The organism is Actinomadura sp. NPDC049382 (assembly GCF_040677125.1).
GTDB classification, from domain to species: domain Bacteria; phylum Actinomycetota; class Actinomycetes; order Streptosporangiales; family Streptosporangiaceae; genus Spirillospora; species Spirillospora geliboluensis.
The window spans coordinates 1-56262 of sequence record NZ_JBFARO010000045.1 but is presented as its reverse complement, the minus strand read 5'-3'; the positions used below and the strand labels follow the sequence as shown (position 1 = coordinate 56262).

General features: G+C 73.1%; 49 protein-coding genes (1 of these 49 only partly in view). 20 read left to right on the top strand and 29 right to left on the bottom strand.

Annotated elements, in window-relative coordinates:
* Window positions 1-268, top strand: the 3' portion of a protein-coding gene (locus tag AB0K34_RS25000) for a S26 family signal peptidase (protein ID WP_364551161.1). The gene continues 191 nt to the left of window position 1, outside the view; 268 of the gene's 459 nt are visible here — the last part of the coding sequence; its start codon lies off the left edge, out of view; it ends in the stop codon at window positions 266-268.
* Here AB0K34_RS25000 and AB0K34_RS24995 read toward each other — a convergent pair.
* From AB0K34_RS24995 to AB0K34_RS24985, 3 genes are all read right to left on the bottom strand, one after another.
* Window positions 261-1547, bottom strand: a complete 1287-nt coding sequence (locus AB0K34_RS24995; RefSeq protein ID WP_364551159.1) for a hypothetical protein — start codon at window positions 1545-1547, stop codon at window positions 261-263. The two genes, AB0K34_RS25000 and AB0K34_RS24995, sit on opposite strands and share 8 nt — an antisense overlap.
* Window positions 1544-2632: a TOMM precursor leader peptide-binding protein gene (locus AB0K34_RS24990; RefSeq protein WP_138635489.1), complete on the bottom strand. Its 1089-nt coding sequence runs from the start codon at window positions 2630-2632 to the stop codon at window positions 1544-1546. Before AB0K34_RS24990 ends, AB0K34_RS24995 begins: the two co-directional genes overlap by 4 nt.
* Before the next feature lie 298 nt (window positions 2633-2930).
* Window positions 2931-3791, bottom strand: a complete 861-nt coding sequence (locus AB0K34_RS24985) for an SGNH/GDSL hydrolase family protein (RefSeq protein ID WP_364551157.1) — start codon at window positions 3789-3791, stop codon at window positions 2931-2933.
* 124 nt (window positions 3792-3915) lie between these two features.
* Between AB0K34_RS24985 and AB0K34_RS24980 the strand changes: the two genes are divergently transcribed.
* Window positions 3916-5082 carry a helix-turn-helix domain-containing protein gene (locus AB0K34_RS24980; RefSeq protein WP_205719148.1) on the top strand — a complete coding sequence of 389 codons (1167 nt, stop codon included), beginning with the start codon at window positions 3916-3918 and terminating at the stop codon, window positions 5080-5082.
* A gap of 51 nt (window positions 5083-5133) precedes the next feature.
* Here AB0K34_RS24980 and AB0K34_RS24975 read toward each other — a convergent pair whose 3' ends face one another.
* The 4 genes from AB0K34_RS24975 to AB0K34_RS24960 all read right to left on the bottom strand — a co-directional run bounded on the left by AB0K34_RS24975 (window position 5134) and on the right by AB0K34_RS24960 (window position 8786).
* The gene (locus AB0K34_RS24975; protein ID WP_364551155.1) at window positions 5134-6897 is read right to left on the bottom strand and encodes an FAD-dependent oxidoreductase; all 1764 of its coding nucleotides are present in this window, start codon (window positions 6895-6897) and stop codon (window positions 5134-5136) included.
* A 144-nt stretch (window positions 6898-7041) separates the two neighbouring features.
* Entirely contained in the window at window positions 7042-7239 is a 198-nt protein-coding gene (locus AB0K34_RS24970; protein WP_364551153.1) for a hypothetical protein, read from the bottom strand.
* 88 nt (window positions 7240-7327) lie between these two features.
* The gene (locus AB0K34_RS24965) at window positions 7328-8173 is read right to left on the bottom strand and encodes a GPR1/FUN34/YaaH family transporter (protein WP_364551151.1); all 846 of its coding nucleotides are present in this window, start codon (window positions 8171-8173) and stop codon (window positions 7328-7330) included.
* A 181-nt stretch (window positions 8174-8354) separates the two neighbouring features.
* Complete coding sequence (locus AB0K34_RS24960) at window positions 8355-8786, bottom strand: STAS domain-containing protein (protein ID WP_364551149.1); 432 nt, start codon at window positions 8784-8786, stop codon at window positions 8355-8357.
* 106 nt (window positions 8787-8892) lie between these two features.
* Here AB0K34_RS24960 and AB0K34_RS24955 point away from each other — a divergent pair, with 106 nt between their 5' ends.
* Window positions 8893-9138, top strand: a complete 246-nt coding sequence (locus AB0K34_RS24955) for a DUF2630 family protein (RefSeq protein ID WP_138635494.1) — start codon at window positions 8893-8895, stop codon at window positions 9136-9138.
* 31 nt (window positions 9139-9169) lie between these two features.
* On the opposite strand, the gene AB0K34_RS24950 is transcribed toward AB0K34_RS24955, so the two are convergent.
* The 6 genes from AB0K34_RS24950 to AB0K34_RS24925 all read right to left on the bottom strand — a co-directional run bounded on the left by AB0K34_RS24950 (window position 9170) and on the right by AB0K34_RS24925 (window position 15879).
* The gene (locus tag AB0K34_RS24950) at window positions 9170-10813 is read right to left on the bottom strand and encodes an L-lactate permease (RefSeq protein ID WP_364551147.1); all 1644 of its coding nucleotides are present in this window, start codon (window positions 10811-10813) and stop codon (window positions 9170-9172) included.
* A gap of 179 nt (window positions 10814-10992) precedes the next feature.
* Complete coding sequence (locus AB0K34_RS24945) at window positions 10993-13050, bottom strand: xanthine dehydrogenase family protein molybdopterin-binding subunit (RefSeq protein ID WP_364551145.1); 2058 nt, start codon at window positions 13048-13050, stop codon at window positions 10993-10995.
* On the bottom strand, window positions 13047-14027 hold the full coding sequence (locus tag AB0K34_RS24940; RefSeq protein ID WP_301178203.1) for a xanthine dehydrogenase family protein subunit M: 981 nt from the start codon (window positions 14025-14027) through the stop codon (window positions 13047-13049). Before AB0K34_RS24940 ends, AB0K34_RS24945 begins: the two co-directional genes overlap by 4 nt.
* Window positions 14024-14554: a 2Fe-2S iron-sulfur cluster-binding protein gene (locus AB0K34_RS24935; protein WP_138635515.1), complete on the bottom strand. Its 531-nt coding sequence runs from the start codon at window positions 14552-14554 to the stop codon at window positions 14024-14026. Before AB0K34_RS24935 ends, AB0K34_RS24940 begins: the two co-directional genes overlap by 4 nt.
* A 49-nt stretch (window positions 14555-14603) precedes the next feature.
* Complete coding sequence (locus AB0K34_RS24930) at window positions 14604-15470, bottom strand: aldolase (RefSeq protein WP_364551143.1); 867 nt, start codon at window positions 15468-15470, stop codon at window positions 14604-14606.
* A gap of 37 nt (window positions 15471-15507) precedes the next feature.
* Complete coding sequence (locus AB0K34_RS24925; RefSeq protein WP_364551141.1) at window positions 15508-15879, bottom strand: phage holin family protein; 372 nt, start codon at window positions 15877-15879, stop codon at window positions 15508-15510.
* Between the two features lie 124 nt (window positions 15880-16003).
* Here AB0K34_RS24925 and AB0K34_RS24920 point away from each other — a divergent pair, with 124 nt between their 5' ends.
* Window positions 16004-18163, top strand: coding sequence for a germacradienol/geosmin synthase (locus AB0K34_RS24920; protein ID WP_364551139.1), 2160 nt, complete (start codon window positions 16004-16006; stop codon window positions 18161-18163).
* 18 nt (window positions 18164-18181) lie between these two features.
* Here the strand turns inward: AB0K34_RS24920 and AB0K34_RS24915 are convergent, their stop codons facing one another.
* Complete coding sequence (locus AB0K34_RS24915) at window positions 18182-21679, bottom strand: WD40 repeat domain-containing protein (protein WP_364551137.1); 3498 nt, start codon at window positions 21677-21679, stop codon at window positions 18182-18184.
* A 200-nt stretch (window positions 21680-21879) separates the two neighbouring features.
* Between AB0K34_RS24915 and AB0K34_RS24910 the strand changes: the two genes are divergently transcribed.
* Window positions 21880-22446, top strand: coding sequence for a sigma-70 family RNA polymerase sigma factor (locus AB0K34_RS24910; RefSeq protein WP_138635502.1), 567 nt, complete (start codon window positions 21880-21882; stop codon window positions 22444-22446).
* Window positions 22443-23381, top strand: coding sequence for a hypothetical protein (locus AB0K34_RS24905; protein WP_364551136.1), 939 nt, complete (start codon window positions 22443-22445; stop codon window positions 23379-23381). The genes AB0K34_RS24910 and AB0K34_RS24905 overlap by 4 nt, the downstream gene beginning before the upstream one ends.
* A gap of 4 nt (window positions 23382-23385) precedes the next feature.
* On the opposite strand, the gene AB0K34_RS24900 is transcribed toward AB0K34_RS24905, so the two are convergent.
* Both AB0K34_RS24900 and AB0K34_RS24895 read right to left on the bottom strand, forming a co-directional pair.
* Window positions 23386-23748 (bottom strand): hypothetical protein, encoded by a 363-nt coding sequence (locus AB0K34_RS24900; protein WP_138635504.1) that lies wholly within the window; start codon window positions 23746-23748, stop codon window positions 23386-23388.
* Window positions 23749-23784: 36 nt separating this feature from the next.
* Window positions 23785-24318, bottom strand: a complete 534-nt coding sequence (locus AB0K34_RS24895; RefSeq protein WP_301174781.1) for an NADAR family protein — start codon at window positions 24316-24318, stop codon at window positions 23785-23787.
* Between the two features lie 201 nt (window positions 24319-24519).
* Here AB0K34_RS24895 and AB0K34_RS24890 point away from each other — a divergent pair, with 201 nt between their 5' ends.
* Window positions 24520-24645: a hypothetical protein gene (locus tag AB0K34_RS24890; RefSeq protein WP_274704593.1), complete on the top strand. Its 126-nt coding sequence runs from the start codon at window positions 24520-24522 to the stop codon at window positions 24643-24645.
* A 65-nt stretch (window positions 24646-24710) separates the two neighbouring features.
* Here AB0K34_RS24890 and AB0K34_RS24885 read toward each other — a convergent pair whose 3' ends face one another.
* Window positions 24711-25766, bottom strand: a complete 1056-nt coding sequence (locus AB0K34_RS24885; protein ID WP_138635506.1) for a LacI family DNA-binding transcriptional regulator — start codon at window positions 25764-25766, stop codon at window positions 24711-24713.
* A 140-nt stretch (window positions 25767-25906) separates the two neighbouring features.
* Here AB0K34_RS24885 and AB0K34_RS24880 point away from each other — a divergent pair, with 140 nt between their 5' ends.
* The 9 genes from AB0K34_RS24880 (at window position 25907) to AB0K34_RS24840 (ending at window position 36229) form a co-directional block, all read left to right on the top strand.
* Entirely contained in the window at window positions 25907-26776 is an 870-nt protein-coding gene (locus AB0K34_RS24880) for an ABC transporter permease (protein WP_171068902.1), read from the top strand.
* A 41-nt stretch (window positions 26777-26817) separates the two neighbouring features.
* A complete protein-coding gene (locus AB0K34_RS24875) occupies window positions 26818-27840 on the top strand; it encodes an ABC transporter substrate-binding protein (protein WP_301174782.1) in 1023 nt (340 codons plus the stop codon).
* Between the two features lie 20 nt (window positions 27841-27860).
* Window positions 27861-28667 (top strand): ABC transporter ATP-binding protein, encoded by an 807-nt coding sequence (locus AB0K34_RS24870; protein WP_364551132.1) that lies wholly within the window; start codon window positions 27861-27863, stop codon window positions 28665-28667.
* 30 nt (window positions 28668-28697) lie between these two features.
* Window positions 28698-29843 (top strand): Gfo/Idh/MocA family oxidoreductase, encoded by a 1146-nt coding sequence (locus AB0K34_RS24865; RefSeq protein ID WP_138635509.1) that lies wholly within the window; start codon window positions 28698-28700, stop codon window positions 29841-29843.
* Window positions 29840-30964 (top strand): dihydrodipicolinate synthase family protein, encoded by a 1125-nt coding sequence (locus AB0K34_RS24860; protein WP_364551130.1) that lies wholly within the window; start codon window positions 29840-29842, stop codon window positions 30962-30964. The genes AB0K34_RS24865 and AB0K34_RS24860 overlap by 4 nt, the downstream gene beginning before the upstream one ends.
* On the top strand, window positions 30961-31764 hold the full coding sequence (locus AB0K34_RS24855) for a sugar phosphate isomerase/epimerase family protein (RefSeq protein WP_364551128.1): 804 nt from the start codon (window positions 30961-30963) through the stop codon (window positions 31762-31764). The genes AB0K34_RS24860 and AB0K34_RS24855 overlap by 4 nt, the downstream gene beginning before the upstream one ends.
* A complete protein-coding gene (locus AB0K34_RS24850; protein ID WP_364551126.1) occupies window positions 31761-33014 on the top strand; it encodes a hypothetical protein in 1254 nt (417 codons plus the stop codon). The genes AB0K34_RS24855 and AB0K34_RS24850 overlap by 4 nt, the downstream gene beginning before the upstream one ends.
* A gap of 126 nt (window positions 33015-33140) precedes the next feature.
* The gene (locus tag AB0K34_RS24845) at window positions 33141-35234 is read left to right on the top strand and encodes a PQQ-dependent sugar dehydrogenase (RefSeq protein ID WP_364551124.1); all 2094 of its coding nucleotides are present in this window, start codon (window positions 33141-33143) and stop codon (window positions 35232-35234) included.
* A gap of 62 nt (window positions 35235-35296) precedes the next feature.
* Entirely contained in the window at window positions 35297-36229 is a 933-nt protein-coding gene (locus tag AB0K34_RS24840) for a LamG-like jellyroll fold domain-containing protein (RefSeq protein WP_364551122.1), read from the top strand.
* Window positions 36230-36277: 48 nt separating this feature from the next.
* Here the strand turns inward: AB0K34_RS24840 and AB0K34_RS24835 are convergent, their stop codons facing one another.
* A complete protein-coding gene (locus tag AB0K34_RS24835) occupies window positions 36278-37162 on the bottom strand; it encodes a helix-turn-helix transcriptional regulator (RefSeq protein WP_364551120.1) in 885 nt (294 codons plus the stop codon).
* Window positions 37163-37263: 101 nt separating this feature from the next.
* Here AB0K34_RS24835 and AB0K34_RS24830 point away from each other — a divergent pair, with 101 nt between their 5' ends.
* Entirely contained in the window at window positions 37264-38160 is an 897-nt protein-coding gene (locus AB0K34_RS24830) for an aldo/keto reductase (RefSeq protein WP_364551118.1), read from the top strand.
* A gap of 15 nt (window positions 38161-38175) precedes the next feature.
* Here the strand turns inward: AB0K34_RS24830 and AB0K34_RS24825 are convergent, their stop codons facing one another.
* From AB0K34_RS24825 to AB0K34_RS24805, 5 genes are all read right to left on the bottom strand, one after another.
* Entirely contained in the window at window positions 38176-39084 is a 909-nt protein-coding gene (locus AB0K34_RS24825) for a hypothetical protein (RefSeq protein ID WP_364551116.1), read from the bottom strand.
* A 139-nt stretch (window positions 39085-39223) separates the two neighbouring features.
* The gene (gene galT / locus AB0K34_RS24820) at window positions 39224-40264 is read right to left on the bottom strand and encodes a galactose-1-phosphate uridylyltransferase (RefSeq protein ID WP_364551114.1); all 1041 of its coding nucleotides are present in this window, start codon (window positions 40262-40264) and stop codon (window positions 39224-39226) included.
* A gap of 28 nt (window positions 40265-40292) precedes the next feature.
* Window positions 40293-40994: an ATP/GTP-binding protein gene (locus AB0K34_RS24815; protein ID WP_138642251.1), complete on the bottom strand. Its 702-nt coding sequence runs from the start codon at window positions 40992-40994 to the stop codon at window positions 40293-40295.
* On the bottom strand, window positions 40975-41352 hold the full coding sequence (locus AB0K34_RS24810) for a DUF742 domain-containing protein (RefSeq protein ID WP_138642250.1): 378 nt from the start codon (window positions 41350-41352) through the stop codon (window positions 40975-40977). The genes AB0K34_RS24815 and AB0K34_RS24810 overlap by 20 nt, the downstream gene beginning before the upstream one ends.
* A 6-nt stretch (window positions 41353-41358) precedes the next feature.
* Entirely contained in the window at window positions 41359-43872 is a 2514-nt protein-coding gene (locus AB0K34_RS24805) for a nitrate- and nitrite sensing domain-containing protein (protein ID WP_364551112.1), read from the bottom strand.
* Window positions 43873-44273: 401 nt separating this feature from the next.
* On the opposite strand from AB0K34_RS24805, the gene AB0K34_RS24800 reads away from it, so the two are divergent.
* Complete coding sequence (locus AB0K34_RS24800) at window positions 44274-45431, top strand: ABC transporter substrate-binding protein (protein WP_301174789.1); 1158 nt, start codon at window positions 44274-44276, stop codon at window positions 45429-45431.
* 7 nt (window positions 45432-45438) lie between these two features.
* On the opposite strand, the gene AB0K34_RS24795 is transcribed toward AB0K34_RS24800, so the two are convergent.
* From AB0K34_RS24795 to AB0K34_RS24780, 4 genes are read right to left on the bottom strand one after another with little or no spacing between them, the layout of a single operon-like run.
* On the bottom strand, window positions 45439-47013 hold the full coding sequence (locus tag AB0K34_RS24795; RefSeq protein WP_364551110.1) for a serine/threonine-protein kinase: 1575 nt from the start codon (window positions 47011-47013) through the stop codon (window positions 45439-45441).
* Window positions 47014-47032: 19 nt separating this feature from the next.
* Window positions 47033-48109 carry a family 2 encapsulin nanocompartment cargo protein polyprenyl transferase gene (locus AB0K34_RS24790; RefSeq protein ID WP_364551108.1) on the bottom strand — a complete coding sequence of 359 codons (1077 nt, stop codon included), beginning with the start codon at window positions 48107-48109 and terminating at the stop codon, window positions 47033-47035.
* A 49-nt stretch (window positions 48110-48158) separates the two neighbouring features.
* The gene (locus tag AB0K34_RS24785; protein ID WP_364551106.1) at window positions 48159-49580 is read right to left on the bottom strand and encodes a family 2B encapsulin nanocompartment shell protein; all 1422 of its coding nucleotides are present in this window, start codon (window positions 49578-49580) and stop codon (window positions 48159-48161) included.
* A complete protein-coding gene (locus AB0K34_RS24780; RefSeq protein ID WP_364551104.1) occupies window positions 49577-51022 on the bottom strand; it encodes a family 2B encapsulin nanocompartment shell protein in 1446 nt (481 codons plus the stop codon). The genes AB0K34_RS24785 and AB0K34_RS24780 overlap by 4 nt, the downstream gene beginning before the upstream one ends.
* A gap of 182 nt (window positions 51023-51204) precedes the next feature.
* Between AB0K34_RS24780 and AB0K34_RS24775 the strand changes: the two genes are divergently transcribed.
* A complete protein-coding gene (locus AB0K34_RS24775; RefSeq protein ID WP_364551102.1) occupies window positions 51205-52089 on the top strand; it encodes a hypothetical protein in 885 nt (294 codons plus the stop codon).
* A 333-nt stretch (window positions 52090-52422) separates the two neighbouring features.
* Here the strand turns inward: AB0K34_RS24775 and AB0K34_RS24770 are convergent, their stop codons facing one another.
* Complete coding sequence (locus tag AB0K34_RS24770) at window positions 52423-53823, bottom strand: MFS transporter (protein WP_240808334.1); 1401 nt, start codon at window positions 53821-53823, stop codon at window positions 52423-52425.
* Window positions 53824-53895: 72 nt separating this feature from the next.
* On the bottom strand, window positions 53896-54459 hold the full coding sequence (locus tag AB0K34_RS24765) for a hypothetical protein (protein WP_364551100.1): 564 nt from the start codon (window positions 54457-54459) through the stop codon (window positions 53896-53898).
* Between the two features lie 280 nt (window positions 54460-54739).
* Between AB0K34_RS24765 and lpdA the strand changes: the two genes are divergently transcribed.
* The gene (gene lpdA, locus AB0K34_RS24760) at window positions 54740-56143 is read left to right on the top strand and encodes a dihydrolipoyl dehydrogenase (RefSeq protein WP_138639934.1); all 1404 of its coding nucleotides are present in this window, start codon (window positions 54740-54742) and stop codon (window positions 56141-56143) included.
* Window positions 56144-56262: the final 119 nt, after the last annotated feature.

Here is a 56262-nt window from a genome sequence, read left to right as displayed (position 1 = left end):
GCGGCCCGACCGGCGCACCGGGTGGCGCGGGCCCGCCGATCCCTCCGGCGGCGGCGGCTGGTACGTCAAGCGGGTCCTCGCGGTGGCCGGGGACCCGGTGCCGTCCTGGGTGGCGGGCGACCTGACCGGCGACGTCCCGCGGGGCATGCTCGCGCTGCGCGGAGACCACCCCCGGTCGGAGGACTCCAAGCAGTGGGGCCTGTGCCCGTCCGACCGGATGTACGGGGTGGTGCTGGTGCGGCTGCGCACCGGCGAGAAGGTCAGCTAGCGGGCGCCGCCTCGGCCTGCGCGTCCGCCTCGGCCGAGGCGTCGGCCGAGGCGCCCCGCCGGCCGCGGCGGCGGAACCAGTGCCGGTGCGTCCGGACGAAGGTGACCACGAACAGCGCCTGGATGGCGCCCTCGATGAGGATCAGCAGCGCCGAGTCCAGGGCTTGGAGCACCGGCCCGCCGGTGAAGCCGTCGGCGACGCCCTCGACCGCGCGCAGGAACGCCGTGACCGCGATCGGCGCGCCGAACAGGGCGAACGAGGTGAGCGTGATCCCGGCGCCGAACACCAGGAAGAACGAGTAGACGCGCGTCGCGAGCCGCTCCCGCCGCGACAGCTCGGCCGTCGGATCCTCGACGGCGCCCGGACGTCGGCGCACCGCGGCGGCCGACCGGGCGAGCAGGTACCTGGCGTAGGCGAGCCCGTCGTCGAAGAGGTTGCGGGTCCGCAGCAGTTCGCGCAGCACGAAGTAGAGGTCGGTGCGCATGTAGACCTGGAGCTGGAAGGGGATCGCCATCAGGACGGTGATGACCAGCGCCTGCAGCAGCGCGTCCACGGTCCCGGGCAGCCCGGCGTGGGCGACGAGCAGCACCAGCGCCGACATCAGCAGCAGGTCCCAGGCGAGCCCGGCGAGGTAGACCCGGTACCGGGAGCGGCGCGGCACCCCCCACACCCCCGTGACGTCGGTCTGCGCCACGAGGTTGTGCAGCCGGGTGCCGAAGCCGATGCGTCCGGGCGCGCCGAGCGAGCGCGCCGCCATCAGGTGCATCAACTCGTGCACGCTGATCGACACCGACATCATCACCGTGTTGACCAGGACGGTGAACCCGACGTAGTCGTTCCAGAAGAAGTCCGAGTAGCTCGGCAGCAGCGAGGGGCGCAGGACGAGCGTGACCAGCGCCGCGCCGACCGCCGCCGACCAGAGGAGTTTCGCCGGGAGGCCGAACAGCCAGGCCGTGTTCCGCTCGGTGAGCCGGGCGAAGTGGCTGCGCGGGGCGTCCTCGGCCGGGTCCGGGAGCGGCTCTCCGTCGACGGACCGCACGAACCCCAGGTCGCTGAGGGCCTCCACGAGCTCGCCGAGGTCGACCTCGATGTCGTGCTCGGCGGCGATGCGCTCCTCGGCCGCGGCGACCGTCAGGCCGTCGCGCAGGAGGACGATCCCGTCCCCGTACACGGCGGGAAGCTCCACGAACTCGCCGATCCGCAGCCGGCCGACGACGACCGCGTCCGGGTCGTCGTCGTCCGGGCGGACCACCAGCGGGTGGAACTCGACCGTGGTCACGGCTTCCCGCAGGCGGGGCAGTCACTGTCCTGCGGGATCTCGATGAAGTACGAGTGGTCCCACATCGCGTAGTTCCAGTGGAAGACCTTGCCGCGCGCCTGGGTGGGCAGTCCCCCGAGGTGGTAGAGCACCTCCAGCGCGCAGAGGTGCCCGCTGACGTTGGCGCTGGCCGCGATCACGGCGTTGGGGCGCTCCTCGGTGAGGGAGCGGCCGTGGGCCTTGAACTCGCGCTGGTCCTCATGGCGGCGCAGGCACGCCCAGCATCCCGTCTCGCCCGGCACCAGGCCGCCCACGACGGCCATCGGCCCCGTGTAGAAGCTGACGAACCAGGGGGTGCCGGTCCGCAGCGCCGCCTCGTTCGTCCAGAACATGATGTCGGGGTGCGGCTCGTCGGCGCAGAGGACGAACAGGTCGCAGTCCTCCATCATCGCGGCGATCCCGTCGGGGCCGTCCGCCTTGACGGTGTCTCCGGTCACCTTCACGAGGCCGTTCATGGCGCGGAGCCGCTCCACGGCGCGGTCGACCTTGGGCTTGCCGATGTCGCCCTCGGTGTAGAGGAGCTGCCGGGTGAGGTTGGACTCCTCCACCACGTCGAAGTCGGCGACGTGCAGGGCGCCGATCCCGCTGGCCACCAGCCCGGCGGCCACCGCCGAACCCGTGCCGCCGAGACCGAGCAGGCCGACCCGCGCGTCCTTGACCTTGGACTGGATCTCGTACGGCGAGCTGCGCGGCGTCGTGTCGATCCACGCGAAGAAGTTGCGGGCGGGCTCGTAGCGTTCGGCCTCGGCCTCGTCCAGGTTGCCGGGCAGCGGCGCGCCGGCGTCCTCGACGAAGCCGCCGTCGGTCAGGTCCTGGATCACCTCGCGGGCGCTGTCCTCGTCCACGCCGGGATGGGTCTCGGCGAACGCGGCGCACACCTCGTCGACCGTGCGGGTGCCGTCCAGGAGGGTGATGAGCCGCGCGACGGCGCCGTCCTCGCTGTCCTGGATCTCCGCGGCGACGCCCTGCTGCATCAGGCCGATGAGGATGCGGTCGCCGGGCAGGGCGAGGGGCTGGTGGACGCGTTTGATTCGAGGGAGCCGCATGCGAGCCTTCCGGTCGTGGACAGGGAAAGGCCGGCCAGGCCGAGGCCTGGCCGGCCGGTACGCACTCGGGGAGGATCAGCCGCCTTCGCGGAGACCGGTCGTCTCGACCTTCTCCAGCCGCTTGATCTCCAGCTTGATCTTCTTGGCCTTCGGGGCCGGTTTCGCCTGTTCGACCTTCTGCATGGGACCTCCCGGAGGACCGCGGTGCCGGCGCGCGGTCTCGCGCGCTGTGATGTTGATCATAAGTTCAAGATCAACACTTGGGAAGATCAATGAGGGCAGATCTTTGCGTCGCGGGTCAGGCACTCAGCGTGTTCCCGATGATGGCCGCGTAGGCGGCCTCGCCCCTGGCGTTCGGGTGCAGCGGAGCGGCCGGGTTGAGGGGCACGTAGCCCTCCACCCACCGCTTGGTCGCCGACTGGCACGCGTCATGGCCGGCGCTGGGCGTGACCAGGTCGATGTACGTCGCGCCGTGCGCGTTCGCCTGGTCGCGGATGACGCCGTTCATGGCGTTGACGGCACCCTGGAGGAAGTTGGCGTCGGTCGGCAGGACGGGCTGGACGGGCCAGCAGCCGTTCGGCTTGATGTAGAGGCCGTAGCCCGTCACGACGATCCGGGCCTTCGGGGAGCGGGCGCGGATGCCGTCCAGGACGGCGCTGAGGCGCGGGCCGAGTTCCTGGGTGCGCTGCGCGACCTCGGTCTCGAACTCGCCCTTGCAGGGAGTGGCGGTGGGGTCGAGGTTGACGCAGTCCTCGGCGATGCCGACCAGGCCGACGTCGTTGCCGCCGATGGTGAGCGTGACGAGGGTGGTCGAGGCGGTGAGCGCGTCGAACTGCGGCGGGACGGTGCCGGTGTCGACGCCAGCGACGCTCGTGCTCTGCGGCTCGGTCATGTGCTTGCTCTTGGCACCGCTGCACGTGACGTCGCGGAGGTTCGCGCCCAGCGCGGCGGCCAGCTCGTGCGCGTAGTTGTGGGTGGACCGCCCGCACCCGATCGGACCGGTGATGTTCGGGATGAGCGGCCCGGAGGCCATCGAGTCGCCCAGGGCGACGTACTCCACCGGACCCTCCGCGAGCGGAGCCGCGTGGGCGGGGGACGCGACGAGGGCCGTGCCCGCGAGGACGAGCGCGCCGACCATGCCGTGCAACAGACGCTTCATGCCAAACTCCCGGCGTCATGGACGATGTCGCCGTGATCGTCCAGAATCTGGACAGACCGTTCAATTGGCGTGAAAACAGACTCTTGCGGGAGCCGTTGTGACGCGGGACAACACGGTGCTGTGCATGGCAGGACGGCCCATGGCGGCGCATCTGCGGGCCCGCGCCCCGCGGCTGACCCGGCGGGTCGTCGCGCGGCTGCTCACCGAGCTGCCCGTCTACGCGGAACTGCCGCAGGAGGAGGTCGCCGGGGACATCGCCGGGATCGTCCAGCACAGCCTGCGGCAGTTCGCGGACGTGCTGGAGCGGCGCCGCCCGGCCGCGCCGGAGGAGTTCGGCGACCAGCGCGACTCGGCGGCGCTGCGCGCCGAGGAGGAGGTGCCGCTGGACGCGATCCTCACCGCGTACCAGATCGGCGCCGCGATGGCGTGGGAGGAGCTGACCACCGGGGCGCGGCCGTCCGACCTGCCCGCCTTCCAGGAGGCGCTCGGCTACTTCCTGGACTTCCAGCGGCTGCTGCTCTCGGCGGTCAGCTCCGCCTACCTGGAGGTCCGGCAGATCATCGACAGCCAGGAGCACGGCGGGCGGCACGCGCTGATGACCGCGCTGCTCGGCGGGGACACCGCCGGGCACCGCCCGGCGCCCCGCTACGCGGTGCTGACGCTGGCGTTCGCCCCGCACCCGGACGAGGCGGGCACGGGCCAGCGCGCCCGGATCGCGGCCCGGCGCAAGATCCGGCGGATCCGGACGGCGCTGGACGAGGTCGCCGACGAGCCCGCGCTCACCGCCCTGGACAGCGCCGGCGGGACGGCCCTGCTGCCGTTCTCGGCCGGCTGGGACGTCCTGTGCGAGCTGGTGGCGCGGGCCGCCAAGTGCGCCGACACCGATGTCACGGCGGCGGCGGAGATCACCGGCCCCGCCGGGATCCCCGCCGCCGCCGTCCGGACGGCCGAGGTGATGGACCTGGTCCGCCGGGCCGGCCGCCCGCCCGGCCTGTACCGGCTCGCGGACGTCCTGCTCGACTACCAGCTGAGCCGGCCGAGCGGCGCGCTCGCCGGGCTCGCCGCCCTGCTGGCGCCGCTCGACCGCAAGCCGGAGCTGCTCCGCACGCTGGAGCGGTACCTGGCCTGCGACCTGGACCGGCGGGCGACGGGCGCGGCGCTGCACGTCCACCCGAACACGGTGGCCTACCGCGTCCGCCGGATCAGCGCGCTGACCGGGCTCGACCCGGCCCGGCCGAGCGACCTGCAGCTGCTGAACGCGGCGCTGGTCGCCCGCCGGTCCCTGCACTAGCCGGGCTCGGTGCTAGCCGGGCTCGGCCCTAGCGGTACTTGCGGCCGGGGGTCACCTCCCCGGCCAGCGCGTGTCGAGGACGTCGAACTGGTGCGGCAGCCGAAGCGCGTACCGGATCTTGTCGTTGGCCTTGAACGGCGCCCACAGCGGCTGCTCGAACAGCTCGTGGACGTCGCACCGGGCCGCGTTAGAGCCGGCCGCGTCCAGCAGTGCGTTGACGGCCTGCCGGCCGCCCTGGTTGGCGCCCTCCATCGTGGTGACGTTGATCGGCGTCTTCACCCAGTCCCCGGCGAGGAACAGGTTCGGGATCTTCGTCCCCGAGTTCGGGCGCAGCTTCCACGACCCCGGCTGCTGGATGAACAGCGGAGTGTCGTTGGTGACGCCGCCACTGCCGTTCGGGACGATCGCCGGGTCGAGGAACCAGGAGTGCAGGTCGGCGTCGGTGAGCTGCACCCCGGTGTCGTTGAGGTGCGCCTTGATCTGCTTCCACGTCTCCGCGGCGATCTCGTCGGGCAGGCAGTCGGTCGCCCGCTTCTTGTTGAACGTGCCCGGCGTGAACCAGTCGGAGATGATCGAGGACAGGCAGTCCTGGACGGTGCCGTCCCCGTAGGTGGAGAAGTCCCGCTTCCAGAACTGCTCCTGGCTGATGGACGTGACCGCCCACGTCGAGTCGCCGTAGTTCACGTGGCCGGCGGCCAGCGGCAGCTTCTTCTTGAGGAAGAACTGCAGCCCGGTCATCCAGTCGGTGCGCAGGCCCTTGATCCCCGCGAGCGACGGGTCGGCGCTCAGCACCGCGTCGCTCAGCAGGCCCGAGACCCGCTCGCACGGCATCGCGACCACGAACCAGTCGGCGGAGATCGGCGCCTTGCCCTTGACGCCGGCGGAGGCGATCCGCCCGCCGGAGACGCTGAGCGAGGTGACCTCGTACCCCACGTTGAACTTGACGCCGAGATCGCGCAGGTGGGCGATCCACGGGTCGAGCCACATCTCGGACGAGGACCCGTTGAGCACCCGGTCCACCGACCCGCCGGGCTCGTTGCCGAGCCCGATGATGCTCCACACGGTGGCCTCGCCGACCATCGCGATCGAGTGGGTGCTCGCGTCCTTGGACTTGGTGGCGGCGAGGTTGCGGATCGTCCCGTCGGCGATGAACTTGTTGTACTCGTCCGAGAACCGGTCGGCGCGGATGTAGTCGGCCCACGTGATGTTCTCCCACTGGCCGAGCTTGCGCTCGTCGCAGCTGGTGACGTACACGAGCAGCTTCTGCGCGGCGAACGCGGCCTCGGTCAGCGACAGCTTCGCGATCGTCTGGAGCCCCGAGGTGATCGTGGCGAGGAAGCTGTTGGTGTCGTAGATCCGCGACTCCGGCGGCAGCGGGAAGGGGAACGGGATCGTGAGGTCGGGGCGCCCCTGCCGCGACATCATGTAGGCGTCGGCGCGGACGAGGTTGTCCCAGGCGCCCTTGGCGTTGCCGGGGAACGGCGTGCGCCGCATGGTGTCGGTGAGGTTGAAGTAGAAGCCGGGGAAGAAGCGGAACCCGTGCTCGCCGGGGAGGTCGAGCCGGCCGCCCGTCCCGGTGCCCGGCGGGAAGATGCTGCGCGCCTTGCCGCCGAGGGCGGTGCGCTCGTAGACCTCGACCTCGAAGCCGCGCTCGATCAGCTCGTGCGCCGCGGTGAGGCCGGCGACGCCCGCCCCGAGGACGGCGACCCTTCCCCCGCTCGCGGCCCGCGCGGGGACGGGCCCCATGGCCATCGCGCCCGCGGTGGCGGCGCCCACCACGCCCGCGTCTCGTAGGAACCTTCTGCGTGTCGTCACGGCGACCTCCCGTGCCAGGCCCCCGACCCAATAAGTGTTGGGTTACTTGTAACACGCTATTAGCACACTGCCAATAAGGCGGCCGCAGCGGGTCTGCCCCGCACGGGAAATCACTCAGAAGAGGACAGACCGAAACGGCGGGACTCAGCCCGCGATCACACCGTGCTCGGTGCGGAGGTGGTGGTTGAGCGTGGAGAGCTCAAGGTGCGGCTGGTTGCAGCGCACGCACGACCAGACGCCGGTCGGAATGCTGTAGCCGTGCTTCGCGGCGTCGTCGCGCGCGCAGAGCGTGATGTAGGACTGGACGAGGCGCCGCCACGTCCGCCGGACCGCCGATGACATTCCCGCTCCCCCTCCGGGCCGAACCTTCCAGATCGGCCCAGGATAAGGCAACGGGAATGTCAAGGCGAAACGCCGGTGACCGGCGAACTCACTGGCCGATCTTCACCCCCGGCTCGCCGTACCGGTACTCCAGCGGCCGCACGCCGCGACCGCCCGGGATGTTGCCGCCGGCACGGTACTTGCCGGTGGGCAGGATCGTCCGGCCGAAGGTGTTCTCCATCATCAGCGCGCCCGCGGCGTAGAGCGAGATGACCGCGGTGGCGACGAACAGCCAGCCGCCGACGTCCAGGCTCCAGCCGGACGGCGCCCAGAAACCGGCCGCCGTGAAGCCCGAGCCCACGGCCAGGCACGCCAGCAGCAGCGCCATCACGATGTTCTCGCCGAGCGCCGCCAGCGCGGTCAGCCCGGTGATCACCGCCAGGGCGATGAACCAGAACGCGAAGCCCTGACTCGCCACGCCGAGCACTGGTGCCAGCGCGATCGGTACCGCGCCCGCGCTGACCAGCAGGAACAACAGGCCCCAGGCGAACCAGAACGAGCCCCACAGGCCGTGCACGGCGGTCGCGAGCCCGTCCCGCGCACGGTAGGCCCACATGCCCGCGAGGAACTGGGCGAGGCCGCCGAACAGCAGCACGAACGGCCACAGGATGAGCGGAGTGGCCGCGGTCCCGTACCAGCCCGCCTGCCAGGCGCCCACCATCATGGTCGCGCCCGCCAAGCCGAAAAGCCCGAGGATGGACGGAGCCGCGATGGGCTGCAGCATGACGCGCGTCCGGTCCTCCCAGAGCGCGTGCTCGCCCGGCTCATTGGCGCCCCTGCCCGGTACCGCCGTGGCGGCGCCGGGAGCGGGGGTGGCGGCGCCCTGCGCGGGCGTCGACGGTGCGGCGCGCTCGCCGGACATCGGCGATTGCGCGTGCTCTCTTCGCCTTGCCATGAGATCCCTCCTCTGGAATCGGAGAGCTGTAGAACCCCTCCTAACCGTGGTTTGAGCAGTCAAACTGCCACGAACCGGGATAGAACGGGAAAGACGCCCGCACGGCGCCTCGTTTACCGGACCTCGACGCGGGGATGGTCCCCCGATGACCTCACGGGGGACCGGCGCACGGCGGCCGGGGTCAGCCGCGCGGGCGGCAGTGGATCGCCAGGCCCGGGGTGAGGTGCCACCCGATCAGCCGGAACAGCCGGTCGAGGTACGGCGGCACCGCGTGCAGGACGAGCAGGCGTCCGTGCTCGTGCAGCTCGCGGGCCGCGAGGGTGAGGGCGCGCAGCCCGGCCACGTCCATGAAGGCGATCGCGGCCAGGTCGACGTGCAGGTCCCCGGGCACGCGGGCCTGCGCGGCGTGCAGCGCGGCGCCCACGTCCGGGGCGTTGGAGACGTCGATCTCGCCGGACATCCGGAGCCACGGCGAGGACGAGGCGGCGGCGATGTGCAGGAGCGCCGTGTCGAGTTCGACGACGTCGCAGCGGGGCGCCTCGCCGGACGGGGGAACCGGGCGCTCCCCCGAGCCGGGGCCGCCCTCGCCGCCGCCGATCCGCCAGATGGTCATGTCGTTGCGCACCTCGCCCATGGACGGGGCGCCGCTACCGTGCGCGGCCCCGTGTATGCCAGGCTCTCACCTGTCGGCACGTTATGAACCCAACCGGGCGGATTTCATGGACGAGAAGGCCATTCTGGACCGTATCAACGCGTTCATCGAGGAGGAGCACGGCCTGCGGGAGGCGCACGAGCGCGCCGAGACGACCAGCGCCGAGGCTCAGGAGCGGCTGCGCCGGCTGGAGGTCGCGCTCGACCAGTGCTGGGACCTGCTGCGCCAGCGCCGCGCCCGGATGGCGGCGGGGCAGAACCCGGACGACGCCGAGGTCCGCCCCGCCGGTGAGGTGGAGGGCTACCTGCAGTAGCCCGCGGGGATCCGGGTCGCGGGGATCCGGGTCACGGGACCATCCAGCCGAGCACGCCGGTCGCCTGGAGGCCCGACAGCAGGCACATCCCGGCGAGGAACAGCAGGCTCCACAGCACGACGCGGCGGAAGATGTCGCCCTCGCGCCCGTCCAGCCCCACGGCGGCGGCCGCGATCGCGAGGTTCTGCGGTGACACCATCTTCCCGAGGACGCCGCCGGAGCTGTTGGTCGCGGCCATCAGCACCGGCGACAGGTCCGCCTTGTTCGCGGCGGTGACCTGGAGCGCGCCGAACAGCGAGTTGGACGAGGTGTCCGACCCGGTCACGGCCGTCCCCAGCCAGCCGAGCACCGGGGACAGCAGCGCGAACGCGCCGCCCGCCCCGGCCATCCACGTGCCGAGCGTGACCGTCTGCCCGGACGCGTTCATCACGAACGCCAGCGCGAGCACCGCCATCACCGTGATGATCGCCCACTTGAGCTGGACGAGGGTCGTCCAGTAGGCGCGCAGGGCCTTGCCGAGGCCGACCCCGAGCGCGGCCATGGTGATCAGCCCGGCGACGAGCATCTGCGTGCCGGGCGTGGTCAGGTAGTTGAAGGTGAAGGTCGGCAGGGTGAGCGGCTTCCCGGTCGGGCCGGTGAGGTCGAGGCCGGGCCAGGAGAACGTCCGGGTGGCCCGGTCGAGCTGCTCCTTGACCTGGTCGATCTGGCAGACGACGAAGACCGCGATGATGATCGCGTAGGGGGCGTAGGCGCGGGCGACCTCGGCGCGCGGGTCGGGCTCGCCGCCCTTCTCCACGCGCGCGGCGAACTCGGGGGTGGGCTCGTCGGCGGCGCCGCCGGCGACCGGCGCGGGCCGGGCCGCCGGCCGCGGGCGCAGCCGGACGGCGAGCACGACCGCGGCGGCCGAGACCAGCGACGCGACGACGTCGGCGAGCGGCACCGAGATGAAGTTGGCGGTGACGTACTGCGCGGCGCCGAACGCGGCGCCGCACAGCAGGGCGGTGGGCCAGGTCTCGCGCAGGCCGCGCCGCCCGTCCACGATGGCGACGAGGACGAGCGGGACGAACACCGCGAGGATCGGGGTCTGCCGCCCGACCATCGCGCCGAGCGTGTCGCTGGACTCCCCGGTTACCTTGCCGAGGGTGAGGATCGGCGTCGCCATCGCGCCGAACGCGACCGGGGCGGTGTTGGCGGTGAGGGCGAGGACGGCGGCCTTGATCGGCTGGAAGCCGAGCGCGATGAGCATGACGGACGTGACCGCGACGGGCGTGCCGAAGCCCGCGAGGGCCTCCAGCAGCGCGCCGAAGGAGAACGCGATCAGCACGGCCTGGAGCCGGTGGTCGTCGCTGACCTGCGCGAACGAGCGGCGGAGCACGTCGAAGTGGCCGGTCGTGACGGTGATGTTGTAGACCCAGAGCGCGTTGATGACGATCCACAGGATCGGGTAGAAGCCGAACGCGGCGCCCTCGGTGCCGGCGAGGAGCGCCTGGCCGGCGGGCATGCCGTAGGCCCAGATCGCGACGGCCAGGGAGACGGCCAGCGCGATGAGGGACGCGAGCCACGCGCGCATGCGGACGCCGCCGAGCAGCACGAACAGCACGGCGAGCGGCAGTGCGGCGACCAGTGAGCTCCAGCCGAGCGAATCGGCGATGGGATCGAGGACCTGCTGGTACACGGCGATCACCTCGCGGGTAGGGAGCGCCCCCGAGCACGTGATCGATACCCACCCGCGTGACGCAGATCACCTTGATAGTGAACTTTTCAATCAGTCAAGCCCGGTCAGGACCTCCGTCCCCGGTCAGGGCCGTGGCGCGGTTCAGAAGTGGGGGCGCGGTTCAGAGGTGGCGGCGCGGTTCAGAGGTGGGGGAGCAGTTTCGCCGGGGTGATGGGCAGGTCGCGGACGCGGATCCCGGTCGCGTGGTGGACGGCGTTGCCGACGGCCGCCGCGGCGCCCACGATGCCGATCTCGCCGATGCCCTTCGAGCCCATCGGGTTCAGGTGCGGGTCGGACTCCTCCAGCCACGCCGCCTCGATGTCGCGGACGTCCGCGCAGGCCGGGACGTGGTACTGCGCGAGGTCGCGGTTGAGGAAGTCGCCGAACTCCCGGTCCATGACGCTCTCCTCCATCAGCGCCATGCCGATGCCCATCGTCATGCCGCCGATGAACTGGGAGCGGGCGGTCGTCGGGTTGATGATCCGGCCGGCGGCGAAGACGCCGAGCATGCGGCGGACGCGGGTCTCGCCGGTGTCGGCGTCCACCTCGACCTCGGCGAACTGCGCGCCGAACGCGTGCCGCGCGTACTCGTCCCGCCCGCCGACCTCCTCGGTGGTGTCGGCGGACGCCTCCAGCCCTTCGGGCGGCACCGCGCCGTTCAGCTTGCCCTTCAACGCCTCGCAGGCGCGGACGACGGCCATGCCCCAGCTCGCCGTCCCCGACGAGCCGCCCGCGACGGACGCCCGCGGGAACGAGCTGTCGCCGATCTCGAGCCGGACGTGGTCGAGGTCGGACTTGAGCGTCTCGGCGGCGATCAGGGTGAGGGCGGTGCGGGCGCCGGTGCCGATGTCGGCGGCGGCGATCCGGACGGTGAACGTCCCGTCGGGCTCGGCGCGCGCCATCGCCCTGTTGGGCTGCAGGTAGGCGGGGTAGGTGGACGCGGCGACGCCCATCCCGACCAGCTTGCGGCCCTCCCGGCGGGAGCCGGGGGCGGGGTCGCGGTGGTCCCAGCCGAACCGGTCGGCGCCCTCCCGCAGGCACGCGACCAGGTTGCGGGAGCTGAACGGCAGCCCGCTGCCCGGCTCGCGGTCGGTGTCGTTGCGGACGCGCAGTTCGACGGGGTCGATGCCGGCGGCGCCGGCCAGCTCGTCCATCGCCGATTCGAGCGCGTACATGCCGGGCGTCTCGCCCGGGGCGCGCATCCAGGACGGTGTGGGCACGTCCAGGCGCACCAGGCGGTGGGACGTGCGGCGATGAGGCGCCTGGTACATGACGCGGGTCGGCGTCGCGGTCTGCTCGGCGAACTCCTTGACGGTGGAGGACTGCTCGAACACCTCGTGCAGGACGGCGTTCAGCCGGCCGTTCTCGTCGGAGCCGAGCCGCATGCGCTGGATGGTCGGCGTGCGGTAGCCGGTCGTGGCGAACATCTGCTGCCTAGGAACGGCGAACTTGACCGGACGTCCCGCGGCGCGCGCGCACATCGCCGCCAGCACGACGCTCGGCCTGGGCGTCCCTTTGGAGCCGAACCCACCGCCGACATGGGGAGCCACCACGCGAACCTGGGACGGGTCCAGGCCGAAGACCTTCGCGAGCGTGGCCTGCACGGGCGACGCGCCCTGCGTGGAGTCGTAGAGGGTGAGGGAGCCGTCGCCGTTCCATTGGGCGAGCGTGGTGTGCGGCTCCATCGGGTTGTTGTGCTCGGCCGGGGTCGTGTAGGTGACGTCCACGCAGACGGCCGACTTGCTGAACGCGTCCTCCGGGTCGCCCTGCTCGGTGTCGGTGGGGAAGACGGGGTTCACCTTGTCCGGCTTGTAGAAGCCGGGGTGGTCGGTGCGAAGCGTGACGTCGGGTCGTTCCTCCGCGTACTCGACCTTGACGAGGCGGGCCGCTTCCCGCGCGGTTTCGAGCGTCTCGCCGACCACAGCGGCGATGAACTGGCCCCTATAGGAGACTGTCCGCGACTGGAACAGGGCCAGCTCGCCGTCGGAGGTGTCGCTGAGCGCCGGGGCGTTCTCGCAGGACAGGACGGCGATGACACCGGGCATCCGCAGCGCGGCCTCGGTGTCGACCGACCTGACCTCGCCCTTGCCCACGCTCGCCTGGACGGCCGAGGCGTAGGCGACGTTCTCGACCTGGTACTCGAACGCGTACCGCGCCCGCCCGGTCACCTTCTCGCGGCTCTCCAAGCGCTCGGTCATGATGCCCCCGTTCCCGCGAGTTCCGACAGCGTCCGGACGATGAGGTTGCGCGCGAGCGGCACCTTGTAGCCGTTGTCGCGCAGCGGCTCGGCGGCCTCCAGTTCGGCCTCGGCGGCGCGCTGGAACGCCTCCTCGGTCGCCTCGGCGCCGCGCAGCGCCTCTTCGGCGCGCCAGGCCCGCCACGGTTTGTGGGCCACGCCGCCCAAGGCCAGCCGGACGTCGTGCACGAGGCCGTCCTGCACGTCCAGGGCCGCCGCAATGGAGACGAGCGCGAACGCGAACGACGCGCGCTCCCGCACCTTGCGGTACCGCGACGCCATGCCCAGCGCAGGCACCTCCACGGCCGTGATGAGGTCGCCGTCCTCAAGCGTGGTGTCGCGCTGCGGCTCGTCACCGGGCAGCCGGTGCAGGTCTTCGATGGGGATGGTCCGCTCCCCCGCACGCCCCATGACGCGTACGGACGCGCCCAGGGCCGCCAGTGCCACCGCCATGTCGGACGGGTGCGTCGCCACGCATGCCTGAGAATGCCCCAGGATCGCCAGGTTGTGGTGCTCGCCCTCCCTGGCCGGGCATCCGCTTCCGGGGTTCCGCTTGTTGCACGGCTTGGCCGTGTCCTGGAAGTACGAGCATCGCGTGCGCTGGAGGAGGTTGCCGCCGACCGTGGCCACATTCCGGATCTGCCCGGACGCCCCCATGAGGACGGCCTGCGCCAGCATCTGGTGGCCTTCCCGGACGGTCGGGTCGGCGGCGAGGTCGCTGTTGCTCACGGCCGCGCCGATGACGAGGCTCCCGTCCGGGCGCAGCTCGATCTCGCCGTAGGGGAGGTGCGCGACGTCCACGAGCCTGCCCGGCTCCTCGACGCCGAGCCGCATCAGGTCGACGAGGTTGGTCCCGCCGCCCAGGTAAACGGCGCCGCCGTTGTGCCGTTCGAGGGCGTCCTCGGCGCTGGTGGCGCGCTCGTACGCGAAGGGCCTCATGCCTGCGCCGCCTCCCTCGCCCGAGCGGCGGCGGCCTGCCGCACCGCCGCGACGATGCCCGCGTAGGCGCCGCACCTGCACAGGTTGCCGCTCATGCGCTCGCGTATCTCGTCGTCGTCCAGCACCGGATCGGACCCCAGGTCCTCGGTCACGGCGCTGGGCCAGCCGCGTTCGGCCTCCGCGAGGACGGCCGTGGCGGAGCAGAGCTGCCCCGGCGTGCAGTACCCGCACTGGAAGGCGTCCTGCTCGATGAAGGCCTCCTGGACGGGGCTGAGCCGCCCGTCCTCTTCGAGCCCCTCGACCGTGACGATGTCGGCCCCGTCGTGCGCGACGGCCAGCGCCAGGCAGCCGTTCGCCCGGCGCCCGTCCAGCAGGACGGTGCAGGCGCCGCACTGGCCGTGGTCGCAGCCCTTCTTCGAACCCGTCAACCCGAGGTCCTCCCGCAGGACGTCCAGCAGGGACGCGCGGGTGTCGACGCTGAGCCGGTGCTCGGTGCCGTTCACGACCAGGGTGATGTCGGCGTGCATAGGCGTGTCCATGCTGCGCCCCTACCCGGAACCGCCGGGGTGAGTCCGGCTAGAGGAGTTCGACGGCGGCGTCCACGGCGGCGCCGACGTCGCCGTCCGGCGGGTACAGCAGGGAGCGCCCCGCGACAAGGCCCTTCACGCCGGGGATGCGCAGCGCGCGGCGCCACCCGTCCAGCACCGGGCCGAGCTCGCCCGCGACCTCGCCGCCGAGCAGCAGCGCGGGCAGCGTCGTCGCCGCCATCACCCGCTCCATCTCCGGCACGACCGGCAGCTTCAGCCACGTGTACGCCGACGTGGTGCCGAGCCCGGACGCCACCGACACCGCGCGGATCATCGCCTCCGGCGTCAGCAGGTTCCGCACGCGGCCCTCGATCCGGTGCGCGACGAACGGCTCCACCATCGCCATCAGCCGGTGCCGGGCGAGGCCCGACACCGCGTGCGCGCAGCCCTCCAGCGTGCGGGCGGTCGCCGGGTCGGCGTCGTCGACGCGCAGCAGCATCTTGCCGCCGTCCAGCCGCGCCGCCGCGACCGCGTCGGCGTCGTAGGCGGTGAACCGGTCGTCGATCTCGAAGGACGTCCCGGCGAGGCCGCCGCGGTTCATCGACCCGATCGCGAGCCGGTCGTCCAGCACGCCGAGCAGGAGCAGGTCCTCCAGGACGTCGGGGGTGCCGAGGACGCCGTCCACGCCGGGGTGCTCCAGCGCGGTGCGGAGCCGGTCGAGCAGGTCGGCGCGGTCCGCCATCGCGACCGGGTCGCCGCCGGCGGCGAGCGCGCCGCGGGCCGGATGGTCGGCCGCGACGATCAGCAGCCGGCCGGACGGCCCGAGCGGGGCGTCGCGGCGCCGCCGGGCGGCCGCCGCCTCGGCGATCGCGCCCGGCCGCGCGGCCCGCACGTCGGTCAGCTCGCTGATGCGCACGCCGCCGAGTCTGCTGACGCCCGCTACCGTGTGTCAATCAGTCCGTGTCGGAGAGTATCTCCACGACCTGCCGGGCCGTGTCGGCCGGCAGCGGCGGCGGCAGGCCCCGCCACTTGCGGGACGCGGCGAGCGCCGCCGCGCCCGCCCCGCCGCCGTACACGGCCGCCGCGACGAACGACGCCAGCTCGGGCGGCAGCTTCTTCTCCAGCAGCAGCACGTTCATCCGGTAGGTCGCGGCGGTCGCGAGGGCCCCGCAGACCCCGGCGACCGCGCCCAGCCGCAGCGCCGGGACGCGCTGCCGGGCCTTCTCCGCCATCTCCCGCTGCGCGGCGTCGACCACCCGCCGGGCGAGCACCAGGTTCTGCTCCAGCGAGCCGCCGACCTCCGCGGGTTCGCTCGACTCCGTCATGACCTCCGGCTTACCCGCAGGAGGGCGAAGGAACCGGGAGAGCAAAGTGTCACCCTCGGTCACCTGATGACTGCGCTAGGTTTCCGACCGGACCACGCCCCGGAGCCGACAGAGAGGCCGGTCGATGCAACCTTTCGAGCTGCCCGACTTCTACGTCCCGTATCCCGCCCGGCTGAACCCGCACCTGGAGGGCGCGCGGAAGCACACGATGGAGTGGGCCCGCGAGATGAGGATGCTGGACGACGACCGGGATCCCGGCACCCCCCACATCTGGGACGAGCCGGCGCTCGAAGCGATGGACTACGCGCTCCTGTGCGCCTACACCCATCCCGACTGCGACGGCCCCGAACTCGACCTCATCACCGACTGGTACGTCTGGGTGTTCTACTTCGACGACCACTTCCTGGAGGTGTTCAAGAAGACCCAGGACCAGGAGGGCGCCCGCACCTATCTCGACCGGCTGCCGCTGTTCATGTCGCTCGAACCGCCCGAGGCGACGAACGCCGTCGAGCGCGGCCTGGCCGACCTGTGGGCGCGGACCGTCCCCGCCAAGTCGGACGCCTGGCGCGAGCGCTTCTCGGTGAGCACCGTGAACCTGCTGCGCGAGTCGCTGTGGGAGCTGTCCAACATCAGCACCGGGCGCATCCCGAACCCCGTCGAGTACATCGAGATGCGGCGCAAGGTCGGCGGGGCGCCCTGGTCGGCCGATCTCGCCGAGCACGCCGCCGGGGTCGAGATCCCCGAGCGCGTCGTCGGGACGCGGCCGCTGCGCGTCCTGAAGGACACCTTCTCCGACGGCGTCCACCTGCGCAACGACATCTTCTCCTACCAGCGCGAGACCGAGTCCGAGGGCGAGGTCAACAACTGCGTCCTGGTGATGGAGCGGTTCCTGGACGTGGCGCCGCAGACGGCCGCCGACACGGTGAACGACCTGCTGACGTCACGGCTCCGGCAGTTCGAGAACACCGCCGTCACCGAGCTGCCGCACATCGTCGCCGACCACGCGCTCGACCCGGCCGAGCAGGCGAGCGTGGCCGCCTACGTCAAGGCCCTCCAGGACTGGCAGTCCGGCGGCCACGAGTGGCACATGCGCTCCAGCCGCTACATGAACAAGAAGTCGCTCGGGATGTCGGCCGCCCGCATCCCGGCGCTGCTGAAATCGGCCCGGATCAGCCTGCCGCACGTCCCGTTCCAGAAGGTCGGCCCGACGCCGCTGCCGGAGTTCGACATCCCGTACGCGCCGCGCGTCAACCCGCACCGCGAGGCCGCCGGCCGCAACGTGGTCGTGTGGGCGCGGGAGATGGGCATGTTCTCGCCGCATCCGCGGCTGCCCGTGTCGGTGTGGTCGGCCGAGCGGCTCACCGGGATGGCGCTGGAGATCTGCGCGGCGTCGCTGAACCCGGACGCGAGCGCCGAGGGCCTCGACCTCGCCACCCAGTGGCTGGCCTTCGGCACCTACGGCGACGACTTCTTCCCCGCGATCTACAACCGCGACCGCGACATCGCCGGGGCGAAGCTGTTCAACGCCCGCGTCGGCGGCTTCATGCCGCTGGACTGCGGCTCCACTCCCCCGCCCGAGAACGCCTTCGAGGCCGCGCTCGCCGACCTGTGGCCGCGCACCGCCCTGCCCATGGACGACCGGGGCCGCCGCGAGTTCCGCGCCGCCGTCGAGCACATGGTGGAGAGCTGGGTCTGGGAGCTGAACAACCACCTCCAGTCGCGCATCCCCGACCCCGTCGACTACGTCGAGATGCGGCGGCACACGTTCGGCTCCGAGATGACGATGGCCCTGTGCCGGATCGACCACTCCCACGAGATCCCGCCGGAGGTGTTCCGGACGCGCACGCTCCGCGAGATCGACGTGTCGGTGATGGACGTCGCCTGCCTGCTGAACGACTGCTTCTCCTACCAGAAGGAGATCGAGTACGAGGGCGAGCTGAACAACGGCGTCCTCGCCATCGAGAACTTCTTCGGCTGCGGGCGCGACGAGGCGCTGCCGATCGTCAACGACCTCATCACGTCCCGCCGCCGCCAGTTCGAGCACCTGGCCGCCCACGAGCTCCCGGCGCTCGCCGACGAGCTCGGCCTGGACGACACCGCCCGCGCGTCCCTGGACGCCTACGTCGGTGAACTCCGCGACTGGATGGCCGGCATCCTCAAGTGGCACCGCGAGTCCGACCGCTACGACGAGCGCCGGCCGGCCCTGCCCACGCCGAGGGGCATCGGCACGTCGGCGTTCTACCTGTTCAGCCGCGGCGGGCGCGGGAACCCCGTGCCCCGGTGACCGGGGCGGCCGCCCGGATCAGGCGTCGGCGGGCTCGGGGGCGGGACGCGGCGCCGGGATCATGAGGGTGTGGCGCTCGTCGGGCGTCAGGCGCCGGAACACGCGCGTCCGGGCCCGCTCGACGAGCGCCGCGCCGTCGGTGACGACCTCCCAGACCCGGACCGTCCGGTCGCCGGAGGCCGTCGCGACGCGGGCGCCGTCGGGCGACCACGCCACGTCCCAGATGTCGTCGTCGTGGACGGCCGCGACCGACAGCTCCCGGCCGGCCAGGGCGTCCCACAGCCGGACGGTCCGGTCGGCGGACGCCGTCGCCAGCACCCGGCCGTCCGGCGACCACGCCACCGACCACAGCCAGCCGTCGTGCCCGGACAGCACCGACACCTCCGCGCCCTCCGCGGCGTTCCACACCCGGACCGCGCGGTCGCCGGAGAGGGCGGCGATGTGCGCGCCGTCCGGCGACCAGGCCACGGCGCGGACGGCGCCCTGCGGCACGGTCAGCGCGGTGACCCGCAGACCCGTCCGGGCCTCCCAGATCAGGACCGCGCCGTCCTGCGAGCCGGTGGCGATCCGCTCGCCGTCGGGCGACCAGGAGACGGCGCGCACGGTGTCCTCGTGGCCGTCCAGCACGAGCGGCGCGGAGCCGTCGGGCGCCTGCACCCGCACGGTGCGGTCGTCGGAGACGCTGGCCAGCCGGGCGCCGTCCGGAGACCACGCCACGGCCCGCACCCAGTCGCCGTGCTCGGCGAGGACGCTCTCCTCGGCGCCGTCCGCCGACCAGACCCGGACGGTCCGGTCGCGGGAGGCGGTCGCGAGGCGGGCGCCGTCGGGCGACCACGCCACGTCCCAGATCTCGTCGGTGTGCCCGGTCAGCACGCGCGGGCCACCCCCCATGGCGGCGGCGTCCCAGATCCGGACGGTGCCGTCGTGCGAGGCGGAGGCGATCCCGCCCGCCGACCAGTCGACCGCCGACACCGCGCGCTCGTGCCCGCGCATCACCGCGACCTCGGCGGCGCGCTCGGCGTCCCAGAACCGGACGGTGCGGTCGTTGGAGCCGGTCGCGAGGCGGGCGCCGTCCGGCGACCACGCCACCGCGCGCAGCGCCTCGGCGTGCCCGCGGAACACCGCCAGCTCGGTGCCCTCCGCGGCCGACCACAGCCGGATCGTCCGGTCGTGGGACGCGGTGGCGATCCGCGCGCCGTCCGGCGACCACGCGACGGCCCAGACGATGTCGGCGTGCCCGGTCAGCACCAGGCCGACCGCGCCGGTCGCCGCGTCCCACACGCGCGCCGTGCGGTCGTAGGAACCGCTGGCGACGCGGGTGCCGTCGGGCGACCAGACGGCCGTGCGGACGGTGTCCTCGTGGCCCGTCAGCACGGCGGCCTCCCGGCCGTCGGCGGCGTCCCAGATCCGGATCGTGCGGTCGTCGGACGCGCTGGCGAGCCGCGTCCCGTCCGGCGACCACGCCACGTCGCGGACCCAGCCGTCGTGGCCGCTCAGCGTGGCCGTGGCGGTGCCGTCCGCCGGGTCCCAGATCCGGACGTCGCCGTCGCGGGACGCGGAGGCGAGGCGGGTGCCGTCCGGCGACCAGGCCACGCCCCACACCATGTCGCCGTGCCCGCGCAGCAGCGCCACCCGGGTGCGGGCGGCGGTGTCCCAGACCCGGACGGTCCCGTCGTCGGACGCGGACGCGAGCCGCAGCCCGTCCGGCGACCAGGCGAGGGCGACGACCGGGGCCTCGTGCCCGCGCAGCACCGCGACCTCGCCGCCCCCGGCGTCCCACACGCGGACCGTCCGGTCCGAGGACGCGGTCGCGACCAGGGCGCCGTCCGGCGACCACGCCACCGCCCAGACGCGGTCGTCGTGGCCGCGCAGCACGCCCCGCACCCGCGACACCGCGAGCGCCGCCGACAGCGCCCGGCGGGCCAGCGGCGTCGGCGCGCACTCCTCGTGCGCGGCCAGGGCGAGCAGCAGGCTGTGCTCGGGGTCGGTGCGGAAGCCGGTGAGCGCCTGCCGGGCGATCGAGTCGGCGAGCCGCCGCATCGCGACCCCGTCGGACCGGTGCGAGATCTCCACGAACTCGGTGACCAGCGGCTCGGCGGCGGCGAGCCCGTCGGCCTCGGCGAGCCACCTGCGCGCCGCCGCGAGCCGCTCGCCGCGCAGCAGGTACGCCTCCTGGCGGCCGTAGCGGTCCCACTCGGCGGCCCACTGCGCCAGGTCGGCGAGGCGGCGCAGCGCCTCGGCGTGCAGCGCGATCGTCTGCCGCAGCGGCGCCCACGCGGAGAACAGCGCCTCGTGCGAGACGTCGAAGACGGCCTCGTCGCCCTCCTCGCCGCTGGTGCACAGCCGCTCCCGGACGAACGCGTCCACGACCAGCCGGCCGGCGGCGTCGAGCTCGCTCGCCGGCACCCGGCGGCGCGTCGGCCGCCCCTCGGTGAACCGCACGAACTTCAGCAGCGTCTCCAGGACGGGCGGCGCCGGGTCGAGGGCCTCCATCTCGCGCATCACCCGGTCGGCGCGGCGGGTGAGCGCGCCGTCGACGCCGCCGGTCCGGCGGTAGTGCTCGGCGGTGATGGTGCCGTCCCGCCCGACGCGCAGGTACAGCTCGTGCAGCAGGTAGGCAAGCAGCGGCAGCGCCGTCCCGTCGCCGGTGTCGTCGGCCATCTGCGCGACGAGCTCCGGCGGCTCGAACACGATGCCGGCCCGCTCCGCCGGCTCGCGGATCACCGTCCGCAGCGCCGCCCGGTCGAGCGCGGTCACCGTGAACGGGTGCCGGAACAGGGCGGCGTGCTCGCCGCTGAGGAACGCGGTGAGGAACTCGGCGCGGAACACCAGGACGACCCACAGCTTCGGGTCGGCGTCGAGCCCGTCCCGCAGCATCCCGAGGAAGGCGCGGCTGCGCTCCGGGTCGGTGAGCGTCAGCAGTTCCTCGGCCTGGTCGACGACGAGCAGCAGCGACCGGTTACGCCGGCCGCGCCGCAGCGCGTCGAGGTGGCGGCGCAGGTCGCCGGGGCGGTCGCGCAGGTCGGCGGCGATGCGCTCGGCGTCGCCGGTCCCGCCGGCCGCGTCCGCGAGGACGTAGCCGAGGCAGCGGAACGGGTCGTCCTCCGGGGTCAGCGACGGCAGCACGATCCAGGCCCGCTGCTGCCGGAGCCGGGGCAGCACCCCGGCGTGCAGCAGCGACGACTTCCCGACCCCGGACGGCCCGGTCACCGCGATCGACCGCGTGCCGCCGCCCGGCCGCAGCCGCTCGATCAGCTCGTGGACCTCGCCGTCGCGGCCGAAGAAGACGCCGTCGTCCTCCTCGGTGAAGGCGTCCAGGCCCGGGTAGGGCGACCGGTCGGTCTTCCACACCGGCCGGGCGAGGGACCGCCGCTCCTGCGCCTTCTCCCACGCCAGGACGAGCGGGATCAGCAGCATGCACAGGACGATGACGGGCAGCGCCCACTCCTGCACCGCGTGGGTCGTCTGCGGGGAGACCTGCAAGGCCAGGCCCAGCAGCGCCACCAGCAGGATCATCAGGTACCCCGGGAACACTGGACCCCGCCGACGCCCCATTTACCGTCCTCCGGACCCGGAATTCGATCATCACCCGACCCTTCATGCTACTTCCGGGCCGGTTCGCCGCCGGTGCCGCGAAATGCCCGGCGCCGCGCGGACATGTGGGGGGTGTCAGCCGAATCCGCCGCGCCCCGGCGCGCGCGACGAGAGGAGCGGGATTGCCATCCCCTTACGACGATCCGCCCGACGACCGGCGGCGCCGCTTCGAGGAGATCTACGCGGCCCACCGGGCGCAGATCCTCGGGTACGCGATGCGCCGCACCGCCGACCCGCAGGACGCGGCCGACGTCCTCGCCGAGACGTTCCTGACGGCGTGGCGGCGGCTCGACGACGTCCCGCCCGGCGGGCAGGCGCGGCTGTGGCTGTACGGGACGGCGCGCCGGGTGCTCGCCAACCACCACCGCGGCGAGCGCCGCCGGTCCGCGCTGGCCGCCGACCTCGGCGCCCGGCTGCGCACCGCCGCCCCCGCCGCCCCGGACGCGGCGGGCCTCGCCGACGTCGCCGCCGCGTTCCGCACGCTGCCCGAGCGCGACCGGGAGCTGCTGTCCCTGGTCGGCTGGGAGGGGCTGGACCACGGCGAGATAGCGACCGTCCTCGGCTGCTCCCGCAACGCCGTGCGGATCCGCCTGCACCGCGCCCGCCGCCGGTTCGCCCGCGCGCTGGACGGCGCGGACGCGCCCGCCCTGCCCGCCGCCGCGCGCATCCCGAACGGAGAACACGCATGAACCGTGACATCGACTCTCAGATCGCCCGGCTCGCCACCGTCACCGACGCCCAGGCCGCGCGGCTGCTGCCGGACGACGCCGCCGCCGACCTGGCCGACCGCATCACCGCCGCCGCCCCCGGCCCCGCGCCGGCGGCGCCCCGCAGGCGGCGCTCACCGCTGCTGACCTTCGGCCTCCCGCTGGCCACCGCGGGCGTGGCCTGCGCCGCCGCCGTCGCGGTGGCCGTCCTCCCCTCGGACGGCGGACCGGAGCGCACCCCGGCCGTCACCACCGCGAAGCCGAACCCGAACGTCTCCCTCGTGGCGGCCCTGTCCTTCACGCGCAAGGGCGGCTACATCGACGTGAAGGTCCGCGACCCGCTCGCCGACCCGCAGCGGTACCGGGAGGAGTTCGCCCAGCACGGCCTCAAGGTCAAGCTGTCCTTCGTCCCCGGGTCGCCGTCCATCGTCGGCACCGTGGTCATGATGGACACGAGCGACGGCACGAAGCCGGACGACGTCACCACCATCACCGCGAAGGGCGAGTGCGAGACCGGCGGCGGGGGCGACATCTGCCCGGTCGGCGTCCGCGTCCGCACCGACTACAAGGGCAGCGCCGAGATCGTGTTCGCCCGCGCCGCCCGTCCGGGCGAGCAGTACAACAGCAGCGCGCCGGTCACCGCGCCGGGCGAGGCCATGCACGGCATGACGTTCCGGGGCCACCGCGTGGGCGACGTCCTCGCCGCCCTGAAGAAGCGCCACGTCTCGGTGCCCGAGTACCGCTACATGGACGGCAACGAGAGCAAGGCCCTGTACCCGGGCCAGGTTCCGGACTCGTGGTACGTCCACGACGCGGTCCCCTGGGCCAAGGGCCAGGTCCTCCTGTTCGTGGGCGAAACCCCCAAGGAGCGGCCCGCACCGGCCCCGGCCCTCCCCGGCCAGGGCCCGACCGGCTGACGGCTCAGTCGCCCTGGCTGAGGGCGAGGGTGTCGAGGGCCGCGTAGGTGCCGGTGATCGCGACCAGGGCGGCCATCGAGCCGCGCGGGACGTCGCCGCGGGCCAGGTGGACCAGGCCCGCGGCGGTGTCGCACGCGTCCACCAGCAGGCAGAGCCGCCTCCACCGGCGCCGCGCCGCCGGGTCGCTCATCAGGTAGCCGGCGCCGAGCGCGACGGCGCGGCTGCCGAAGACGCGGATGAGGTAGCGGAGCTCGGGGGTGTCCCGGGAGCCCATGCCCGCCAGCTTCAGGTTGAGGCCGGGCGCCGCGAGCGCCAGCGTCCCCCAGGCGACCCGGCCGCCCGCCAACATCTCCAGTGCGCGTTCCATGGCGCCGACCCTGCCAAAGCCCGCGGCGCGGATCGATTACCCCGGAGGTAACAGCGACTCGCGGACGGTCATGAGGGCGAAGCCGAGGAGGTTCTCGCCGCGCCAGGACGCGACCTGCTCGGCGCGGGGGTCGTCGGCGGCGAGGCCGATGCCCCAGACGCGGTCGAGGGGGCTCGCCTCGACGAGGACGCGGTCGCCGGTGCCGGCGAGGTAGTCGCGCAGTTCTTCGTGCTGGGCGAACTTCGCCTCGTTGGCCCGTGTGACTATCGCCACACGATGGTTCCGCCACGTTTCCTCGTCGAAGTTCCGGACGCGGCGGCCGAGGTCTTTCGCGCGGCGGGGATGGGCCGCGGCGATGACGGCGGCGGCCGTTTCCTCGTCGCCGAAGAGGCGGGCTTTCCCAGCCATCATGTAGTGCTCGGCCGTCCGATAGGTGACGCCGTCCACGGTGAAGGGGGACGGCCACCACTGGCTGAGGTAGCCGCGACCAGGGGTCTGATGGCCCCAGAAGAACAGGAACTTCAGGCGGGCGCCCTTGTTCTGCAGGCGGGCCAGTTCGGCTGCGTCCATGGGAGAAGGGTGCCAGGGCGCGGGCGCGGCGGCCATCGGGTTTTCCGGTCGGGAATGGATGATCAATTCCCGGCGTTAGGGGTCCTGCTGCGTCCCTGCTCGGGGGAGGGACGCGGTCTAGACCATTTTGCGAAAGCGGGCCGGTGGCCGGGAACATTTGCTGATCAGACCCCGGCTCGAACTGGGAGGACTGCGGTACCAATGGAGAATGCCCTGGCGAACCCTCGTCGCACGAAGATCGACTCGTGGCCGGAGCGGCGGCCGATGGACGCGGACGCGGAGCGTCCCGCGGAGGCCGAGGCCGGCGAGGATCTCGCGGCGCGCTGATCTGCGCATAGATCAGGACCCGTCCGGTCGATCCGGGCGGGTTCTTCGCGTCTCGGCTCTTCGTCTCAGCGGGGTGCGGCGGTGCTGGCGCGCAGCACGACCTCGCCGGCGACGCGCTCGATGCGGCTGCGGCGGGCGGAGGGCTCGCGCAGGGCGAGGCCCATGACGCGCTCCCCCATCGCGTCGAGCGGCAGCGCGACGGTGGTCAGCGGCGGGGTCAGGTCGCGGACGATCGGGATGTCGTCGAAGCCCGCGAGGGAGATGTCGCCGGGCACTGACAGGCCGCTGTCGCGGAAGGCGGCGAGGGCGCCGATCGCCATCACGTCGGTGACGGCGAACACGCAGGTCGGCGGGGTGTCGCGGCGCAGCAGCTCGGTCGCCGCCGCGTAGCCTCCGTCGCGGGTGAAGGCGGCCTCGACGATGTGCTCCGGGGGGATCCGCACGCCCGCGTCGGCGAGCGCGTCGGCGAAGCCGCCGAGCCGGTCGGACACGGTGGTCAGGGCGCGCGGGCCGGACAGCACGCCGAAGTCGCGGTGGCCGAGGTCGAGCAGCGCGCGGGCGAGGGCGGCGGCGCCCTCCCGGTTCTGCGGCAGCACGGCGTCGACCTTGAGGCTGCGGTGCCGGCTGAGGACGGCGACGCGGCCGCCGGTGCGCTGGTAGGGGTCCAGCTCGGCGGCCATCGAGCGCTCCCAGTCGCGGTCCTCGAAGCCGGAGCCGATGAGCAGGATCGCGCGGGCCCGCTGGGCGCGCAGCATCGCCACGTACTCGATCTCGCGGGCCGGGTCGCGGAACGTGCTGGCGAGCATCACCAGCATCCCGTGGTCGGCGGCGGTGCGCATCACGCCGCGGGCGACGGCGGCGAAGTAGGGGTCGCTGACGTCGTGGCAGATCACCCCGACGGAGGTGCTGGACGCGCTGGCCAGCGCCTGGGCGTGCGCGTTCGGCGTGTAGCTGAGCCGTCCGGCGGAGGCGAGCACGCGCTCCCGGAGGTCGGCGCGGACCTGCGAGGTCCCGTTCAGGACGCGGGACGCGGTGGCGAGGGAGACGCCGGCGTCGCGGGCCACGTCCTGCAGGGTCACGTAGGCCCGCTCCGCGCGCTCCTCCTCGGCCGCTTCGGTCATCACCGCCCCCTCGGTCGACGCCGCCCGGCGCGGCGGGTCTTGGCGAAGACCCTCTTGACCGCGGTGCGCGTCGCTTCCTACGGTACATCAGAAAGCGCTTTCTGAACGCGCTTTCACAGGCACCCGTCCCGGAGGACCCCATGGTGAGTCAGGGCACGACGACCGCGCCGTCCCCAGCGGACGCGCCCGGCGTCGTCGAACGCGGCCGGCCCGGCGCGGGCGAGCGGCTACGCGACGGCCTGGAGCGGTCGTGGCGGCCGGTCGCGCTGCTGCTGGCCTGCTTCGCGGCCTGGTGGGCCGTCAGCGCGTTCAAGCTGGTCGAGGAGTACCTCGTCCCCTCGCCCGGCGCGACGCTGCGGCTGATGGCCGACAAGTGGGGCTACATCTGGCACCACACGTGGGTCACCACGTACGAGACCCTGATCGGCTTCGCGCTCGCGGTGCTCATCGGGGTCGCGGCCGCGGTGATCATGGTGTACTCGTCCACGGTCGAGCGCACCCTCTACCCGATCCTGCTGTTCGCGCAGGTCATCCCGAAGATCGCGATCGCCCCGCTGTTCGTGGTGTGGCTCGGCTTCGGGATCGGCCCCAAGATCGTCGTCGCGGTCCTGATCGCGTTCTTCCCGGTGGTGATCTCGATGGTCGCCGGGCTGAAGGCGGTGGACCCGGAGATGCTGCAGCTGTCGGCCACGATGGGCGCGAGCCCGCTGGCCACCTTCGCCAAGATCCGGCTGCCCGCCTCGCTCCCGCACCTGTTCTCCGGCCTGAAGGTCGCGGTCACCCTCGCCGTCACCGGCGCCGTCGTCGGCGAGTTCGTCGGCGCGAACGAGGGGCTCGGCTACGTGATCCTGCAGGCCAACGGCAACCTCGACACCCCGATGCTGTTCGCCGGGCTGCTGGTCATGTCGGCCATCGGCGTCGTGATGTTCGTCGTCGTCGAGGTCGCGGAGAAGCTGCTGCTGCCCTGGCACGCGAGCAACCGCGGCGAAGCCGTCACCACCACCTACTGACCCCCCGCCGCAACCCCACCCCATACGGAGGGCCGTCCGATATGAAACTCCGCACCTTCGCCATCGCCGTCCTCGCACCGGTCGTGGCGTTCGCCGGGACCGCCTGCGGCGGGGACTCCGACGAGACCACGAGCGCCTCGGGCAAGAAGCTGACCAAGGTCACGCTGACCCTGAACTGGTACCCGTACGGCGAGCACGCGCCGTTCTACTACGGCAAGAAGAAGGGCATCTACGAGAAGCACGGCATCGACCTGGAGATCAAGGCCGGGCAGGGGTCGCAGAAGACCGTCCAGGCCGCCGCCGCCGGGCAGACCGACTTCGGCTGGGCCGACACGCCCGCGCTGCTGGCCGCCGTCGACAAGGGCATGCCGGTCAAGAGCGTCGGCGTGTTCCTGCAGACCACGCCCGCGTCGGTGCAGTCGTTCACCTCGTCCGGGATCAAGAAGCCCGCCGACCTGAAGGGCAAGAAGATCGCCGGGACGGCCGGGGACGCGCTGGCCCGCACCTTCCCGGTGTTCCTGCAGAAGAACGGGATCAACCCGAGCGAGGTGCCCGTCCAGAACACCGACCCGGCCGGGAAGATGGCCGCGGTGCTGTCCGGCAAGACGGCCGGGCTGATGGGCTTCGCCAACGACCAGGGCCCGACGATGGCCGACAAGTCCGGCAAGGGCGTCTCGTACCTGCGGTACGCCGACTTCGGGCTGAACTTCTTCTCCAACGGCCTGATCGTCGGCGAGCGGAAGCTGAAGAGCGACGCCGACCTCGTCAAGAAGATGGTCGCCGCCACGAGCGAGTCGTGGACGGCGGCGGAGGGCGACCAGGCGGGCGCCGTCGCGAGCATGGCCGGCGCGTCCGAGCAGCTCCCGCCGGAGAAGGTCATCACCGAGCAGTTCAAGACCACGCTGACCCTGCTGCACACGCCCGCGACGCAGGGCAAGGCCCCCGGCGTGAACGCCGAGGACGACTGGAAGACCACCATCACCACCTTCCAGCAGGCCGGAGTCATCGAGAAGGCGCAGCCGCCGTCGGAGTACTGGCAGGCGTCGGCCGCTCCGCAGTCATGACGGGACGAGCGATGAAGACCATGAGCAAATCGGCAGCCGAACCGGAGACCGGGCGGGAGACCGCCGTCAGCCTCGACGGGGTCGCGGTCAAGTTCCGCAGCCGCAAGCGCGACGTCACCGCCCTGCGCGAGGTGTCGCTGGACGTCGCGATGGGCGAGTTCGTCGCCATCGTCGGGCCGTCCGGCTGCGGCAAGTCCACGATGCTGAAGCTGGTCGCGGGCCTGCTGAAGCCCTCGACCGGGAACGTTCTCCTGCGCGGCGACAAGGTCACCGGACCGCGCCACGACATCGGCTACGTGTTCCAGCGCGCCGCGCTGCTGGAGTGGCGCAGCGCCCGCAAGAACATCCTGCTCCAGGCGGAGATGCGCAAGATGCCGGCCGAGCAGGCCCGCCGGCGCACCGCCGAGCTGATCGAGATGACCGGCCTGACCGGGTTCGAGGACGCGCTGCCGCACGAGCTGTCCGGCGGCATGCAGCAGCGGGTCGCGCTGTGCCGCGCGCTGCTGCACGAGCCGCCCGTCCTGCTGATGGACGAGCCGTTCGGCGCCCTCGACGCGCTCACCCGCGAGCAGCTCAACGTCGAGATGAACCGGATCTGGCGGGAGACGGGCACGACGATCCTGCTCGTCACGCACTCGATCGCGGAGGCCGCGTACCTGGCCGACCGGGTCGTGGTGATGAGCGACCGGCCCGGCACGATCGAGGAGGTCATCGACGTCGACCTGCCGCCGGAGCGCGACTACGCGGCCACCATGGCCCGCCCCGAGTTCGCCCGCGTCACCAACCGCGTCCGAGGTCTGCTCGGCGCGGGTGCCGCGGCCGATTGACACGTACACCACAGGTTGGGAAGGAACGGGATGGAACGCAGGTCCATCGGGATCGTCATGAACGGCGTCACCGGCCGGATGGGGTACCGCCAGCACCTCCTCCGCTCGATCCTCGCGATCCGCGAGCAGGGCGGGGTGCGCACGGGCGACGGCACCGTGCTGTGGCCGGAGCCGGTGCTCGTCGGGCGCAGCGAGGCCAAGCTGCGCGACCTCGCGGAGCGGCACGGGCTGACCGCGTGGACGACGGACCTGGCCGAGGCGCTGGCGCGTCCGGGCATCGACGTCTACTTCGACGCGCAGGTCACCGGCGCGCGGGTGGACGCGATCCGGGCGGCCGTCGCGGCGGGCAAGCACGTCTACACCGAGAAGCCGCTCGCCGAGGACCTGGACGAGGCGCTCGCGCTGGCCCGGCTCGCCGACGAGGCGGGCATCAAGCACGGCGTCGTCCAGGACAAGCTGTTCCTGCCGGGCCTGCTCAAGCTGAAGCGGCTGGTGGACGGCGGCTTCTTCGGCCGCATCCTGTCGGTGCGCGGCGAGTTCGGCTACTGGGTGTTCGAGGGCGACTGGCAGGACGCGCAGCGGCCGAGCTGGAACTACCGGGCCGAGGACGGCGGCGGGATCATCCTCGACATGTTCTGCCACTGGCGGTACGTGCTGGACGGGGTGGTCGCGCCCGTCCGGTCCGTGCAGGCGCTCGGGGCGACGCACATCCCCGAGCGGGTGGACGAGGACGGCAAGCCCTACGAGGCGACCGCCGACGACGCCGCCTACGGCATCTTCGAGCTGGACGGCGGGATCGTCGCGCAGGTCAACTCGTCCTGGACGACCCGCGTGTTCCGCGACGAGCTGGTGGAGTTCCAGGTGGACGGGACGGAGGGCTCGGCGGTCGCGGGGCTGCGGCGCTGCCGCGTCCAGCACCGGTCGATGACGCCGAAGCCGGTGTGGAACCCCGACCTGCCCGCCACCGAGGACTTCCGCTCGCAGTGGCAGGAGATCCCCGACAACGTCGAGTTCGACAACGGGTTCAAGGCGCAGTGGGAGATGTTCCTGCGGCACGTCGCCGACGACGGCCCGTTCCCCTGGGACTTCTACGCGGGTGCGCGCGGCGTGCAGCTCGCCGAGCTGGGGCTGCGGTCCTGGCGGGAGGGCCGCCGGCTGGAGGTTCCGGACCTGTGAAGATCGATCTGACGGGTTCGCTCACGCCCTACACGATGGGCGAACCGCGCACCTACGAGCCGCCTCCGGGGCCGAGCACGGCGCGGGTCGCGTACGCGGCCGCGCACGTGGTGCCCGAGCTGTCCGGCGACTCGCTCGACTGGGACACGACGCTGGCGTTCCGGCGGCACCTGTGGTCGTACGGGCTCGGCGTCGCGGAGGCGATGGACACCGCGCAGCGCGGCATGGGCCTGGACTGGGCGGCGACCCGCGAGCTCATTCTGCGGAGCGGTCGGGAAGCGCTTTCAGTCGGCGGCCGGATCGTCTGCGGCGCGGGCACCGACCAGCTCCCGCCCGGCCCCGCGACGCTGGAGCAGATCGTCGCCGCCTACACCGAGCAGCTCGCGGTGATCGAGTCGGCCGGCGCCGTCCCCGTGCTGATGGCGAGCCGCCACCTGGCCGCCGCGGCGCGCGGCCCGGAGGACTACGCCGACGTCTACGGGCGGCTGCTCGCGCAGGTCGAGCGGCCGGCCGTCCTGCACTGGCTGGGGCCGATGTTCGACCCGGCGCTGGACGGCTACTGGGGCTCCCCCGACCTCGACGTGGCGACCGGCGCGCTGCTGGCCCTCATCGAGGACCACGCGTCCCGGATCGACGGGGTGAAGATCTCGCTGCTGGACGCCGACCGGGAGATCGCGTTCCGGCGCCGGCTGCCGGCCGGCGTGCGCCTCTACACCGGCGACGACTTCAACTACCCGGAGCTGATCAAGGGCGACGCCGAGGGGCACAGCGACGCGCTGCTCGGCATCTTCGACCCGATCGCGCCCGCCGCCGCCGCGGCCCTGCGCGCCCTGGACGGCGGCGACCTCGCCTCCTACGAGGAGATCTTCGCCCCGACCGTGCCGCTGTCGCGCCACCTGTTCGAGGCGCCCACCTACTACTACAAGACAGGTGTGGTGTTCCTGGCCTGGCTGACCGACCACCAGCCGCACTTCCGCATGGTCGGCGGGCTGGAGACCGCGCGTTCCGTGCCGCACATGGTGCGCCTGTTCCAGCTCGCCGACGCCGCCGGCCTCTTCCCCGACCCCGGGCTGGCGGCGCACCGGATGCGCGCCTGGCTGACCGTCCAAGGAGCCGCATGACGAGGTTCAGTCTCAACCAGTGGACGACCCGGCACTGGTCCCTGCCCGACCTGGCCGAAGGCTGCGCCGCGGCCGGTGTGACGGGCGTCGGCCTGTGGCGGGAGCCCGTCGCCGAGTACGGCCTGGCCCGCACCGGCAAGCTCATGCACGACCACGGGCTCGCGGTCACGTCCCTGTGCCGGGGCGGCTTCTTCCAGGAGCCGGACGCGCTGGAGAACAACCGGCGCGCCATCGAGGAGGCCGCCGAACTGGGCGCGCCCTCCCTGTGCCTGGTGAGCGGCGGTCTGCCGGACGGTTCCCGTGACCTGGACGGCGCGCGCGCACGCGTCGCCGACCTCCTCGCAGAACTGGCGCCCTACGCGGGCGAGCACGGCGTGCAGCTCGCGATCGAGCCGCTGCACCCGATGTACTGCTCCGACCGCTGCGTGGTCTCCACCCTCGCGCAGGCGCTCGACCTGGCGGCGCCGTTCCCGGCCGCGCAGGTCGGCGTCATGATCGACACCTACCACCTGTGGTGGGACCCGGACGCCTGGGCGGGCATCGCCCGCGCGGGCGCCGAGGGCCGGATCTCGCTGTTCCAGGTCGCGGACTGGGTGACGCCGCTGCCCGAGGGCGTCCTCACCGGGCGCGGCATGCTCGGCGACGGGTGCGTGGAGCTGCGCCGCTTCCGCGAGGCCGTGGACGCGACCGGCTACACCGGCCCGATCGAGGTCGAGATCTTCAACGACGCGCTGTGGGCCATGCCCGGCGCGGAGGCCCTCGCCCTCACGCTGGCGCGCTTCGCGGAACACGTCGCGTGACGTCCGCGCCGGCCCGTCCGCGCGCGTCCGGGGACGGGGGACGGACCTGGCGGGCGGCGTCCGGCGCGTGGCTCGGGATCGGCACGGCGCCGGGCGCGCTCGTCCTCGGCGCGCAGGTCGGCGGGCGGCACGGCGGCGCGCTGCCGCTGCTGGTCCTGCTGGTCGGCGGCGCCGTCATGACGGTGCTGCTGCTCGCGCAGGGACGGCTCGGCCTGCGCGCGCCCGCCGGGGAGGACGCGGGCATGGCCGAGCTGGCGCCGCGCTACCTCCCGCCGGTCGCCGAGCGCGCGTTCACCGCGCTGCTCGCGGTCGCGATGGTGGGCTGGTTCGGGTTCAACCTCGGCCTCGGCGGCGCGGCGGCCGCTGCGCTCGGCGGCGTCCCGGACGCGGTCGGCGTCACGGCGCTGGCCGTCCCGCTGGTCGCGGTGCTGATCGCGGGCGGCGGGCGGTGGAACGCGATCGCCGTCGTCACCACGCTCACCGCGATCGCGCTGATCGGCATCGTGGCGGTGAAGCTCGCGCCGCCCGCGTCCCCGGTGTCGCTCGCGCGGGACGGGCCGCCGGGCGTCCTCGCCGCCGACCTCGCCGGATACATCGGCTACGTGTCGGTGTTCGCCGTCCGGGCCCCGGACTTCACGGTCGGCCTGCGCGGGCGCGGCGACCTCGCGGCCTGCGTCGCGCTGCTCGTCGTCCCGGCGCTCGCGGCCTCCGTCGTGGGCGCCGGGGTGGCGGCGGCGAGCGGCTCCACCGACGTCGTCGCCGTCCTCGCCGGGCCGGACGGGCTGCCGGCCGCGAACCTGTTCGTCGCCGCGTCGGTCATCGCCCCGACGCTGGCCGCCGTGCACTCCGGCGCGCTCGCCGTCCGCCGCTTCCTGCCCGCCGAACGCCCGGACGCCGGACGGCCGGCGGACGTCATGGCGCGGCTGCGCTCGCGGCAGACGGTGGCCGTCCTGGCGATCGCCGTGCCGGGCGCGGTGCTCGCCGCGCTGCGCGTGGACCGGATGCTGCTCGACTGGCTGACGGTGCTGGCCGCGGCGCTGCCGGCGCTCGTCCCGCCGATGGCGGCGGAGGCGGCACGGCGGCGGCGCGGACGGCCCGCGCGCCCCGTGGCCACCTGGATCTGGGCCCCCGGAGCGGCGGTGGCGGTGGCGTTGACCGTGGCGGGCCACGCGGCGGCGGCCCCCGTCGGCCTGCTCGTGTCCGTGGCCGGGACGCTCGCCCACGCGTGGCGCCGCCGGGCGAGGGCGTGACCCGATGTGGACATGCGACAAGTCCGAAATTCGTTCTTGACGCCGGGCGGGGGCGGTCGTACGTTCGAGAAAGCGCTTCCAGAAAGCGCTTTCCAGCCACCACCTAACCCCCTTTGGACGGCCGGAATGCAACGAAGGCTCCACTGGTGTCTCCTCGCGCTCGCGGCGCTGCTGCTGCCGCTGCTCGCCGTACCCCCGGCGGCGCAGGCGCGCGACGACGCGCCGATCCTCGACCCGATCCCCGACGACCCCGCCCCCTCCGGGCTCGGCCTCGTCCTGCAGGAGGTCGCGCAACTCCCGCAGTCGAAGCCCACCGGAACCCCCACCGACCCCCGGCTGCTGCGGTGGAACCGCATCAACTACGTCGGCGAGGTCCCCGACCACTCGGGCCGGCTGTACGTGCCCGACCTGAACGGCAAGCTGTACCTGCTCGACAAGAAGACCCGCACCCCGAGCGTCTACCTGGACGTCGGCGAGACGTTCGCGCCCGACTTCTTCTCCCAGGCCGGGCTCGGGCAGGGCTTCGGGTTCGTGGCGTTCCACCCCGACTTCCGCGAGAACGGCAAGTTCTACACCGCGCACGTCGAGGCCGGGAACGCGCTGAAGACCAAGACCCCCGACCTCACGCCGCAGCCGAACACCGGCTACCACGGCGTCATCGACGAGTGGACGGCGTCCGACCCGAAGGCCGGCACGTTCTCCGGGACGCACCGCGAGGTCCTGCGCATCGGGTTCTCCGGGCGCATCCACAACCTCCAGCAGATCGACTTCAACCCCAACGCCCGTCCCGGCGACGCCGACTACGGGATGCTCTACCTGACGGTCGGCGACGGCGGCAACGGCAACGTCGGCGACAACGGCGGCGACCCGCAGAACCTCGCCGTCCCGCAGGGGAAGATCCTGCGCATCGACCCGGCCGGGACCAACAGCGCGAACGGCAAGTACGGCGTCCCCGCCGACAACCCGTTCGCCGGCCAGGCCGGCAAGCTCGGCGAGATCTACGCCTACGGCATGCGCGACCCGCACCGGTTCAGCTGGGACACCGGCGGCACCCACCGGATGTTCCTCGCGCACATCGGCGAGCACGAGATCGAGTCGATCCACGAGATCTACCCCGGCGCCAACATCGGCTGGAGCGAGCGGGAGGGCGCGTTCACCTTCCGCAAGGACGACCGCTGCCACCTGTACCCGCTGCCCGCGGACGACGACAAGTACGACTACGAGTACCCGCTCGCGGCCTACGACCACGACCCGCCGCCGGACTGGGACTGCCGCAGCGACGTCGGCCACGCCATCTCCGGCGGCTACGTCTACCGGGGCGCGAAGCTGCCCGCGCTGCGCGGCAAGTACCTGTTCACCGACATCGTCGACGGCCGGCTCATGTACACCGAAGAGTCGGAGATGAAGCACGACGCGTCCGGCAAGAACCGCGCGCAGATCTACGAGCTGGCGGCCTACGACACGTCCGGCAAGCCCGTCACGATGCGGGAGCTGGCCGGTGACGAGCGCGTCGACCTGCGCTACGGCATGGACGCCAAGGGCGAGCCGTACCTGCTCGCCAAGGCCAACGGCAAGGTCTGGAAGGTCGTCGGGACGAAGCGGGTCGCGTCCTGCAAGGCGGGCCCGGTCCAGGTCAAGCACGCCACGGACGCCGGGAGCTGGGCACCGGTCACGCCGTCGAAGTGGACGTTCACCGGTGGCGAGGTCGTCCTCGCCGAGGCCGGCGAGCAGCGGCCCGGCCCGCGCCGCCCGTTCGAGTACGCGGTGCTCACCAAGGGACCGGTGCTCGGCTCGACGCGGATCGAGGCGCAGGTGCGGCTCGACACGCCGGTGTCGGTCAGCAACCGGGACGTCATCGTCGTCTTCGGCTACCAGGACGACACGCACTTCTATTACGCGCACCTGTCCAGCGACAACACCATCTACCCGCACAACGGGATCTTCCTGGTGAACGGCGCCGACCGGCAGCGCATCGACCAGCAGTGGAACGCCAACCGGTCGCACGGCGCGCCGCCGTCCATCACGGACGAGGCGTGGCACGGCGTCCGGGTGGACCGCTGCGCCGAGACCGGCGAGACCGCCGTGTACGTGGACGGCTCGTCCCGCCCCGTGTTCACGGCGCTCGACACGACCCTCGGCTCCGGCCGGGTGGGCTTCGGCTCGTTCGACAACACCGGCCGGCTCCGCGGCCTGACCGTCCGCGGAACCCCAGCGAAGTAACGGCCTCCTCCGGGCGGGCGGCGGGCACCGGCGCCCGCCCGGAGGGCTCCAAGGAGTCCACAATGCTGATTCGCCGCGGCCCCGCAGCGCTCGCCACCGTGCTGCTCGGCGCCTCCCTCACCGTCGCCGCCCCCGCCCAGGCATCGACCGGCGGCGTCTTCCCGCCCCTGAAGAAGAACCTGATCTCCTACTACGACTTCGAGCACCCCGTGCCCGGCGACCCGTCCCGCGAGGCCGACCGCGGCCGGTCCGGGACGACGATCGACCTGATCAACGGCGGCGCCGCCATGCGGGTCGAGGACGGCGCGCGGCGGCACGCCATCCAGCTCAAGCAGGTGGACCCGTCCGCCAACGGGAACGACGACTGGAAGGCGGGGATCTACTCGGCGACGGGCGTCCCGTCCCTGCACGCGTTCAACGCCGCCAAGGGCGCGACGCTCATGGGCTGGTTCAAGATGACCGGCACCAACCCGAGCCCCAACACCGTCACCGCGAACCCCGACGACAAGTACAACGCGATCGGGCTGTCCGGCCTGCTCACCGGCGACTCCGACGGGCACGGCGTGCGCGCCCTGCTGGAGATCATCGACGTGTCCGGCACCCTGCGCGTCGTCGCGCTGGGCCGCCGCGTGGACGGGTCGAAGTCGCAGACGTTCGCGGCGAGCGAGGACTGGCAGAGCGTCCTCCCCCAGAACACCTGGGTGCATCTCGCCGCGACGTTCGACTACGACACCGGGCAGATGGCGCTCTACAAGAACGGCGCGCCGCTGCCGGGCTTCTACACCGTCGCCGGGGACCCGTGGGGCGTCGAGGGCGACCCCGAGCCGGACGTCACGTCCGCCACCGACCCGCGCGGCATCAAGATCGGCGGGAGCTTCCCGCAGAACAACCTTGAGCGGAACCCCTGCAACTGCCGCATGGACGGCCTGATGTTCCTCGACCGCGCCCTCACCCCCAAGGAGGCCGCGATCCAGTACAGGTTCGCGAAGAAGTGACCCGGCCCGCCGCCGGTGCCCGCCCCGCGCGGGCGCCGGCGGTGCGTTTCACCGGCGGGTCGTCTCCGCGTCGTCCGCCTGACCGGCCGTCTCCTCGGCATCCTGCGTCGCGGCCCAGGTGCCGAGCAACCGGAGCGCCTCCTCGGACGGCGATCCGGGTTCCGCCGCGTAGGCGTAGATCCAGCGTTCGCCGTCGTGCAGTCGCAGCGACTCGACCTGCAGCGTGAGGTCGCCGACGACGGGGTGGCGGAACCGCTTCGGGCCCCGGCACGGCACCTCGACGTCGTGCTCGGCCCACCAGTTCCGGAACTCGGGGCTGGCGACGGACAGCTCCCCGATCAGCGCGTGCAGCCGCTTGTCGCGCGGGTAGCGGCCCGCCGTCCGCCGCAGGACGCCGACGCTCACGCGCGCGTTCATCTCCCAGTCGACGTGGAGTTCGCGCGTCGCCTCCCGCAGGAACAGCCAGCGCGGGTGGTTGGCCGCCTCGGACGGCACCGGTTCGAGCCCCACCAGCAGCGCCCGTCCCATCCGGTTCATCGCGTGGACGTCACCGCGCGAGTCGATGACGATCGCGGGAACCTGGAGGCCGTCGAGCATCGTCCGCATGCCCGCGTCGACGGGCGTGACGCACAGCTCGCCGGGCTTCGGCTCCGCGACTGACGACCGGACGAGGTCGTGCAGGTGCAGCCGCTCGACCTCCGCCAGCCGCAGCGCGCGGGCGATCGCGTCGAGCACCTGGTCGGACGGCTGCAGGGGCCGCCCCTGCTCCATGCGGGCGTAGTAGTCGAGGCTCACGGCGGCCAGCATCGCGACCTCTTCGCGCCGCAGGCCCGGCACGCGGCGCCGGCCGCCGGCCGGGAGGCCCACGTCCTCGGGCCGGACGCGCGCCCGCCGGGTGCGCAGGAACTCTCGCAGCTCACCGTTCTTGGCCATGCCTCAACGGTAAGCGCCGGGCGCCCGGCTTGGGTGGGTCTGTGCGTCCGAGGTCGGCGCCGTCACTGGTGAGGGCAGTGCACGGGCCGCAGGCTGGGCGCATGACCACCATCACTCAGACCTCACCGCTCGGCGGCAGGACCGTCCGGCGCGTCGGCTTCGGCGCGATGCAGCTCGCCGGCCCCGGGGTGTTCGGCCCGCCGGACGACCCGGCCGCGGCCCGCGCCGTGCTGCGCCGCGCCGTCGAACTCGGCGTCGACCACATCGACACCGCCCAGGTCTACGGTCCCGACGTCGTCAACGAACTGATCGCCGAAGCGCTGCACCCGTACCCGGACGGCCTCGTCATCGCCACCAAGGCCGGCGGCGCCCGCGACGGGCAGGGCGGCTGGGTCAGGGCGTCCCGTCCGGAGCAGCTGCGGGCGACCGTCGAGCAGGACCTGCGGACCCTGCGGCGCGAACGGATCGACCTCGTGAACCTGCGGCTCCAGGTCGGCGGCCCCGAACCGGACGCCGTTCCGCTCGCCGAGCAGCTCGGCACCCTGACCGAGCTGCGCGACGAGGGCAAGCTCGATCTCATCGGCCTGTCGACCGTCTCGGCCGAGATCGTCGAGGCCGCCCTGGAGACCACCCCGATCGCCGAGGTGCAGAACGCCTACGGCATCGCGAACCGCACGGACGAGCCGGTCCTCGACCTCTGCCGCGCGAACGGCATCGCCTACGTTCCCTACTATCCGCTCGGCTCCGCGTTCACCGGCGGCCCTCAGGCGCTCGCGGCCGACCCGGCGATCGCGGACGTGGCCGCGAAGCACGGCGCCTCGGCGTCGCAGATCGCCCTCGCCTGGCTGCTCGCCCACTACGACCGCATGCTGCTGATCCCCGGCACGAGCTCGATCGCCCACCTCGAAGAGAACCTGGCCGTCGACGCCATCGAGCTGGACGACGCCGACCTGGCCGTCCTGGACCGCGTCGCCCACGTCGCCGCCCCCGGCTTCTGACGGGCGGCGGGCCCGCTAGCCGCAGAGGCGGGCGGTGTGGAGGCCGTCGTCGGTGGCGGCGAGGAGCGTGCCGTCCGGGGCCAGCGCCAGGTCGTTGACCGGGGCCGGGACCTTCACGAGATGGGACGGGGCCAGGGCCGCGGCGTCCCAGGCGAGGACGGTGTCGGGCTCGTCCTGGAGGGCGGCGGCGACGATGAGGCGGCCGCCCGCGAGGGACGCCGCGACCTGGTCGCACGGCCCCGGCGCCGCCAGGACCGCGAGCGCCTCGCCGTCCAGGCCGCTGACGCGCAGCTCGGCGGGCCCCGGCTGGACGAGGACGAGCCCGTCGGGCGACGGCGTCAGCACCGCGTACCCGCCCGGCAGCGCCGCGATCTCCTCGCCGCGCTCGACGTCCAGGATGCCGACCGCCGCGTCGCCGGGCAGGCCGATGAGGGGGCCGGCGGCGGGCGCGGCGTGCAGGATCCAGCGGTCGATGGCCGTCCGGTGGCCGAGCCAGACGGTGAACTCGGTCAGCCGCTCGCCGGTGAGGGCGTCCCACACGACCACGCTCGCGTCGCTGGCGGGGCCGAAGACGGTGACGACGGCGGCGCGCCCGTGGTGGACGGCGAGGCCGAGGAGGTCGGGCTGCCCGTCGAGCACGGCCTCGTGCCCGGTGGCGAGGTCGTGGACGTGCACGCGGTCGCGGTACGTCCAGGCGACGGTGGGGGCGCCGGCGGGGGCGCCGAACGCCCACGCGGCGGGGTCGGCGGGGAAGCCGGGGAGCAGCGCGCCGAGGGCGGCGGCGGCCGCGAGGTCCCAGAGCTGCCCGGCGTTCGCGCCCCGCGCCGCCCGGGACGTGAACGCCAGCGGCGCGCCCTCGGCGGTGACGGCGACGCCGTCGAAGCATCCTTGCGCCAGCGGCTCGGCCAGCACGCTTTCCGGCATGCGACGGAGAGTAGGACACGCGGACGCTGCGTTCCACGGACTTGCGGAAACTCGGTTCCCCGGTGACGTTTCCGCGCCCCGGAGCGCTGTCATCGGGCCGGGCGCCGTCATCAGACCGGGCGCCGTCATCGGGCCGGGGTCAGCCGGCGTCGCGGAGCCGGGCCGCGGCGTCCTCCGGGGAGACGTCGTTGATCCAGGCGGCCATGCCCGACTCCGACCCCGCCAAGTACTTGATCTTGTCGGGGGCGCGGCGGATCGAGAAGAGCTCCAGGTGCAGCCGGAGCAGGTCGTCGCCGGCGGGCGCCTGGTGCCAGCCCGCCACGTACGGGAGCGGGGTGCCGTAGAGGGCGTCGCAGCGGCGCAGGAGGTCGCGGTAGAGGACGGCCAGCTCGTCGCGCTCCCCGGCGTCCAGCGCGGTGAAGTCGGGCACGTGGCGGTGCGGCATGAGGTGCACCTCCACGGGCCAGCGCGCGGCGGCCGGGACGTAGGCCGTCCAGTGCTCCCCCGCCAGCACGACGCGGCTGCCCGCCCGCTCGGCCTTCAGCACCTCCTCGAACAGGCCGGGCCGCGCGGCGGCCGCCGCCAGCATGCGCTCGGTGCGGGGCGTGACGAACGGGTACCCGTAGATCTGGCCGTGCGGGTGGTGCAGGGTCACGCCGATCTCGACGCCGCGGTTCTCGAACACGTACACCTGCCGGACGCCGGGCACCGCGGCGATCTCGGCGGTCCGGTCGGCCCACGCGTCGACGATCGTCCGGACCCGCGAGACCGGCAGCCGCGCCATCGAGGCGGCGTGGTCGTCGGTGAAGCTCACGACCTCGCATCGCCCGGCGCCGCGAAAGCGTTCCACCCCGTCGATCTCCGGCGGGACGGGCGGGGTGCGGACGTCGAAGGACGGGAACCGGTTCTCGAACGCCACCACGTCGTAGGACGGGTCGGGGATCTCCGACGCGGGCCCGCCGGGGCACAGCGGGCACTGGTCGGCGGGCGGCAGGAACGTCCGGGTGTTGCGGTGCGCGGTGATCGTGACGCGGTCGCCGGTCAGCGGGTCGCGGCGCGTCTCGCACACCGGCTCGACCGGCGCGAGGCCGCGCGGGTCCGGGACGGGTTCCCGGCCCGGCTCCTCGTCGTAGTAGACGATCTCGCGGCCGTCGGAGAGCCGTGCGCGTGTCCGGAACATGTCCCGGGCAGCCTACCGCGCCGGGTGATCACCCGGCCGGGGCGCTCGCCGGGTTCTGGTCCCGGTGCACGCTCAGCAGATGCCGCACGAGCGTCGTCAGCACCTCCTTGCCGGAGGCGCGCTCGCGGACGTCGCACAGCACGATCGGGGTGTCGGGGCGCAGGTCGAGCGCCTCCCGGATCTCCTCGGTCGCGTAGTCGTAGCCGTCGTCGAAGCAGTTCACCGCGACGACGAACGGCAGCCCGCGGTTCTCGAAGTAGTCGACGGCGGGGAAGCAGTCGGCGAGGCGGCGGGTGTCGGCGAGGACGACGGCGCCGAGCGCGCCGTAGGACAGCTCGTCCCACATGAACCAGAACCGGTCCTGGCCGGGCGTGCCGAACAGGTACAGGATCAGGCCGTCGCGGATCGTGATGCGGCCGAAGTCCATCGCGACCGTGGTGGTGGTCTTCTGCTCGACGCCCGCCGTGTCGTCGACGCCGACGCTCCGGTCGGTGAGCAGCTCCTCGGTCTGCAGCGGGCGGATCTCGCTGACCGCGCCGACCATGGTGGTCTTGCCGACGCCGAACCCCCCGGCGACGAGGATCTTCACCGCGACCGGCGCCGCCGCGCTCCCCGCCGGAGCCCCGCCTTCTCCTCCCGCTGCTTCGGTGCGGGGGGACGAGCCCCCGCTCCCCCCGGCGACCGCGCTCGGGCCGGCGTTCGCCGCGGACTCAGAGGGCTTGGAGACCATGGAGCACTTCCCTCAGCAGACGTTCCTTGGAGAGCGGGCTCTCCTGTTGGGGACGGGTGACGGTGATGAGCCGGTGGTGCAGCAGATCGCCGAGCAGGACGCGCACCACGACCAGCGGCAGCCGCATCCGCGCCGCGATCTCGGCGACCGGCTGCGGCTGCACGCACATCTCCAGGATGTCGAGGTGCTCGGGGCCGATGCCGGGCGAGCCGGAGCGGGGCCGCGCCGCGGTCGTCACGATCGTGATCATGTCGAAGTTCTCGCGCGTCGCGGGCCGCGCGCGCCCGCGCGTCAGCGCGTACGACCGGACGATCGGGCCGGCCTCGTCATCGAGCCATTCGCTGCCAGGACCGGTCATGGCCCGTCACGATTCCTCGTTGTCGAGGGCCTCGGCGCGGCCGCGCCGGGTGCCCTGCTGGATGGACGACATCATCGACCGCAGCTCCTCGGGCGACCGGATCGGGCGGCGCGGCGCGGCGGGCCGCGGCGAGGTGACGGTGGGGTCCTCGCGCAGCTGCGACGCCATGTTCTCCTGCCGGACGCGGCGCGGCAGCGGCGGCCGGGAGCCCGTCCCCGCCCCGTCGGCGGGCCGCCGCCTGACCTCCCGCGGCGAGCGCGGGATGCCCGGCTTGGCGGGCGGCGCGGCGGACGCGGGCGGCGCGGGGCGCTCCGGCTCCGGCTCGGGTTCCGGCTGCGCCGCGGACGGCGGGTCGCCCCACGGCGACGGCGCCGGCGTGGACGGCTGCGGAGGCACGATCCCCCACGCCCCGCTCCCCAGCGGCCCCGGCGCGGGCTCCTCGAACACCGGCATGGGCCCGGTCCGCGCGCCCGCCGGCTCCTCCGCCGGCGGCGCGGGCGGAGGAGCCGGCGCCGCGGCGTGGCGCCCCGCCGGGAGCCGCAGCACCGCGCCGCCGCCCGGTTCCGGGCGCGGCTCGCGGGGCCGGCCGCCGACCACCGAGCCGACGGGGACGAGCGCGTCCTCCGCGCGGCGGGTGGTGAGCGCGGGCGTGCCCGGCGCGGTGTCGCCCTCGTCCGGCACGACGAGGGCCTCCGGCAGCAGCACGATCGCGGTCATGCCGCCGTACGGGGACGTCCGCAGCGTGACCTTGATGCCGTGCCGGCGCGCGAGCCGGCCGACGACGAACAGGCCGAGCTGGGCGCTGTCGGACAGGTCGAACTCGGCGGCGGTGGCGAGCCGCTCGTTGGCGGCGGCGAGGCTCGCCTCGTCCATGGACAGGCCGCGGTCCTCGACCTCCAGCGTGAAGCCGTGCGAGACGGCCTGCCCGTGGACCTGCACGGTCGTGTGCGGCGGCGAGAACACGGCCGCGTTCTCGACGAGCTCGGCGAGCAGGTGGATGACGTCGGCGACGGCGGGGCCGACGATCGCGGCGCGGGTCATCGGGGCGACGTTGACCCGGGTGTAGTCCTCGACCTCGGACGCGGCGGCGCGGGCGACGTCCACGATCGCGACGGGGCTGCGCCAGCCGCGGCCGGGCGCCTGCCCGGACAGGATGATCAGGCCCTCGGCGTGCCGCCGCATGCGGGTGGCGAGGTGGTCGACCCGGAACAGGTCCTCCAGGTCGTCGGGGGTCTCGATGCGCCGCTCCATCGCGTCCAGCAGCTTGAGCTGGCGGTGCAGCAGCGTCTGGCTGCGGCGGGCGAGGTTGACGAACACCTCGCTGACGTTGCGGCGCAGCGTCGCCTCCTCGACCGCGCCCTGGATCGCGGTGCGGCGGGCGGCGTTGAACGCCTCGCCGACCTGGTCGATCTCCCGGGTGCCGAACGCCAGCGGCGGCGCCTCGGCGGCCACGTCGACCTCCTCGCCGCGGCGCAGCCGGCGGATCACCCCGGGCAGCCGGACGTCGGCGAGGTCGATCGCCTCGCGGCGCAGCCGGGCCAGCTCGCGGATGACGGACCGGGCGACCCACACCGCGAGGACGAGCGACGCGGCGACCGCGACGAGGCCGAGCGCGCCGGCGAGCACGACGCGGGTGATGATGCCGTCCGCGATCGGCTCGGCGCGCTTCTCGGCGCCCGCGGACACGGCGAGTTCGAGGCCGCGCAGCCGCGTCAGGTTGGAGTCGGCGGTGGTCTTCCACAGCACCCCGGCCTCGCCGGAGCGCTGCACGCGCCGCGGGGTGGCGACGAACCGGTCCTCCAGCGCGCGCAGCCGGCCGTACTCGGGCATCCCGGCGACGCGCTGGTAGTAGGCCCGGTCGGGGTCGCGCAGCTCGGCCGCCGCGTACCCGTAGAGGGCGCGCTGGGTGCCGACGAGCTTGACGAACCGGGAGTGCTCGGCGGGCGTCATCCGGCCGGCGGCGAGCGCGCCGGCGAGCAGCGCGTCCTCCTGCGCGAGGACCTCGCGGGCGCGCGCCAGCGACGCCTCGTTGCGGGCGTCCTTGGCGACCTCGGAGTTGTCGAGGGTGGCGAGCGAGCCCTGCAGCGCGCCGACGTCGCCGAGCAGCGTCGTGTAGTCGGCGAAGGCGCGGGTCCGGTCGGTGCGGCCGGTGTCGATGGCGCGGCGCCGCTCGTCCAGGCCGTCCAGCTCGGCGAGGATCTTGCCGGCGAGGCGCTGCGCGTCGCCGGGGGCGACGCCGCGCACGGCGCCGGACTCGGCGAGCCGGCGGAACAGGTCGGCCTGCCGGTCGGTGACGAGCCGGCCGGACTCCATCGCGGCGCGGTCGCCCTCCGCGCGGCTGCCGAGGTACACCACCGACAGCCGCCGCTCGGCCTGCAGCGCGCTGCCGAGCGCGCCGGACGGGTACCCGTAGTGGTCCTGGACGGTCTTGACGTGCCGCAGGTTGAGCCCCTCGCCGAGGGCGATGCTCGCGGCGAACGCCCACAGCACGCCCAGGGAGACCACCGAGACGGTGACCATGAGGACGACCTTGAAGCGGATGGAGCGGAATCGCGCTGCCTTGGGGGTCCGCCGGTGACCGGCGGCTGAGTCCGTGGTGGTGCGGCCTCGTTTTGGCACTGCGGCTGAACTTTCCCTCGGGCGGACGGCTTGCGGGCTGGCGGGTGTCGGGGACGGGGTGTCGGGGTCGCGGGCGGCCGGAAGGCCGACGAAACGGACAGGGCCGCGATGCCGGCCGGGACGCCCGGAACGGTAGGAGAGCCTAGGACGGAGCGCCGCCGTGTGTCGACAGTTTCCGGATCATCACGTTTTGTGTACACAGACGGCAGCAAATACCCCTACGATGCCTCAGCGTGATGGATCGTTCTCGCCACGCGACGAATTCCGGCCGGTCACCCGTCCGAACGCGCAGGTCACGGATCGTGCTCGCCGCCGCCGCGCTCGTCACCGCGGCGGCCCTCGGGGCCGGGTGCAGCGACGCCTCCGGCGCCGCCGCGCCGCCCGACGTCCAGATGATGCGCACGCTCGGCACCCCCGAGGGCCGGCTCGACCTCGTCGCCTGGACGGGCTACGCCGAGGACGGCTCCAACGACCGGAAGGTCGACTGGGTCACCCCGTTCACGAAGGCGACGGGCTGCCGGGTGCACACGAAGGTCGCCGACACCTCCGACGCGATGGTGGCGCTCATGCGGACGGGCCGCTACGACGGGGTCTCGGCGTCCGGCGACGCGTCCCTGCGGCTCGTCTACGGCGGGCTGGTCGCGCCGGTCAACACGGGCCTTCTCAGCAACTACGACGACATCGCCGCGTACCTGAAGAACCAGCCGTACAACTCCGTCAACGGGCAGATGTACGGCGTCCCGCACGGCTACGGCGCCAACATGCTGATGTACCGGACGGACAAGATCCTGCAGCGCCCCACCTCGTGGAGCGTGGTGTGGGACGAGAACTCCCCCGCCGCCGGGCACGTCGTCGCCTACGACTCGCCCATCTACATCGCGGACGCGGCGCTCTACCTGAAGACCCACCGCCCCGACCTGAAGATCACCGACGTCTACGCGCTGGACGAGGAGCAGTTCCAGGCGGCGGTCGACCTGCTCAAGCGGCAGCGCCCGAACGTCAACCAGTACTGGTCGAACTACCTGGACGAGCTCCAGTCGTTCAAGAGCGGCTACAACTACGCGGGCACCGCCTGGCAGGTGACCGCGAACCTGGCGCTGGCGGAGAAGGCGCCGGTGGCGACGACCATCCCGGAGGAGGGCGCCACCGGCTGGTCCGACACCTGGATGATCTCGTCGAAGGCCCAGCATCCGACCTGCATGTACAAGTGGATGAACTGGATCACCACGCCGAAGGTGCAGGCGGAGGTCGCGCAGTGGTTCGGCGAGGCGCCCGCCAACCCGAAGGCGTGCCGGTACACCGCCAAGGGCTTCTGCTCGACGTACCACGTCGGCGACCCCGAGTTCTACCGGCGCCTGGCGTTCTGGAAGACGCCCGCGAAGGACTGCGGCGACGACCGCGGCGACAAGTGCGTCCCCTACGACCGCTGGGCCCAGGCCTGGACGCAGATCAAGGGGTAGCCGCGGTTCAGGAGGCGGGCTTCATGGCGTAGCAGTAGTTCGACTTGCCCTTGAAGTAGTGGCGGGCCCGGCCGTCGCCGTACCGCCACTGGCAGCCGCCGTCGAGCTGGGCCGCCGACAGCTTCATCGTGTCGCCCTTGCGCTTGATGCAGTACGCGCCGGGGCTCGGCGTCTCACGGTACTCGACCCACTCCCAGCCGAGCTTCACGCAGTACTCGGTGAAATGCCCGGGGCCGAGTTCCACCCGCGCGAGCTTCGGCGCCCGCGTCGGTGCGGTCGACGGCGCCTTCGACGGGCCCGCCGACCGTGACGGCGCCCCCGAAGCGCCCGGCCGCGACGGGCCGGCGCTCGGGCTCGTGCTCGGGCTCGGCGACCGCGTCCCGGCCCCGCTCCCCGCCTCGGCCGGAATACCGGGCTGCGGGGCGCCGGGCCCGGCCGACCCGTTCACCGCGACACCCTCGTCCCGCTTCACCGGCTCGTCGCCGGAGAACCACACCGCGCCGAAGACGACCGCGACGACGGCGGCCACCGCCGCGCCGCCCCCGATCAGCGCGGCCTTCGCGCGCCCGCCTCCGTGCGGTGCGGTGACCGCGTCCACCCGTCCGGCGACGGGCGGCGGTGCGGCGGGAGGGAGCGGCATGGCAGGAGGGGGCGGGGGCGTGCGGGCGGCGTTCTCGCTCGCCTCGGGAGGGGCGGCCAGTGGGGTCGGAGGCAGGAGGGCCGCCGCCGGGACCGGCGGACGTAACGTCCCCGGCGGCGGCGGGGACGGCGCGCGCCCCGGCCGGACGAGCCGGTCCAGGACGGCCTGCGCGGACGGCCTGCGCTCCGGGTCCTTCGCGAAGCACTCGGTGAGCAGGCCGCGCAGCGGCTCCTCCACGCCGGTGAGGTCGGGCTCGGAGTTCGCGATGCGGTTGAACACGACCGGCACGGACTCGTTGCCGAACGGCGGCCGCCCGGTCGCGGCGAACGCCATCGTGGACGCCCACGCGAACACGTCGGCGGCCGGGGTCAGCTCGCCGGGTTCGAGCTGCTCGGGCGCCATGTAGGCGGGGGTGCCGACCGCGCGGCTGACCATCGTCTGCGCGCCGGACAGCGCCCGCGAGATGCCGAAGTCGATGACGCGCGCGCCGTCGGCGCCGATGAGCACGTTGTGCGGCTTGAAGTCGCGGTGGACGACACCGGCGTCGTGCAGCGCGACCAGCGCCGTGGCGGTCGCGATGGCGAGCCGGTCGAGGGCGCTGCCGGAGCGGGGGCCCTGCTCGGCGACGACCCGGCTGAGCGGCGGCCCGTCGACGTACTCGCTGACGATGTAGCGGCGGTTCCCGGCCGCGCCGGAGTCGAGGACCTGCGCGGTGCAGAACCGCGCGACGTGCTTGGCCGCCTCCAGCTCGCGGGTGAACATGTCGAGCGCGCTCAGCGTGCCGAGGTCGCTGCTCAGCTGCACGTGGAACAGCTTCACCGCGACCTGGACGCCGTCGTCGCCGGTGCCGAGGTAGACGACGCCCTGGCCGCCCTCACCGATCCGCGCGGTGAGCCGGTAGGCACCGATCTGGCGCGGGTCGTCCGGTTCGAGGGGCTGCACGCCCAGCAGTGTAGGCGGGTCAGTGATCGCGCCGGGTCATCATCCGGACGAGCGTGAGAAGTTCGGCGGCGGCGTCCGGAGCCGCGCCCGCCAGGTGGGTGCGGGCCGCGACGAGGAGCGTGTCGGCGTGCGCGGCGGCCCAGGCGCGGGCGCCGCTGGTCTCGATGAGCTCGGCCGCGCGGGCGGTGTCGTCGCCGGTCAGCGGCTCGTCCTGGAAGTACAGCGCGGCGAGTTCGGCGCCGGCGGGCGTGCCGGACGTCAGCGCCGCCACGACCGGCAGCGACTTCTTGCGGTTGCGCAGGTCGGAGTGGACGGGCTTGCCGGTGACGGCCGGGTCGCCCCAGATGCCGAGCAGGTCGTCGGCGAGCTGGAACGCCAGCCCGACCTGCTCGCCGAAGGCGCGCATCCGGGCGGTCTCGGCGGTGGTCGCCCCGCCGTACAGGGCGCCGAGGGCGCAGGCCGCGCCCATCAGCGCGCCGGTCTTGCGGTTCGCCATCGTGAGGCACTCGTCGAGCGCCACGTCCGTGCGCTCCTCGAAGGCGAGGTCGGCGAACTGGCCCTCGACCAGGTCGAGGACGGACCGGGCGAGGACGCGGACGCCGTGCCCGACCGCCGGGGAGTCGTCGGCGGCGAGCGCCTCGTAGGCGGCGGCGAGGAGGGCGTCCCCGGCGAGGATCGCGCCGCTCGTCCCGAAGACCGTCCAGGCGGTGGGGCGGTGCCGGCGGGTGAGGTCGCCGTCCATGACGTCGTCGTGCAGCAGGGAGAAGTTGTGCGCCAGCTCCACCGCGACGGCGGCCGGCAGGGCGGCGTCCGCCGTCCCGCCGGCCGCCTCCGCCGCCAGCAGCGCCAACGCGGGGCGGACCGCCTTGCCCGCCGGGGCCGCGGCGGGCCGGCCCCGCTCGTCCCGCCAGCCGAAGTGGAACTCGGCGATGCGGCGGGCCGTCTCCGGCATGGCCCCGACCGCGTCCCGCAGGGCGGGATCGAGCAGGCCCCGGCTCCACCGCAGGATGTCGGCCGCCGACCGGGCGCGCCGGTCCGGGCGGTGGTCGCATCCGATGACGGCGGGGTCGTCCTTCCAGGCGGGCACGGCGGGCATGGCGGTCCTCCCCTTTCTTCGGCGGGCGATCGGCTAGCGGGCGATCGCGCTAGCGGGCGATCTCGACGTTCTCCAGGACGCCGAGCGCGTCCGGGACCAGCACGGCGGCCGAGTAGTAGGTGCTGACCAGGTACGTCAGCAGCGCCCGGTCGCCGATGCCGGCGAACCGGACCGACAGGCCCGGCTCCACCTCGTCCGGCAGCCCGGTACGGCGCAGCCCGATGACGCCCTGGTCCTCCTCGCCGGTGCGCAGCACCAGGATCGAGCTGGTCCCGGCCGGGGTGATCGGGATCTTGTCGCACGGGTAGATGGGGACGCCGCGCCACGCTTGGACGCGGCGTCCCTCGACCTCCACGCAGGACGGGTACACCCCGCGCCGGGTGCACTCGCGACCGAACGCGGCGATCGTCTTGGGGTGGGCGAGGAAGAACCGGGACTTGCGCCGCCGCGACAGCAGCTCGTCCATGTCGGCGGGGGTCGGCGGGCCCCCACTGGTCTGCAGGCGCTGCCGCAAGTCGGCGTTGTGCAGCAGCCCGAAGTCGCGGTTGTTGACGAGCTCGTGCTCCTGGCGCTCGCGCAGCTCCTCGATGGTGAGCCGGAGCTGCTGCTCGACCTGGTCCATCGGCCCGTTGTAGATGTCGGCGACGCGGGCGTGCACGCGCAGCCTCGTCTGGGCGAGGCTCAGCTCGTACTCGCGCGGCGAGGTCTCGTAGTCGGCGAACGTGGCGGGCAGGACGGGTTCGCCGTCGTGCCCGGACGCCACCTCGATCGCCGCCTCGCCGTGCCGGGTCTGCGGCGGTGGCGGCGTGTCGCGGTACTCCTCCAGGTGGGTGCGGAGGGCCTCGGACCGCTCGGTCAGCTCCTCGATCGCCGGGCGGGGCAGCGTCAGCACGATGGTGGGGGTCAGCGCGCGGAAGGTGTGCGGCCACTCCTCGTCCGCGCCGAGCAGGGCGCGGTCGCCGAAGAACCGGCCGTCGGCGAGGATGCCGACCCGGGCCTCGCCGCCGTACGTGCCGGGGCCGGCCTCCTCGACCTTGCCGTGCGCGATCAGGTGGACGCCGTCGAGCGGCCGCCCGGCCGCCGCGATCGTCTCGCCGGGCTGGTACTCGTGCTGCTCGAACCGCGCGGCGAGGCCGTCCAGCACCTCCGGCTCGCCGAGGTCGCGCAGCGGGGGCAGCTCGGCCAGCTCCGGCGGGAGCACGCGGACGTCGGCGCCGTCGTTGACGAACGTGACGATGCCGTCGCCGAGCCGGTAGGTGAGCCGCCGGTTCACCCGGTAGGTGCCGGCGTCCGCCCGCACCCACGGCAGCAGCCGGAGCAGCCACCGCGGGGTGATGCCCTGCATCTGCGGGACGGACTTGGTCGTCGTGGCGAGGTTGCGGGCGGCCTGCGTGCCGAGGGCGAGCCGCTCGCGCGCCCCGGCGGGCCCGGCCGCGCCGGCCGGGCCGTGCTCCGTGGTCGGCTCCGTCACGCGTCGGCACCGCCGTGCGCGATCTCGACGGACTCCAGCATGCCGAGCGCGTCCGGAACGAGGACGGCGGCCGAGTAGTAGGCGCTGACCAGGTAGTTGATGAGCGCCTTCTCGTCGATCCCCATGTACCGGACGGACAGGCCCGGCTGGTACTCGTCCGGCAGCCCCACCTGGTGGAGCCCGATTACGCCCTGCGCGGCCTCCCCGGTCCGCATCAGCAGGATGGAGCTGGTCTTGGTCTTGCTCACCGGGATCTTGTTGCACGGGAAGATCGGCACGCCGCGCCAGCCGGGGACCTTGCTGCCGCCGACGTCGACGCTGCCGGGGTAGACGCCGCGCGCGCTGCACTCGCGGCCGAACGCGGCGATCGCCTTCGGATGCGCGAGGAAGAACGCGGGTTCCTTCCAGACGAGGGTGAGCAGGTCGTCCATGTCGTCCGGGGTGGGCGGGCCGGAGCGGGTGTGGATGCGCTGGGACAGGTCGGCGTTGTGCAGCAGGCCGAAGTCGCGGTTGTTGATGAGCTCGTTCTCCTGGCGCTCGCGCAGCGCCTCGATGGTCAGCCTGAGCTGCTGCTCGACCTGGTCCATCGGCTCGTTGTAGAGGTCGGCGACGCGGGTGTGGACGCGAAGCACGGTCTGCGCGACGCTCAGCTCGTACTCGCGCGGGGACGCCTCGTAGTCGACGAACGTGCCGGGCAGGACCGGCTCGCCCTCGTGCCCGGACGCCACCTCGATGGCCGCCTCGCCGTGCGCGTTGCTCGGCCGGTCGGGGCTCGCCCGGTACTCGTCCAGGTGGGCCTGGAGGGACGCGGACTGGCCGAGCGTCTCCTGGAAGTCGGCGTCGTTCATGCTGAGGACGGTGCACGCGGTCACGGCCTTGACCGTGTGCTCCCACGTCGGCTGCTCCTCGCCCTCCTCGGGCGCGAGCAGGGCCTGCTCGCCGAAGAAGTCGCCGTCGGCGAGGGTGCCGAGGACGGCGTCGGCGCCGTACTCTCCCGCCCCGATCCTGCTGAGCTTGCCGTGCGCCACCAGGATGACGCGGTCGACCGGGCGGCCGCGCTCCACGATGACGTCGCCGGGCTCGTACTCCTGCTGGGTGAACCGGCCGGCGATGGCGTCCAGCGTCAGGTCGTCGTCGTAGCCGCGGAGCGGGGGCAGTTCGCCCAGCTCGCGGGGGATGACCCGGACGTCGGCGCCGGCGGTCACGAAGGTGACCCGGCCGTCGCCGAGGGTGTAGGTGAGGCGCCGGTTGACCCGGTAGGCGCCGCCGGACGCCTGGACCCAGGGCAGGAGCTTCAGGAGCCACCTGGAGGTGATGCCCTGCATCTGCGGGACGGACTTGGTCGTGGTCGCCAGATTCCGTGCCGCCGCGGTACCGAGGCTCAACTGCTCCTGCTGCTGTTCCGTCACGTCCACACCACCGATTCGTCGAAGGTCCGTCATGATGAGCCGTCTTCCGGCCAACGGTGACGCTACTGAACGTAATTGTCGCATCGCAATGAGCCATCGGATTGCCGGAACGCCACAGAACTCGCACTGGCACGCCACTGCCCGAATCCGGCGGTGCGCACCGGCTGGCTAGGGTGAGCCCCGGCAAACCAGGATCTTCCACACAAGCGGGTGACATGGGACGACGCCGCTACCGCAGGCTCCTCGTCGGGCCGGACGCCTACCGCTGGCGAGTCGGGCACCAGCACACGCGGGACGGGCGGCGCCTGCTCGACTGCCGCGAGACCTTGCTTCTGCGCCAGGAGGGACGCCCCGGGCGGATCAACGTCGTCTTCCGCGAGGGGCCGGGGCGGATCGTCCCGGACGGCGGCCCCTACACGCACAGCGGCAGCGTGTGCCGCGCCGAAGACGAGACCATGCTCAACCTGCACCGGCCAAGGGTCGTCCGTGCGCTGCTCGACGTCGCCTTGGGACGAGGTGAGGACTTCTGGTCGAGCGCCGAGATCGACGGCTGGACCATCATCGACGCCGTCTACGCCCACCTCGCCGGTAAGTCGCGCTACCTCGTCCAGCACGACTACGGCATGGGCGGGCTCTGGTGGTGGGTGTGGGCGGACTCGGCGGAGGAGATCCTCGACGCATGCGCCGAGGTCGAGGTGATGGACGACCCGGACGTGATCCGGCGCGTGCGCTCCTGGGGCGACATGGAGGAGGTCGTCCTCGACCGCCTGGCGCCGGATTCGGCGCTCGCGCACCTGCGCGACCAGCGCTCGTCCTACCGCGACGACCCCGGCTACGGCGAGCTGGCCGGCCACGACGCCGTCCACCTGCGGATGCCGGACGAGGAGGACGAGCGGGTCGCGTGGCTGATGGAGATCGGCCGGGACGGGCGCTGGACGCGGCAGGTGGAGATCCGGCCCGGCGAGCACCCCGTCCGCTCCAGCGCGGACGACTGGCCGATCAACCCGCCGCTCGACCTCTACGACCCGCGGTACCTCCCGTACCGGATCAGCGCCGCCGAGTTCGAGAACGCGTGGGAGAAGGCGCGCCCCGAGCAGTAGACCGCACGTCCGGACGACCAGCGGTTTTTACCCTCAAGTAAGGTTTCGCCGCAGGTCAGCGCGGTGCCGTGTGAGGCACATCACCCGATGTGCGGGCGTGGTCAAGGAAAGACCTACCGCATCCTGGTGTTGTAAGAGGTGAACAGCAGGCCCGGTCAGGACGGGCCTGGCGAACCGGAGGGGAGGCTCCCAGTGACCACAGTCTGGACGGCACTGGCCATCGAGACGGCCACCGCACTGGTGATCGCGGCTTCGCTGGCGGGCTGGGCCCGCCGGCACTTCCGCCGCGCCCGCTGAGCGGCCGCGCACACCACGCGTCTCACACCCCGCGTCTCACACCGCCCCGGAACTCGCCGGTTCCGGGGCGCGCTCGTTCCCGGCCTTCTCGATCGGCACCCCCGCCGTCTCCGGGATCTTGATGATCGGCACCAGCGCCACCGCCGCGGCGATCATCAGGTAGTACGCCGGGACGTAGTTGGAGCCCGTCACGTCGATCAGCGACCCGACCAGCACGGCCGCCGTCCCGCCGAACAGCGACGTCGAGATGTTGTAGCCGATCGCGAACGCCCCGTACCGCACCCTGGTGGGGAACATCGCCGGGAACGTCGCGCCGATCACCGCCAGCATCAGCACCAGCAGCCCGCCGACGATCGCGTACCCGGCCGCGACGCCGAGCTTGTTCTCGGTCTGCATGAGCGCGAACGCCGGCCACGCCAGCACGATGTAGCCGATCGCCGCCGTCAGCAGCAGCGGCTTGCGGCCGATGAGGTCCGACAGGTGGCCGAGCGGCAGGATCACGGCCATCATCGCGAACTCCACCCCGATCGTGATGAGCTGCGCCGTGTCGTCGTTCATCTTCAGGAAGTCGACGAGGTACGACGGCATGAACGTCAGCAGCGTGTAGTCCGCGACGTTCAGCAGGAACACGATGCCGATCAGCATCGCGATGACGCGCCAGTAGTGCTCCAGCGTCTCCTTCAGCGGCGACTGGGCCTTCTTGCCCTCCTGCTCCATGGCCTGGAAGGTCGGGGTGTCCTCGATCCTCGTCCGGACGTAGAGGCCGACGAGGCCGAGCGGCAGCGCCACCAGGAACGGGATGCGCCAGCCCCAGCTGTGCATGGCGCTCTCGCTGAGCGCCAGGTCCATGATGAACACCAGGCCGGCGCCGAGGATGTAGCCGGTCAGCGTGCCGAACTCCAGGAAGCTTCCGAAGAACCCGCGCCGGTGCGTCGGCGCGTACTCGGCGATCATCGTGGCGGCGCCGCCGTACTCGCCGCCCGTCGAGAAGCCCTGGATCAGCCGGACGGCGAGCAGCGCCAGCGGCGCGGCGATCCCGATCGTGTTGTAGTCGGGGAGGATCCCGATCACGAACGTCGAGCCCGACATCAGGATGATCGTCGCGGCCAGCACCCGCTTGCGGCCGAGCTTGTCGCCCATCGGCCCGAAGAACAGCCCGCCGAACGGACGGGCCAGGAACGCCGCGGCGATCAGCGCGAACGAGCGCAGCGACGCGCTGCCCGCCGCCTCCTCCGGGAAGAACTTCGTGCCGATGATCGCGGTCATCACCCCGGCGCTGAACACGCCGAAGTCGAACCACTCGATGCAGTTCCCCATCGCGGACGCGATCACGGCCTTGTGGACGGCGCCGGTGCCGCCCCGGTCCGCCGGCAGGCTCGCACCGGGGTCGGCCGGTCCGTCCGCCGCGGCGCCGGCGCGCTCAAGGTCGTCGTTCACGCGCTACCTCTGCCCGAAGATCGGCAAAGCTAACGCCGGGTCACGGCGCGACCGCTCAGCGCAAGAGGCGCCTCACGCCCTCCCGGACCTGTTCGCCGCGCCCTTGGACGCCTTCGGCTTCGCCGGGCGGGTGTCCTCGGCCTCGTCCTCCTCGTCGGGGAGCGTGGGCAGGGCCGTGGTGGGCTGGTCGTCCAGGACCTCGCCGGGCAGTTCGTCGGTGCGCCCGGGGTCGCCGTCGAGCAGTTCGTCGAGGGTGGCGGTGCGGTTCACGTCGCCCGCCGGCTCGTCCTCCAGGAGGTCGTCCTCGGGGATCGACACGAGCGCCTGCGTCTCCACCGACTCGCGGGTGATCACGCCGCTGGCGAGGACGTTGTTGCGGTGCCGCAGCATGCCGTTCTCGCGGAGCAGGTTGTCGACGTCGGAGCGGGCCCGCGCGATGCGCCGGCTCAGCCGGACGTGCACGAGGAACCCGCCCGCCGCCGCGCCGAGGATGAACCCGGAGACGGGGAGGCCGACCGCGGTCGGCGCGAGCGTGGCCACCAGCGCGACGGCGACCAGCGCGACGACCACGGCAAGCGCGACGAAGTGCTCCTCCATCCAGTCGAGGACGGTGTTGACGCGCTTGGGGATCCTCACTCGGCGACTCCTCCACTCGGCTCGGTGGCGCCGGCGCGCGGCGGTTCACCGGCCCCGCGACGCCGCTGTTCGGATGCACCGCCGGGGCTCCGCGGCCGGGACGGTCCGGGCGCGCACCCGCACCGGCGCGCCGCCCTGCAGCACCGGACGCGCCTCCGCCAGATGCTGACCGCGGCGAGGCCGTCCGAAACCCCAACCCTACGTGACGTCGGTCGCTGCGGGGGCGGGCGGCTCGCGCCGGGATGCGAACACCTGGTCGCGGCGAATATCGTCCATTGACATGAGCGAACACTTTGACGTCGTGGTCCTCGGCGCGGGCCCGGGTGGATATGTCGCCGCGATCCGGTCGGCACAGCTCGGGCTGAAGACGGCGATCATCGAGGAGAAATACTGGGGCGGGGTGTGCCTCAACGTCGGCTGCATCCCGTCGAAGGCGCTGCTGCGCAACGCGGAGCTGGCGCACATCTTCACCAAGGAGCAGCAGACCTTCGGGATCAACGTCGAGGGCACCGTGTCCTTCGACTACGGCGTCGCGTTCCAGCGCAGCCGGCAGGTGTCGGACAAGCTCGTCAAGGGCGTCCAGTTCCTGATGAAGAAGAACAAGATCACGTCCTATGACGGGCGGGGCACGTTCACCGACCCGAACACCCTGCAGGTCGCCCGCGCGGACGGCTCGTCGGAGACGGTGACGTTCGACAACTGCATCATCGCGGCGGGCGCGCACACCAAGCTGCTGCCGGGCACGTCGCTGTCGGAGCGGGTCGTCACCTACGAGGAGCAGATCCTCAGCTCCGAGCTGCCGGAGAGCATCGTCATCGCCGGCGCGGGCGCGATCGGCGTCGAGTTCGCCTACGTGCTGCACAACTACGGGGTGAAGGTCACGATCGTCGAGTTCCTCGACCGGATGGTCCCGAACGAGGACGCCGACGTCTCCAAGGAGCTCGCCAAGCGCTACCGCAAGCTCGGCGTGGACGTCCTCACCTCGACCCGCGTGGACGCCATCGACGACTCCGGCGAGAAGGTCAAGGTCACCGTCACCGGCAAGGACGGCGCCCAGCAGGTCATCGAGACCGACAAGGTCCTCCAGGCGATCGGCTTCCAGCCGAACGTGGAGGGCTACGGCCTGGAGAAGGCCGGCGTGGCCCTCACCGACCGCGGCGCGATCGACGTGGACGGCCGCTGCCGCACGTCCGTCCCGCACATCTACGCGATCGGCGACGTCACCGCGAAGCTGATGCTCGCGCACGCCGCCGAGGCCATGGGCATCGTCGCCGCCGAGACCATCGCGGACGCCGAGACGATGGAACTCGACTACATCATGATCCCCCGCGCCACCTACTGCCAGCCGCAGGTCGCGAGCTTCGGCTACACCGAGGCCCAGGCCAAGGAGCAGGGCTTCGACGTGAAGACCGCGAAGTTCCCCTACAGCGCCAACGGCAAGGCCCTCGGCATGGGCGAGGGCGACGGCTTCGTCAAGGTGATCAGCGACGCCAAGTACGGCGAGATCCTCGGCGCCCACATGATCGGCCCCGAGGTCACCGAGCTCCTCCCCGAACTGACCCTGGCCCAGCAGTGGGACCTCACGGTCAACGAGGTGGCCCGCAACGTCCACGCCCACCCCACCCTGGGCGAGGCGATGAAGGAGGCCGTCCACGGCCTGGCAGGCCACATGATCAACCTCTGAGTCCCCCACCCCGGCGGGGGGGGGGGCCCCCCCGCGGCCCCCCCCCGCCCCGCCCCCCGCCCCCCCCCGGCCGGGGCCACACGGGGGGGGGGGGGGGGGTGTTTAAACGGACACCGGGG

What these genes read in the sequence shown, in the direction of transcription:
- AB0K34_RS24990 (WP_138635489.1), bottom strand. Translation starts at nt 2,632, where the DNA reads ATGCGGCTCCCTCGAATCAAACGCGTCCACCAGCCCCTCGCCCTGCCC.
- AB0K34_RS24985 (WP_364551157.1), bottom strand. Translation starts at nt 3,791, where the DNA reads ATGAAGCGTCTGTTGCACGGCATGGTCGGCGCGCTCGTCCTCGCGGGC.
- AB0K34_RS24980 (WP_205719148.1), top strand. Translation starts at nt 3,916, where the DNA reads ATGGCAGGACGGCCCATGGCGGCGCATCTGCGGGCCCGCGCCCCGCGG.
- AB0K34_RS24970 (WP_364551153.1), bottom strand. Translation starts at nt 7,239, where the DNA reads ATGTCATCGGCGGTCCGGCGGACGTGGCGGCGCCTCGTCCAGTCCTAC.
- AB0K34_RS24965 (WP_364551151.1), bottom strand. Translation starts at nt 8,173, where the DNA reads ATGGCAAGGCGAAGAGAGCACGCGCAATCGCCGATGTCCGGCGAGCGC.
- AB0K34_RS24960 (WP_364551149.1), bottom strand. Translation starts at nt 8,786, where the DNA reads ATGACCATCTGGCGGATCGGCGGCGGCGAGGGCGGCCCCGGCTCGGGG.
- AB0K34_RS24955 (WP_138635494.1), top strand. Translation starts at nt 8,893, where the DNA reads ATGGACGAGAAGGCCATTCTGGACCGTATCAACGCGTTCATCGAGGAG.
- AB0K34_RS24945 (WP_364551145.1), bottom strand. Translation starts at nt 13,050, where the DNA reads ATGACCGAGCGCTTGGAGAGCCGCGAGAAGGTGACCGGGCGGGCGCGG.
- AB0K34_RS24940 (WP_301178203.1), bottom strand. Translation starts at nt 14,027, where the DNA reads ATGAGGCCCTTCGCGTACGAGCGCGCCACCAGCGCCGAGGACGCCCTC.
- AB0K34_RS24935 (WP_138635515.1), bottom strand. Translation starts at nt 14,554, where the DNA reads ATGCACGCCGACATCACCCTGGTCGTGAACGGCACCGAGCACCGGCTC.
- AB0K34_RS24925 (WP_364551141.1), bottom strand. Translation starts at nt 15,879, where the DNA reads ATGACGGAGTCGAGCGAACCCGCGGAGGTCGGCGGCTCGCTGGAGCAG.
- AB0K34_RS24920 (WP_364551139.1), top strand. Translation starts at nt 16,004, where the DNA reads ATGCAACCTTTCGAGCTGCCCGACTTCTACGTCCCGTATCCCGCCCGG.
- AB0K34_RS24915 (WP_364551137.1), bottom strand. Translation starts at nt 21,679, where the DNA reads ATGATCCTGCTGGTGGCGCTGCTGGGCCTGGCCTTGCAGGTCTCCCCG.
- AB0K34_RS24905 (WP_364551136.1), top strand. Translation starts at nt 22,443, where the DNA reads ATGAACCGTGACATCGACTCTCAGATCGCCCGGCTCGCCACCGTCACC.
- AB0K34_RS24900 (WP_138635504.1), bottom strand. Translation starts at nt 23,748, where the DNA reads ATGGAACGCGCACTGGAGATGTTGGCGGGCGGCCGGGTCGCCTGGGGG.
- AB0K34_RS24895 (WP_301174781.1), bottom strand. Translation starts at nt 24,318, where the DNA reads ATGGACGCAGCCGAACTGGCCCGCCTGCAGAACAAGGGCGCCCGCCTG.
- AB0K34_RS24890 (WP_274704593.1), top strand. Translation starts at nt 24,520, where the DNA reads ATGGAGAATGCCCTGGCGAACCCTCGTCGCACGAAGATCGACTCGTGG.
- AB0K34_RS24885 (WP_138635506.1), bottom strand. Translation starts at nt 25,766, where the DNA reads ATGACCGAAGCGGCCGAGGAGGAGCGCGCGGAGCGGGCCTACGTGACC.
- AB0K34_RS24880 (WP_171068902.1), top strand. Translation starts at nt 25,907, where the DNA reads ATGGTGAGTCAGGGCACGACGACCGCGCCGTCCCCAGCGGACGCGCCC.
- AB0K34_RS24875 (WP_301174782.1), top strand. Translation starts at nt 26,818, where the DNA reads ATGAAACTCCGCACCTTCGCCATCGCCGTCCTCGCACCGGTCGTGGCG.
- AB0K34_RS24870 (WP_364551132.1), top strand. Translation starts at nt 27,861, where the DNA reads ATGAGCAAATCGGCAGCCGAACCGGAGACCGGGCGGGAGACCGCCGTC.
- AB0K34_RS24865 (WP_138635509.1), top strand. Translation starts at nt 28,698, where the DNA reads ATGGAACGCAGGTCCATCGGGATCGTCATGAACGGCGTCACCGGCCGG.
- AB0K34_RS24855 (WP_364551128.1), top strand. Translation starts at nt 30,961, where the DNA reads ATGACGAGGTTCAGTCTCAACCAGTGGACGACCCGGCACTGGTCCCTG.
- AB0K34_RS24845 (WP_364551124.1), top strand. Translation starts at nt 33,141, where the DNA reads ATGCAACGAAGGCTCCACTGGTGTCTCCTCGCGCTCGCGGCGCTGCTG.
- AB0K34_RS24840 (WP_364551122.1), top strand. Translation starts at nt 35,297, where the DNA reads ATGCTGATTCGCCGCGGCCCCGCAGCGCTCGCCACCGTGCTGCTCGGC.
- AB0K34_RS24835 (WP_364551120.1), bottom strand. Translation starts at nt 37,162, where the DNA reads ATGGCCAAGAACGGTGAGCTGCGAGAGTTCCTGCGCACCCGGCGGGCG.
- AB0K34_RS24830 (WP_364551118.1), top strand. Translation starts at nt 37,264, where the DNA reads ATGACCACCATCACTCAGACCTCACCGCTCGGCGGCAGGACCGTCCGG.
- AB0K34_RS24825 (WP_364551116.1), bottom strand. Translation starts at nt 39,084, where the DNA reads ATGCCGGAAAGCGTGCTGGCCGAGCCGCTGGCGCAAGGATGCTTCGAC.
- galT (WP_364551114.1), bottom strand. Translation starts at nt 40,264, where the DNA reads ATGTTCCGGACACGCGCACGGCTCTCCGACGGCCGCGAGATCGTCTAC.
- AB0K34_RS24815 (WP_138642251.1), bottom strand. Translation starts at nt 40,994, where the DNA reads ATGGTCTCCAAGCCCTCTGAGTCCGCGGCGAACGCCGGCCCGAGCGCG.
- AB0K34_RS24810 (WP_138642250.1), bottom strand. Translation starts at nt 41,352, where the DNA reads ATGACCGGTCCTGGCAGCGAATGGCTCGATGACGAGGCCGGCCCGATC.
- AB0K34_RS24805 (WP_364551112.1), bottom strand. Translation starts at nt 43,872, where the DNA reads ATGGTCACCGTCTCGGTGGTCTCCCTGGGCGTGCTGTGGGCGTTCGCC.
- AB0K34_RS24790 (WP_364551108.1), bottom strand. Translation starts at nt 48,109, where the DNA reads ATGCCCGCCGTGCCCGCCTGGAAGGACGACCCCGCCGTCATCGGATGC.
- AB0K34_RS24780 (WP_364551104.1), bottom strand. Translation starts at nt 51,022, where the DNA reads ATGACGGACCTTCGACGAATCGGTGGTGTGGACGTGACGGAACAGCAG.
- AB0K34_RS24775 (WP_364551102.1), top strand. Translation starts at nt 51,205, where the DNA reads ATGGGACGACGCCGCTACCGCAGGCTCCTCGTCGGGCCGGACGCCTAC.
- lpdA (WP_138639934.1), top strand. Translation starts at nt 54,740, where the DNA reads ATGAGCGAACACTTTGACGTCGTGGTCCTCGGCGCGGGCCCGGGTGGA.